This window comes from Arachidicoccus sp. (genome assembly GCF_050436765.1).
Lineage (GTDB): Bacteria > Bacteroidota > Bacteroidia > Chitinophagales > Chitinophagaceae > Arachidicoccus.
Map to the genome: position 1 here is coordinate 1 of NZ_JBNQGD010000306.1, position 41172 is coordinate 41172.

The 41172-nt window shown below is 39.2% G+C and carries 36 protein-coding genes; 18 read left to right on the forward strand and 18 right to left on the reverse strand.

The annotated features are described in order from the left end of the window. Positions 1–136: 136 nt before the first annotated feature. Positions 137–1753 carry a vitamin K epoxide reductase family protein gene (locus ACQR30_RS13325; RefSeq protein ID WP_429735918.1) on the reverse strand — a complete coding sequence of 539 codons (1617 nt, stop codon included), beginning with the start codon at positions 1751–1753 and terminating at the stop codon, positions 137–139. A gap of 346 nt (positions 1754–2099) precedes the next feature. Between ACQR30_RS13325 and ACQR30_RS13330 the strand changes: the two genes are divergently transcribed. The 3 genes from ACQR30_RS13330 to ACQR30_RS13340 all read left to right on the forward strand — a co-directional run bounded on the left by ACQR30_RS13330 (position 2100) and on the right by ACQR30_RS13340 (position 6559). Beyond that, positions 2100–2336 carry a RuvA C-terminal domain-containing protein gene (locus tag ACQR30_RS13330; RefSeq protein WP_429735920.1) on the forward strand — a complete coding sequence of 79 codons (237 nt, stop codon included), beginning with the start codon at positions 2100–2102 and terminating at the stop codon, positions 2334–2336. 68 nt (positions 2337–2404) lie between these two features. Continuing rightward, positions 2405–3643 carry a 6-bladed beta-propeller gene (locus ACQR30_RS13335; protein WP_429735922.1) on the forward strand — a complete coding sequence of 413 codons (1239 nt, stop codon included), beginning with the start codon at positions 2405–2407 and terminating at the stop codon, positions 3641–3643. Between the two features lie 30 nt (positions 3644–3673). After that, complete coding sequence (locus ACQR30_RS13340) at positions 3674–6559, forward strand: outer membrane beta-barrel protein (protein ID WP_429735924.1); 2886 nt, start codon at positions 3674–3676, stop codon at positions 6557–6559. 1261 nt (positions 6560–7820) lie between these two features. Here the strand turns inward: ACQR30_RS13340 and ACQR30_RS13345 are convergent. Both ACQR30_RS13345 and ACQR30_RS13350 read right to left on the reverse strand, forming a co-directional pair. Next, on the reverse strand, positions 7821–8393 hold the full coding sequence (locus tag ACQR30_RS13345) for a hypothetical protein (protein WP_429735926.1): 573 nt from the start codon (positions 8391–8393) through the stop codon (positions 7821–7823). A gap of 23 nt (positions 8394–8416) precedes the next feature. Further along, a complete protein-coding gene (locus ACQR30_RS13350) occupies positions 8417–8596 on the reverse strand; it encodes a hypothetical protein (protein WP_429735928.1) in 180 nt (59 codons plus the stop codon). A gap of 98 nt (positions 8597–8694) precedes the next feature. Between ACQR30_RS13350 and ACQR30_RS13355 the strand changes: the two genes are divergently transcribed. Further along, on the forward strand, positions 8695–8874 hold the full coding sequence (locus tag ACQR30_RS13355) for a hypothetical protein (RefSeq protein WP_429735930.1): 180 nt from the start codon (positions 8695–8697) through the stop codon (positions 8872–8874). 83 nt (positions 8875–8957) lie between these two features. Continuing rightward, on the forward strand, positions 8958–9089 hold the full coding sequence (locus ACQR30_RS13360) for a transposase (protein WP_429735932.1): 132 nt from the start codon (positions 8958–8960) through the stop codon (positions 9087–9089). A gap of 335 nt (positions 9090–9424) precedes the next feature. Here the strand turns inward: ACQR30_RS13360 and ACQR30_RS13365 are convergent, their stop codons facing one another. The 4 genes from ACQR30_RS13365 to ACQR30_RS13380 form a co-directional block, all read right to left on the reverse strand. Next, entirely contained in the window at positions 9425–11857 is a 2433-nt protein-coding gene (locus tag ACQR30_RS13365; protein WP_429735934.1) for a glycoside hydrolase family 2 protein, read from the reverse strand. Positions 11858–12270: 413 nt separating this feature from the next. Further along, a complete protein-coding gene (locus ACQR30_RS13370) occupies positions 12271–14367 on the reverse strand; it encodes a TonB-dependent receptor (RefSeq protein ID WP_429735936.1) in 2097 nt (698 codons plus the stop codon). A 660-nt stretch (positions 14368–15027) separates the two neighbouring features. Then, positions 15028–16089: an NAD(P)-dependent alcohol dehydrogenase gene (locus ACQR30_RS13375; RefSeq protein ID WP_429735938.1), complete on the reverse strand. Its 1062-nt coding sequence runs from the start codon at positions 16087–16089 to the stop codon at positions 15028–15030. 163 nt (positions 16090–16252) lie between these two features. Next, positions 16253–17233, reverse strand: coding sequence for an aldo/keto reductase (locus ACQR30_RS13380; RefSeq protein WP_429735941.1), 981 nt, complete (start codon positions 17231–17233; stop codon positions 16253–16255). A gap of 175 nt (positions 17234–17408) precedes the next feature. Between ACQR30_RS13380 and ACQR30_RS13385 the strand changes: the two genes are divergently transcribed. After that, on the forward strand, positions 17409–18302 hold the full coding sequence (locus ACQR30_RS13385; protein ID WP_429735943.1) for a helix-turn-helix domain-containing protein: 894 nt from the start codon (positions 17409–17411) through the stop codon (positions 18300–18302). Between the two features lie 180 nt (positions 18303–18482). On the opposite strand, the gene ACQR30_RS13390 is transcribed toward ACQR30_RS13385, so the two are convergent. The 5 genes from ACQR30_RS13390 to ACQR30_RS13410 form a co-directional block, all read right to left on the reverse strand. Further along, complete coding sequence (locus ACQR30_RS13390; RefSeq protein WP_429735988.1) at positions 18483–19376, reverse strand: VOC family protein; 894 nt, start codon at positions 19374–19376, stop codon at positions 18483–18485. A gap of 14 nt (positions 19377–19390) precedes the next feature. Further along, on the reverse strand, positions 19391–20179 hold the full coding sequence (locus tag ACQR30_RS13395) for an alpha/beta fold hydrolase (protein WP_429735945.1): 789 nt from the start codon (positions 20177–20179) through the stop codon (positions 19391–19393). A 472-nt stretch (positions 20180–20651) separates the two neighbouring features. Further along, positions 20652–21029: a MauE/DoxX family redox-associated membrane protein gene (locus ACQR30_RS13400; RefSeq protein ID WP_429735947.1), complete on the reverse strand. Its 378-nt coding sequence runs from the start codon at positions 21027–21029 to the stop codon at positions 20652–20654. 26 nt (positions 21030–21055) lie between these two features. Beyond that, positions 21056–21457: a VOC family protein gene (locus tag ACQR30_RS13405; protein ID WP_429735949.1), complete on the reverse strand. Its 402-nt coding sequence runs from the start codon at positions 21455–21457 to the stop codon at positions 21056–21058. Between the two features lie 31 nt (positions 21458–21488). Next, the gene (locus ACQR30_RS13410) at positions 21489–21908 is read right to left on the reverse strand and encodes an SRPBCC domain-containing protein (protein WP_429735951.1); all 420 of its coding nucleotides are present in this window, start codon (positions 21906–21908) and stop codon (positions 21489–21491) included. A 472-nt stretch (positions 21909–22380) separates the two neighbouring features. Here ACQR30_RS13410 and ACQR30_RS13415 point away from each other — a divergent pair, with 472 nt between their 5' ends. From ACQR30_RS13415 to ACQR30_RS13430, 4 genes are all read left to right on the forward strand, one after another. Then, positions 22381–23145, forward strand: coding sequence for a hypothetical protein (locus tag ACQR30_RS13415; protein WP_429735953.1), 765 nt, complete (start codon positions 22381–22383; stop codon positions 23143–23145). Next, positions 23126–23383: a condensin complex protein MksE gene (locus tag ACQR30_RS13420; protein ID WP_429735955.1), complete on the forward strand. Its 258-nt coding sequence runs from the start codon at positions 23126–23128 to the stop codon at positions 23381–23383. Before ACQR30_RS13415 ends, ACQR30_RS13420 begins: the two co-directional genes overlap by 20 nt. A gap of 342 nt (positions 23384–23725) precedes the next feature. Then, positions 23726–24226 (forward strand): hypothetical protein, encoded by a 501-nt coding sequence (locus ACQR30_RS13425; protein WP_429735957.1) that lies wholly within the window; start codon positions 23726–23728, stop codon positions 24224–24226. 9 nt (positions 24227–24235) lie between these two features. Beyond that, positions 24236–24427, forward strand: coding sequence for a hypothetical protein (locus tag ACQR30_RS13430; RefSeq protein WP_429735959.1), 192 nt, complete (start codon positions 24236–24238; stop codon positions 24425–24427). A 29-nt stretch (positions 24428–24456) separates the two neighbouring features. Here ACQR30_RS13430 and ACQR30_RS13435 read toward each other — a convergent pair whose 3' ends face one another. Next, complete coding sequence (locus ACQR30_RS13435; RefSeq protein WP_429735961.1) at positions 24457–27831, reverse strand: DEAD/DEAH box helicase; 3375 nt, start codon at positions 27829–27831, stop codon at positions 24457–24459. Then, positions 27828–28670: a Hachiman antiphage defense system protein HamA gene (locus ACQR30_RS13440; protein ID WP_429735963.1), complete on the reverse strand. Its 843-nt coding sequence runs from the start codon at positions 28668–28670 to the stop codon at positions 27828–27830. The genes ACQR30_RS13435 and ACQR30_RS13440 overlap by 4 nt, the downstream gene beginning before the upstream one ends. A gap of 93 nt (positions 28671–28763) precedes the next feature. Between ACQR30_RS13440 and ACQR30_RS13445 the strand changes: the two genes are divergently transcribed. The 6 genes from ACQR30_RS13445 (at position 28764) to ACQR30_RS13470 (ending at position 37105) form a co-directional block, all read left to right on the forward strand. Next, complete coding sequence (locus ACQR30_RS13445) at positions 28764–29294, forward strand: hypothetical protein (protein ID WP_429735965.1); 531 nt, start codon at positions 28764–28766, stop codon at positions 29292–29294. Positions 29295–29444: 150 nt separating this feature from the next. Beyond that, positions 29445–30353: a hypothetical protein gene (locus ACQR30_RS13450; protein ID WP_429735967.1), complete on the forward strand. Its 909-nt coding sequence runs from the start codon at positions 29445–29447 to the stop codon at positions 30351–30353. 12 nt (positions 30354–30365) lie between these two features. After that, entirely contained in the window at positions 30366–31658 is a 1293-nt protein-coding gene (locus tag ACQR30_RS13455; protein WP_429735969.1) for an ABC-three component system protein, read from the forward strand. Then, the gene (locus ACQR30_RS13460; protein WP_429735971.1) at positions 31655–32341 is read left to right on the forward strand and encodes an ABC-three component system middle component 1; all 687 of its coding nucleotides are present in this window, start codon (positions 31655–31657) and stop codon (positions 32339–32341) included. The genes ACQR30_RS13455 and ACQR30_RS13460 overlap by 4 nt, the downstream gene beginning before the upstream one ends. Beyond that, positions 32341–34680 carry an AAA family ATPase gene (locus ACQR30_RS13465; RefSeq protein ID WP_429735973.1) on the forward strand — a complete coding sequence of 780 codons (2340 nt, stop codon included), beginning with the start codon at positions 32341–32343 and terminating at the stop codon, positions 34678–34680. Before ACQR30_RS13460 ends, ACQR30_RS13465 begins: the two co-directional genes overlap by 1 nt. Before the next feature lie 28 nt (positions 34681–34708). Continuing rightward, a complete protein-coding gene (locus tag ACQR30_RS13470) occupies positions 34709–37105 on the forward strand; it encodes a restriction endonuclease (protein ID WP_429735975.1) in 2397 nt (798 codons plus the stop codon). 411 nt (positions 37106–37516) lie between these two features. Here ACQR30_RS13470 and ACQR30_RS13475 read toward each other — a convergent pair whose 3' ends face one another. The 4 genes from ACQR30_RS13475 to ACQR30_RS13490 are packed head-to-tail and all read right to left on the reverse strand — an operon-like array spanning position 37517 to position 39518. Further along, positions 37517–38524, reverse strand: coding sequence for a DUF932 domain-containing protein (locus ACQR30_RS13475; protein WP_429735977.1), 1008 nt, complete (start codon positions 38522–38524; stop codon positions 37517–37519). A gap of 25 nt (positions 38525–38549) precedes the next feature. Further along, the gene (locus tag ACQR30_RS13480; protein ID WP_429735978.1) at positions 38550–38720 is read right to left on the reverse strand and encodes a hypothetical protein; all 171 of its coding nucleotides are present in this window, start codon (positions 38718–38720) and stop codon (positions 38550–38552) included. Between the two features lie 5 nt (positions 38721–38725). Further along, a complete protein-coding gene (locus ACQR30_RS13485) occupies positions 38726–38896 on the reverse strand; it encodes a hypothetical protein (protein ID WP_429735980.1) in 171 nt (56 codons plus the stop codon). A gap of 19 nt (positions 38897–38915) precedes the next feature. Further along, the gene (locus ACQR30_RS13490) at positions 38916–39518 is read right to left on the reverse strand and encodes a hypothetical protein (RefSeq protein WP_429735982.1); all 603 of its coding nucleotides are present in this window, start codon (positions 39516–39518) and stop codon (positions 38916–38918) included. A 633-nt stretch (positions 39519–40151) separates the two neighbouring features. Between ACQR30_RS13490 and ACQR30_RS13495 the strand changes: the two genes are divergently transcribed. Both ACQR30_RS13495 and ACQR30_RS13500 read left to right on the forward strand, forming a co-directional pair. Then, positions 40152–40655 (forward strand): DUF417 family protein, encoded by a 504-nt coding sequence (locus ACQR30_RS13495; protein WP_429735984.1) that lies wholly within the window; start codon positions 40152–40154, stop codon positions 40653–40655. A gap of 23 nt (positions 40656–40678) precedes the next feature. Next, on the forward strand, positions 40679–41172 hold a 494-nt coding region (locus tag ACQR30_RS13500; RefSeq protein WP_429735986.1), incomplete at its 3' end, for a carboxymuconolactone decarboxylase family protein.

The window sequence follows — 41172 nt, forward strand, 5'->3', positions numbered from 1 at the left end:
AATATTACACGGTCCGTATAACCTCACCTATATGGGGTTGATCGTATGCTTACTTTCGCCTTGTAACTTTAATTCCCTATTCATTGGATATTTAGCTGCAAATGTTTCATAGTCCTTCCTTTCAGCTAAATACCAATCATCCAAAGCCTTGTTTCGTATTATCTTCTTCACTTTTTTCAGCGATAGCCAACAAATGCTTTACAGGAGGTGTTTTAATATCATTTTCTTCTCCATTGGCGGTAAAAATTATTTGTATTTGTACGTCCGGGTTATTATCAAGTAACGCTTCCATCGCAGGGTGTGCTTTGGCACAAGGGTCACAATACGGATTGCAAACTTTTAGGAGTTTAAAGGTAGCATTAGGATTGCCAAGCGTGATACCCAGCCCTTCAGTAGATTCTGTGAAGCCTTTTTGTTTTGCCAACAAAGCTTCAAAAACTTGCGGGTTATGTTTTAATCGTTGGAGTTCTATTTTATTACCCTTGCTCTCTTTCGCTTTGCGTAACGCAGGCAGTAAACGACTTACAAGTAAAAACGGGATAATAAAGGAAATGATAATAGCAACAATAGTAGAAGCAGTAATAAAATGTAAAGCATTAAAACTATGAAAACCTCCCCACAGTGCTACTACAAACTGCGATGCAAGAATACCCTGTACTGACAAACAAAGCACACACCATTGTTTGGCAATTTTAGCCTGATAATAAAGAGAGAAAGCAATATAAGGAAGTGCAATTACATTTAGCCAAGATAGAATAAAAAGATTCGGCATTTGATAAATACCTGTAACCAATAAACCAATAAGGCTTCCAGAAAAATAAGTAAACCCAATAACGCTCCAACTGATACCAAAAATCTTTGAGGCTTTAGAATGGAGAATTGCACCACAATTGGTTTTCTTGCCTGCTGAACAAATTTTTTGTAATGCAGGATTATATTGATCAACCTCGTACCACAACAACAAACTACCTGTAATGGTACCCACCAAGGTGAGCAATGTAAAAATAATTGCTTGCAACGAAACAATGCCGTTGCGCATAAAAACTAAAATACAAGCAATGAGGGTAAAGGCCGGAATAGCTAATGCACTAATTAATTTACTGAAATATTGCCTTTTCTCTTCCCGGTAGTGTATTGTATAGTCCTTTTCTGAGGCTGTTTCGTCAGCTTCAACAAGTAAAATAAAGCCAGTAAACAGTTGATCAAACTCAGCAAGACTTGAAGTAATTAGCTCGTCTTGGGTAGGATGAAAATACTGCACATTTTCCGTTGTAATCGATGTAATAACTACAAAATTATCTTGCTTGTTTATTTTCACTTGTGCTATAGCAGGTATGCTTAATCTTTCAAGTCTCTCAATTGCAACTGATGATAAAGCAAGACTCTGAACACCAACGTCATTTAAAATATCTTTTATGGATAATAGACTGGGGTAATTTGGGTGTTCTTGTAAATCTTTTGCAATTTTAGATTTTGTAACTGGTACATTTAATTCTCTGCATAATCTAAAGGTTACCAGCTCGCAATTCTGCATTGGATTAAAAATATTTTTAAACACTTGAGGCGATATTAATGTCGATTTCCCCTTTTTATATGCTTCATGCCGATGGTCAAGCTCCTTTTTCCATTCTTCAGAATATTCGGAATCTTCACCAACAATTTCATTGCAAAAAAAGCGTGTACATAGCAAGTATTCTTTCGTCCTCCACATCATCGATAAAATGATGAAGCCTTTCCCTTGCTGTAATCGCATTTGTTGTTACTGTTGCCATATCATAAATTTTAATGAGTTTTGCTACTCCAAAAATAAACAATTTTCTACACACATTTTCTTAAACCAAAAATGCCCCTTTAACGAGGGGCATTTTAATCATTAAACAACCAATATTCATTTATTTTTTTGGTTTGAATTCATTCAATAAATTTTGCAATATTTCATTTGTTTTTTGAAAGAAGGTCGATTTGCTTATCTTTTCTACAATTACTTTTTCATATAAGTCTTTAATGAATTCAATATCATTATTTGTATAATGAGCATTAGAGCTATAATTAATTCCGTGACTATTTGGTCCAGAATTATAATTAACTGTTGCATCATTATGCAAAAGCAATTCGGGCTCAATCTCAAAAAAGACAAATTAGCCAAACAGCATGACTTAAATGTAGTCGGCACAACTAGTTTTGTAAGCTCTATAGAATCAGATGCTTTGGATACCTTGATGGCACTTGGAATTGGAAAATCTATGGCAGAAAACGCCATCAAGAAAACTTTGAAATTGGCTGAAGATAATATGAATCTAGAAACCCTTATAAAAGTGTCGCCTAAGAATTTGTAAAGCCATTTTTTGCAATTAGTTAACAACAAGCTACTTATATTTATCTTTTTTGCATAAAACCTCAACGATTGAAACTAGTATTACTGGTATTTTCTTTTGTGTTAATCCTGTCTTTAGCGCATGCGCAACCTAGAAAAATCTATCTTAGTCCCAAAGCTGCAGCTGGTGCAAACCAGTCATTATTTATTGACTCGATAAAGTTTCATCCACTTGAGGCAACCAAGGGCGTGAGTTTCGGAGAGTATTCATATGTTATTGCCACAGACAAATACTTTATCGTTACGACTTCTTTTGACCAGACGGTTGTTATATATTCCCAAAGCGGTAAGTTCATCAAAAAAATAAATTTCAAAAATCTAGGAGAGAATGTTTATCCCCAATATGATAAAAACAAAGGGCAATTGACTTTCTTTTTTCCGAACAAAAAATATGCATTAACCAAAAAAGATGAGATTGATATAAAGACTCACTTCTCGGATAAAGGAAACGGGAAATATTATAAAAAATATATTATCGACTTAAAAGATAGCAACTTCGTTATCCAAAAAGCAGCAGTTACCGCCTTTGACATTCTTAAAGCTTATAATCTAAAAGACGATTATTACTGCACTTACGAAATAGATGTCAACAAAAATTATAAAGACACTTTAGATTACGAAGTAAAAATATATAAAGGCACTAAGTTTATAAAAGGCTATTTCCCTTACAACAAGCAAAACGAAATAAGGTATTTATATGCTAGGTATGCAAATGCCGTTACCCAAGAGACACGCGACCCTAACATATTTTATATAACGCGCCCTTATGTAGATACCGTATATGCACTTTCTAATGGTGAAATAAAACCCGTATATAAAGTTGTGCTACCTATGGAGAATGCGCTGCCCAAGTCGTTTTTTGAGACACCATTTAAAAATGCTACGGAAAGAGAAAATTTTGAAAGAAACAATGGCTGGTGGTTACGGGCAATTTACTTACCTTACGAAACAGACAGGTATATGCTATTTCGAATATCTTTTCTTTCTAATTATGGCCAGTATCTTTATGACAAAAAGACGAATGCCTCTTATAATCTTTTTAAAGTAAAACCCGATAGCGCAAGCTATTATTTACCTTTGCTAAACGAAAGTACTGGAGGTGAAGAGCAAGGTAAATTCTACAAACTTATTACCTCCGACCAACTCAAAAAAGTGTATGAGCTCAATAAGGGCAAAACAGACAAGTTGCCTAAAATGCTACAACAAAGCCTACAAGATACGCTCGCGCCTAAACCCCTAATTGTCGAATATTCTATCAAAAACCATTAATATAATGTCCAAAGGTAAGCATTCCTAAAAATGCTATCAGCAAGACAGGCTATTTATCAATTAATCATTAAGAAGACAAAAAAAATGCAGATAAGGCGGGTTCTAATTCTCTTGCTTGTTGCTCAATTCATTTTTAAAGCCGCTGTTGCACAAACCGGCATTGTTTCGGGTGTGGTGAAAGATTCTCTAAGCGGTGTTTTTTTAGAATCGGCTACCGTAAGCGTTTTAAGCAAAGATTCTTCGTTAATCAACTATAAACTTACAGACGGTTATGGTGGTTTCCACTTAGACAAATTACCCCTAAATAAAAACCTTTTACTAAATGTAACTTATGTAGGATTTAGGTCTTACAATAAGACCATAAAAATTGATTCGGGTACTTTTAATACCACGATTGTTTTGGCTCCTGCGTATAACGATTCGTCGGCAGTTACCGTTAAATCTTATGTGCCTATACATATGAATGGCGATACGTTGGAGATAAATCCGGCCGCTTTTAAAATGGGACCCAATGCGGTGGTGGAAGACCTTTTGACACAGGTGCCGGGCTTAACAGTATGGGCAGACGGTTCCATTACCATGAATGGACGAAAAATACCGAGTGTATTGGTAGATGGTAAGCCTTTTATGGGATCTAACGACCCCAAGATTGCTACCCAAAACCTACCCAAAGACGCAATAGACAAAATACAGGTATATCAAGAAGTGGATCGTACATTGAAGCCAGATGAACGAAAACAGAAAGACTCTTTGCTTACGATGAATATTAAATTAAAAGAAGATAAAAAATCGGGATACTTTGGTAAAGCAGGAGTGGGGTATGGTACCACCAAGCGTTTTGAAAGCGATCTTTCTTTTCAGATGTATAATAAAAAATCTTCTTTTGGTATTGGTGGTGGGTACAACAATATCAATAAAAATATCGACAACTTAACCCAGATGTTTCAGAACAATACTTACCGGAGCTATAATCCTAATCTATACAATGCTGGCCGTTTTGGAGGAAGTGGCATTAATAAGAACCGCTTCATTGGCGGTGTTTATACACATAACTTTATTGAAACAACAAACAGCCGGCAAAACGACCGCCTTACCGTTAATTACGGAAACTCGGGTAGCGATAGATTTCTCACCAATTTATCTTTGCAAAACCGGGCAACAGCGCAAAATTCGCAATTTGTCGAAGACAATTCTATATCACACAGCAGCAACAATAATCATAATATTGGCATTAACTATATTAAAACGAACAGCTATAACGATAATTTTACTATAAACGGGAACGCTTCTATCTCCAATAATAACAGCAACTCGCACGCGACTACCGACACAAGAGATGAGCTAAAAAACTTAATTAGTAAGAATGATGTACAAACGGTGGAAAAGCGAAAATCGGATGGGCAATCATTTTCTATGAACTATTCAAAGCAAAGCGAAGAAAATCCTTTAGCCAGATTTAATGCAAGTTTAAACCTGAACAACAGTAATGGCAGTTCAGATAGGTTTGTTAAAAGTAATTTTAAATCTTATACCAACAGTAATGACGACACGGCTTACAATCGTCGTTACAGCAATACAAATAATAACCTTAGTGTGGGAAGTACGTTATCTTACGATGGATTTAAGCGGCTAATATTTGGGCGGTATAATTTTTTTGGAATCGGGCTTAGTCTCGACAACTGGTTCAATTATGCCAAATCAAAAAATGACCAGAAAGTATTTGACTATGATACTATATCGGGCAGTTATATCGTTAATAATAGTTTGACCAATAACAATCAGAACGAAAAAATAGAATACACGCCCTCTCTTTCATTTAGCAAATCTTTTTTTAAATATAACGGCACTTATTACCGCAACTTTTACAGCTCAATAAATGTATTAGAAGATTTAAAACAAGACAACAACACGTCTTCCTTTGCGACAAGAAATCTTTCCCGTTCTTTTGCCTTTTTTAGATACGAAGGAAACTTTGGCTACTATTATACCAAGCAGCAAAAGTATTCGTTTAACCTAAATGGCAGCTATCGCAAAAACTTTGATTATCCCAATATTGACCAGTTATATGCCATTACAGACAACTTAGACGTTTCTAATATCCGAATCGGAAATCCGAATTTGCAAAACAAGATAAACCATACTTATAGCATCAATGGTAATTTTGATACACAAAACCGCAAATCAAAATACGCTTTTAATGGAGGGTTAAGCGGCTCTTTTGTCAAGTCGTTAAATCCAGTTGCAGACAGCGTTATCAACGACACTTCCGGAAAAAGATATTATTATTATGTAAATGTTCCAGAAAGCAAAACCTTTGGCTTGAACTACAATCTTAATGTTAGCCGCCGCTGGGGAAAAAATAGCCTGCAGCTTAGATATAGTGGGTCGTACAGCAACAATGCTTCGCCTAGTTATATTGATAATATTTACTCCCGGACCAATACAGCAAGCATAAATAATGACATCAACCTAGAATTTGCTTATCGCTCTATGATTATATTTAAGCTCGGAAAAACCTTGACAAATTACCGGTCAGACCAATCTGGACAAGGCTTGTCGTCGTTTAAAAGTTATACAAATATTTCTAAATTTGGGCTTACGGTAAACTTACCCCAAAAATACACCATTAGCTCTACGCTCGATTACACAAAAAATAGTAATCTCGGCAAGCCTATCTACTTATGGAATGCATTTGCCAGCTATAGGTTTTTAAAAAGCGAACAAGCAGAGCTAAAGTTTTCTGCCATGGATATTCTAAAACAATTTAAAAATATTTCCAACACAGCAGGGGCGTATGGCACTACAACATCTATAACGAATGGGTTACAGCAGTATTTTATGCTCACGCTTTCTTATTTTCCCAGAAAGTTTGGAAAAACAATCATCAAGAAAAGAGAGGTTAAACAAGAATGGTAAACCAAACCGAAAGCTAAAAGCCGAAAGCTCAGTGCCATTGTATAATTCATTATCAAATTTGCTATGCTCTACGCAGAATAAATTTGTGGACAGGCAGATACAGTACTGCGACACTACGCAAATCATTTCCTCCATAAATCCGCTACAATGTGGCGTTGGCGGCGAAATGCGCTGAGCGATCAGGTCCGCCTTGAAATGTGGAGCATTCGCAAACGCCATTGAAAATATAGACGAAAGTTGTGAGCAATTTTTGGTTCGTTTTGCATCAAGGCAAAATGAACAAAGAAACGAAAGCCCATATTAAATTTTATCGGAACTGTATGCATAAAAAGCTATAAATTATTGCACATTTTTATGTGACGTGCAGTATAAAAACCAAATGGCGAATTATTCTAAATCTTTGATTCCCTGTCACATACTTTATCACTTAAATTTTCGTTATAAGAACTTGGGGTAGCGGCTGCTACAAAATGTTAGCGTATAATCCAGTTGAGTCCACTTTAAAACGATTTACTTTTGACCCGACTTTCGATACCACGCCAGCTACTGGAATAAAAAACTTTTGAAGGTATTGCGCGAAAAACAGCGGATTGGATTTTATCGGATTCCGGTTGCCTTAACAAGGGTGCTAATGACAAGAAAAGAAGAAAAGAAGAAAAAGTGATTTTACGTACGATCTTCAATCGATTCTTCCTTGTAATATTGGAATGCTAGATGCTGCCTATATTTTAGATGATTATTCGGGCTTTATCTTTACGATTTTATTGTCACGCAATACAACGAGTTCGCTTTTTTTAAATTCTAATAATTTCTCATAGACTTTTTCAAGCCCTTTTAAAATTTTATTTTTTATTCGCCCTCTTTATCGAAAGGCAATTATATTGCTATTGAAGATATTCAGCCTAAGCATACTTTTGTAGTAATTCCTTCGTCCGAAAGCTGTCAATGATCAAAGGCACAGACGTGGTTTCATTGAATGATATAATCAAAAGATTAAGCCAATATGTAACTATGTAAATCGCAACTTTAATTTGAGATTTACATAGTTCATTAAATCAATAGATTGCTTAAAAAGTATCTTTTTCTTCTTCCAACCTTTGTAAAAGCTGATTTTCAATATTAATCTTTGTATCTATGGAAGAAAGGGAAATTGCGATTTTTTCTGTTCTTTGACAATAGGGAATACCATACGGTAAAATTTTGAGGAAACCAGAAACATTCCTTGCCGTAGTATGCAGTAATGCGTATAACACCCGTGTCGCTAACCTAAAAACCTTATTTCAGGAAACTCATTACTAAGTATATTTCTGATATGCTCTTCATAGGCCAAAAGCGAAGGAAATAAAATATTAGATTTATTTAGAAAAAGGTAACTACTTATTTTGTTTTTGTATTTTAATAGGAAATTTTTGTTTAAGAATGGTCTAAATATATCTTGTTCAATAAATGATTTATAGACCCGATAACGTATGTTATTCTCTGCATCCTCAACAAGGACTTGCTTATTCTTGTCTTTAAAATATCTTCTCTCTCCCATAAAACAAAAGGAAGCCGTAGGATATTCCTCCAATAATATATTCAATAAATTAAAATTAGTCATTAAGATATTCCTTACATCTCCTTTGTTTGTAAGAATTGCATATTTATTCTTACCAGAATGGTTTTTATCATAAAATTTGATGATAAACAATTCCACTTTCACATAATAAAATGCTTCGATTACATAGGTAGAACCGTTTTTTATAGAATAAAAGCTATAACTAAAAAGCCAACGGCTGTGCTTCTTGTTGTATTTCTTAGATTTGAGCCTTGGATGATATCCTTTAAATGGCAATTAAAGTTCGTTTTACGTGAAGCTTATTTTTTATGAATAGGAAAAACTGTAGTCTTTATATCATCTTTTTTAGAAAGTTCATAGCGAAGGTTGATTGTACCGCATATTTCAACAGGTTTCCAACCAAGCCTTAAAGCCTTGGCTCTTAATTTTGAAATGCTTATTTTACCTCCATTAGACTTACTATTTGAAACTTGTTTCATTTCGTTTTCTTTTCTATTACAAAAATAGACATTTTTCCCAAAACAAAAAAGACAACCTCCTCAATTGACCGTCACTTCCTTCTTTTTATCTTTATTCCATGAAAACTTCTCTGTCACATTTACCCGAAGCCAAGGAACACGAGATATTGGAAATTTCTGAAATTATTAAAGAGGTTTTTGCTCCGGAAATGATAATTTTATTTGGCAGCTACACTAAAGGCAAACAAGTAAATCACAAATATGTGAGTGAAGGAAATTACTTACGAATACATAAGTGATTATGACTTTTTAGTCGTTTTAAAAGATGCCATATTGTATATTCTGACGATCATCGGCATATACAAGCATCCAAGAAGATGAAGTGCCCAACCGAAAGAATGGCAAAGCACGAAAGACCGTAAAGACCAGTAACAGCGAATTTGCACTGGAAACAAGTTGGGATCGTAATGGTAGCTTTGAGCCAACGCTGATGAGATTTTTGAGGCATACTTAATTTGCCTGATTTTGTACATGTTTTGCACCTTAAATCAGCAAATTACGAAAATCGTAATGGTCGCCTTTAAATCCTCTATTTTTAATATATTCTGCGCTTTGTCCTGTTGCTTCTGCAATTTGTGCAGATATAAAGTTATCCCAAGTCGGTCATTAGAAACTATTCTAATGACCGACTTGGGATAAATAAATCAAGCTTAAAAGATGGGAAGATTTTATTTAAATCTCATCTACTGAATTTCCGTATCGGTTAAAACACGGATAGATTTAAAATCTCTGGCGAGCTGCAATAATTCAACGAATATGATTTTGCCAGTCGGATATTCAAGATAACGTTTAATTAAGCGTAATCGAAACCTGTCCCGTTGTCAAGCCGGCAGCGCCCACATGTAGTTTGATTGAGCCCTTTTTGCCATTTTTCAATGGTCTTAATATGGCTAGTGCCTGACCTCTGTAAGTTCTACATACTGGGTTATTGAAGCTTTCCATGTCATTTGGCGACGCGCTCCCGGAACCAGCTATTTCCCCATCGCCCGAAACGCTTAGCGTAACTGGAATATCGGCATCCGGAATAATATTGCCCCGCGCATCGACAATCAGGATTTTTACGTAGGAGAGATCATTGCGGTCAGCTTTGATGGTTTTTCTGTCGGCTACCAACTTGATATAAGCCGGCTGGCCAGTGGTTGACAGTTGTTTTGACGCTACTTCTTTGCCATCTTTTAACGCAACAGCTCTTAGCGTTCCAGGCTGATATGGTACTTTAAATGTAGTTATCAACTTAGTTTTGTCCCCCGATTTTTTCTCACCTATTACTTTGCCATTTAGCTCCAAGCGGATAAGCGGGTAATTCGAAAATACCCTTACTTCCATGGTTTTGCCTTCGTTGCCAAACCAGTTCCAGCTTTGCCATTCGTTTGGCCAGCCCCATTGGCTAACTATTTCCCGTTTGCCTTCAGGTATAGGAGCATGTACTACCATTTCTAGATCACTATTGCCCCATATAACATCACGATAAAGCATCTGCGGTTTCTTTGATCCGGTAATGTCGATGTCCCCGCAAAAGCCGTTGAACCAAGGGAAAGACCTAAGTAAACCGCGCCCCGATTCATCACTTAACCGGGCATTTCCCAATCCTGTTTCGCCGATGTAATCCATGGCCGTCCAAACGAAATCACCGATGACATAAGGATTTTTTTTCACCAGCTGCCAATAGTCAAAGGCTTCTTTAGCGTAGGATTCGGTGCCCATCATAACCCGTTCAGGATGCTTTACATGATCAGATTCGTACTCAGAGCGCATGTAATTATAGCCGCCAACATCGAGCATAGCAAACGCCGGTATAGTCGATTCCCATTTGTAATTAGGATGATCATAAAAGCTACAAATGGCCTCGGTTACAGGCCGGGTGTTGTCTAAACGTTTGACTTCCGCTACCAATTCTTTTTCAATAGCAAGACCAAGCGAGTCAACCCGCTCATTGATTTCATTGCCGATGCTCCAGAATATAACTGAGGGATGATTCCTGTCGCGACTGATTAGTGCATCCAGGTCCTTTTGCCACCAATCTTTAAAATACAGGTGATAGTCCTGCGGGTTCTTGGGTCGCTCCCACATGTCAAAGGCTTCGTCGATCACTAGGACACCATTGCGGTCACAGGCATCCAGAAATTGCTTTGACGGAGGATTGTGACTGGTTCTTATGGCATTGTAACCATAGGCCTTCATCAGTTCAACGCGCCGTTCTTCGGCCCGGTCAATAGTAGCAGACCCTAAAAAACCGTTATCGCTATGCAAGCAACCCCCTTTTAACAAAACTCTTTTACCATTTAAAGTAAAGCCGGTCGTAGCATCGAAATGAATGGTACGTATACCAAAGGTTGTTTTAGTCCTATCAGTTACTTTTCCATTACTGATCACATCTACCTGTGCGGTATACAGCTCCGGCTTTTCAATTGACCAGGCTTTTGGCTGCTTAATGGTGATGTATTGTTCTATCTGTTTGCTTGTACTGATATTACTTGTCGGTACACTTACCCTTTGAGCAATCTTGCCGTCCGGCCTTATTAGTGTAATTATCAGCCGTAAAGGAGTTGTTTTATCGGTAGTGTTCTCTACAATCGCGGAAACTTTGATGCGCGCCTGGTCTGCCGATAAACTTTCGGTACTCACCCAGACACCGTTTTGTGCCAGGTGTACAGGTTGTTTCCTGATCAGCCAGACGTGCCTGTAAATTCCGGAGCCGCTATACCAACGGGAAGTTTTTCCTTCGTTACGTACTTTAACAGCTATTAAATTCGGTTGCCCAGCGGGGTTAACAACTGAACTGATATCCACATCAAATGGCGTATAACCGTAGGGGTGCCTTGCTAACAATTTTCCGTTTACATAAACCTCACAGTTCATATACACCCCATCAAAACTGATGATTGACTGCGTATAGGATTCGTCTGCTTTTAAAACAAAACTTTTCCGGTACCAGGCGGTTCCACCTATCGTATAGCCAGTGGCGGTAGCGCCAGGGCTGTTTCTAGAAAACGGGCCTATAACCTCTCCGGGTTTTTGATTGGGTAAAGGCTCAATACTCCAATCGTGAGGAAGATCTATCTTTCTCCATGAGTCATCATTAAAAGCCGTTGTTTCAGCACCTGCTGGATCTCCCTTATAAAACGACCAGTTATCATCAAACAGCGATTCGTAACGGGCATTTTGAGCACTTGCGGTATGATAAATGCCCCACAAAGCCAATATAAGTATAATTTTATTCATGGACTAGTTGCATTAAGGACTCAATATTAATAATTTTTGTTGATAAACCGGCAACTAACGCCGCCGGTAATTTTCCGTTTTTTGCCTTGTAAGGGCCTGTAGGTGACAGTAACACTTTCACAATATTTTGATCGGTCTCGGGCCGCTCGCCCTACTTTCCCTAGTTCAATTTCACGATTCAACCCATTAGAGTAAGCGCCAACCACGCCGACGTCGTTCTCTTAATTCAGATCCTAAGCGCTATACCAGCGGGAATAACCAGCACATCACCCTTTTCCAGCAGGATCGTCGGACCCATGGTCAGCATCTAATTGCGAGGTTACTATTTTAGGTGGGCTGCGGACCGCCCTTTATATTTAGGTTAATTCTATTTATTTTTTACCCAACCGCAATGCTTAATTTCATAAAAATGACTAGAAACTAAAATTCATTCCTATATAATAATTTCTGCGAGGAGCAGGATTGTAAAACCTTTTACCATAAGCATTAATATCGTTACCCAAGCTATACATTTGATTTAAAATATTATCAGCACCAATATAAATATCATATTGAGAGCAATGCTGCAGATGCCGGTAACCAATTTTTGCCTGCCATAACTGATAAGCAGCGGCGGAAGCATCATTGGCATCGTCGAGCGGAAGTGAAGAGGTAGCGTTAAAAATACTGTTTAAATACATTCCGGACTTCGTCTCCATTTCAAGCGTAGTAACATTGATATATTTAGGTACACCGGTTAGAGGATTGCCGTTGTAATTGATATTATCTATTCGATAATCTGCAAATATATAAGGCTGATAGCTAAAGCTGTTACTAAGGTTGATTGCCGTAATAAAATTTGCATCGTTCTTCATTAAAAAGCCTTTCAACCAAAGTTCCGCACCAGGCTGATGCGTTTTGCCCGCGTTCACATAATATTCGTCGATCGTAGCACTGCTTCTGCGTACAATGGCTTCTTTCAGCCCAAAAGAATAAACCGACACATCAAATGCTAAACGATTTTTGAAGGCATTGCCCTTGAGGCCCATTTCAAAATTCCAGCCATATTCCGGTTGCAAAGAATCATTAAAACCACCATTGGATGGGTGCAGTTCAGCAATAGAAGGTGGCGAAAAACCTTTGGCAGCAACGGCATAAAAATGCAAATGCTGTGAGATAGTATGCAGCAGACTAAACCGAGGCGACCACAAACCATTTGTTTTTGCTTTTAAAAAGGCGACGTTTGGATTCTCATATAAAGCTCGGTAATCATCGAATTGTACATTGCGACTGATTCCAGACTGAAGCTCCCATTTGCTGCCAATATGGAAAGCCATTTGTGTATAAATGCTAGTTTGTGTGGCTTTTAATTCATCCTGAAACTGAACGGTGTCTTTTAGACCTGCCTTATTGCCAAAATCATTGATGTAGGAGTGGTTATACAGCAGTTCGAATCCGGTTAACCATTTCAAGGTTACATTATTTGAAAACCGCGTATGGTAGTCAAAACTAGTTCTGAGCCCGGCATTGTTTTCATTTCTTAATTCGTAATTGCTTGTAAAAGGATTCTTGAAGTTTGTATGATTATATACCAGTGAAGTTATATTGTTAAGATGTGCATTGAGTATGGATTTCAGGCTTGCCCCCGTAAAAATGGTTTTATTATAGACAGCCGCTTTTTGTTTTACGGCCAAAGGATAAGCTGATGTATCGGTACCCAATTGTCGCAAAGTAAGGCCGCCAGGTGTTTGATAATACATGTTGGCATAAAAGGAAATAAAATGCAGGTTTTCATGGTTGCTTATATGCCAATCCCCATTCCAGTTGAGCACGTCTTTTTTCATAGCCGATTGTTGGCGGTAACCATCGCTTTGCTGATGCACCTGTTGAAAATTGCTCTGAAAGTTTTTGTGTTCTGTCCGATACATTAAGTGTTCATTAAAAAGGCCATAAGAACCACCGCTAAAGCCGCCGCTCAAAGATCGCTTTTGCCCTGTATAGCCTTCGCCGCTATGCAAAATAATAACACCACCTGTATTAGCACCATACAAACTACTTGCCGGACCTTTAATAATTTCTACAGATTGTAATTGACTAATATCTACTAATTGTAGATAAGTGTTGCCACCTGCATCGGAAAGGGGAATATCGTTCCAGTAAACTTTTATATTGCGCACACCAAAGGGCGACCGGAGTAAACTTCCTCTGATTGAAAACCGGTAACTGCCAGGTGAGCGCTGTTCCATACGAACACCTGGAATAGTATTTAAAATAGGAACCAAAGATGTTTGATTAAACAATTGCAGTTGCTTTTTATCGACAATTGAAACCGCCGCAGGCACCAGCTGCCATTGCTTCTGCGAACCAAAGGCAGTAACTGTCACTGTTAAGAGACTGTCTCTTTTTTGCGGCTGTATCAATGAATCTTTATTATCCTGCCCCCATACACAGGACGCCGAAAAATAAAGGCATCCCAATAAAATTCCTCTTAATAAGAAACAATAAAGTTGGCTTTTATAAATATTTTTCACACTCGATTATTTCTAACTCAATCATTTCTTATTTACTTAAAAAAATATTCTTTTATCATCCACTTATTGAGTGCTTTACGAAAGTGGACAGAAAACCCGCACTCCTAAAAACCTGTTTTAATCTCTAAGAGATGAAAACAGAGGATATTTCAATAAAGCTATTATTTGCCGTACTTGGGTGATTCTCATCCGGTAGCTTTTCCCTTTATCGGTTAATCCCCAAAATCGATCACACCAAGTACGACAAAGCTACGAAAGTTCGCCATCGCTTAATATGCTTCCTGTTCTGCACTGCAGTTATTAGTTGTGTACAATATTTTTCAGCTGCCTTTTCCTATTTTTGTCAAAAATAAAAGCAGATGCGGTTTTTATTTCTAACGGCTTTTACCAGTTAAGTACTGATTAAACTTCCTCTGTTCCCGAAATTATTTCTTACATAAGACGATATATCGGCAATTTGCTGATCACTGAGAATACTTAATGGCAGCATTGCGTTTGCATATCCGTAATTGTCAATTGTAATTCCTTTTTTATAACCCTTTGTACAAAGTTGATTAATTCATTTGAATCTCCTAAAACATATTTGTTTTTTAGTAAGTGTCATGTCTAAAAGATTATTTGTCAAGAATGAAAATTATCTTATTTGTAAATGAAGAAGGTTTATTGGTTCTTTAAGGAAGCCATATCTATTACAAAACGGTATTTCACATCGCTTTTTAGCATCCTTTCATAAGCTTCATTAATTTCTTGCATTTTGATGATTTCAATTTCTGATACAATATTATGCTTACCGCAGAAATCCAACATTTCTTGCGTTTCGGCGATGCCTCCGATAAGTGAACCTGCTACTGACTTTCTACCCAAAATCATGGGCACCGTATTTAAAATTGGCTCCAGGCCACCTAAATATCCTACTAAAACTAAAGTCCCACTGATGTTTAATGTTGCGATATACGGGTTTACATCATGAATGTAAGGCACAGTATCAATTATTACATCGAATTGGCCGCTTACCGATTTCATTTGTCCATCATCCGTAGATATAACTACCTTATCAGCACCTAGATCTAAAGCATCCTTCTGTTTTGAGGTTGTTCTGGAGAAAAGGGTGACCTCAGCACCTAGGCCTTTTGCCAATTTAATAGCCATATGCCCTAACCCACCTAGCCCAATGACAGCCACTTTACTATCTTTCCCTACTTTCCAATGGCGTAGGGGCGACCAGGTTGTTATGCCTGCACATAATAACGGCGCTGTGGCAGCTAGATCTAAATTAGGGGGTACTTTTAAAACAAAATGCTCCGCTACGATAACCTTTTCAGAATATCCGCCAAAGGTTGTTCCTCCAATATGTTTATCCTTTCCATTATAGGTACCGGTAAACCCATTTAAACAATATTGTTCTAAATCTTGCTGGCAACTTGAACAAGTTCTGCAACTATCCACTAAACAACCGACCGCTGCAAAATCACCCACTTTTAATTTTGTTACCTTATTACCCACTTTAGTCACTTTGCCAACAATTTCGTGACCTGGTACAGCCGGGTAAACAGTGCCACCCCAATCGTTTCTGGCTGTATGTAAGTCGGAATGGCAAACACCGCAATACAAAATATCAATTTCTATATCTGTTTCGCCGACTACTCTTCGTTTTATTTCGGTTTGCTTTAACGCTTTGTCTGCAGCTTCTGCTGCAAATGCTTTTACTGTTGTTGCTTCCATTTTTGTATAATTGTTTTTTAAATTTAGAATACATTCTTATTGTTAGAACATAATTTATGTTTTTTTAGTCGAGCATAAAAATACCATTTTTATTCTTCTTTTAATTTATGCTGGTTTTGTCTACCTCAACAAGAGTTTAAAACTTCGGCGAATCTTGAGGCCTCTATTTCCCCACGCTGGTCATTAAATGCTTCGGATAACGATCGCCCTTAATTTCGGTTTTTGCAAAGGCATCATCAATTACTTTAATATCGGCAGCTGTTAAATCGATAGCCACGCTGCCAATATTCTCTGTTAGTCTATGAGATTTTGTGGTACCAGGAATGGGCACGATCCATGGCTTTTGAGCCAGTAACCAACCCAACGCGATTTGTGCATTGGTGGCGCCTTTTTCTTTAGCAATAGCGGACAATAAATCAATCAAAGTTTGATTGTTTTTTCTATTTTCTTCATTAAAACGAGGTAGGGTATTTCTAAAATCGGAGCTATCGAATTTTGTCTCTGCATTAATCTTTCCTGTTAAAAAACCTCTGCCTAAGGGGCTAAAGGGTACAAAACCAATTCCTAACTCTTCTAAAGTTGGTAGTATTTCATTTTCAGGTTCTCTCCACCATATAGAATATTCACTTTGTAAAGCGGTCACCGGTTGTATTGCATGTGCTCTTCTAATAGATTCGACTCCTGCTTCTGACATGCCAAAATGTTTTATCTTTCCTTCCTGAATTAAATCTTTTATAGTCCCTGCTACATCTTCTATTGGGACGTTCGCATCTACTCTATGTTGATAAAATAAATCAATTACATCTGTTTTTAAGCGACGTAAAGATTCTTCTGCAACTGCTCTGATGCGCTCTGGTCTGCTGTCTTGTCCTTGTGCGGCTTCTCCGTTCTTAAAACCAAATTTTGTGGCTATCACTACTTCTTTTCTAAATGGCGCTAAAGCTTCCCCCACCAATTCTTCGTTAGCTATACCATATGCTTCAGCAGTATCAAAAAATGTGACACCTTGTTCATAGGCTTCTCTAATTATCTTTATGCCTTGTTGCTTCTCCATTGCAGGGCCATATGCAAAACTTAACCCCATACAGCCCAATCCTAAAGCCGAAACTTCTAATCCGCTGCTTCCTAATATTCTCTTTTCCATTGTCTTTTTTTTGATTAATATTTTATTCAATCTTGTTTCTACCACAAATTTCCGAAAAGTGAGTCAGTTTGTACTTATACCAATTACTGAATTACTTACCAATATTACTGAATATAGAGCGATGATCGTTGTAACTGTTGGTGAATATGTAAATTTGTAATAGAAAGATAACAAAATGGAAAAAACAATAAACTTCAATACGGTCAATGATTATAATGCTTTTTATGACAATGAAACACTGCACCCTTTAATCAGTATCGTCGATCTTTCAAAGGCAAGCCCAAGAGCTGCACGTAAAATGAACTTTAATATATTTTGTATCGTACTCAAGAAAGTAATTTGTGGAAATATTAAGTACGGGAACAATTATTATGATTATCAAGAGGGGACTTTAGTCTTCTTTGCTCCTGGACAAGTGATAGAAATTACGGGAGACGAGCTTTATCAGCCATCCGGGACGGCGTTAGTTTTTCATCCTGACTTATTGTTGAATACGGCTTTGGGGAAGCGGATGAATGATTTTGGTTTTTTTTCTTACAATACAAGCGAAGCACTCCATTTATCGGAAAAAGAGAAAAAAATAATCTTGGAGTGTTTTGATAAAATTTATTACGAATTAAATCAATCAATAGACAAGCATAGTAAAATACTTATTGCGTCTAATATAGAGCTTTTTTTGAATTATTGCATGCGATTTTACGATCGTCAATTTATAACCAGAGACAATGATAATAAGGGTATACTAGAAAGATTTGAAGGTCTATTGAATGATTACTTTAGGTCCGACAAACCACAAAATCTTGGATTGCCCTCTGTCGCCTCTTGTGCAGACGAATTGCATCTTTCTGCTAATTATTTTGGTGATTTGATTAAGAAGGAAACGGGAAAAACTGCACAGGAATACATTCAAACTACGGTAATTAACGTAGCAAAGGAACGTATTTTTGATATAGATAAATCAATTAGCCAGGTGGCATACGATTTGGGATTTAAATACCCGCAGCATTTCACAAGATTATTCAAACAAAGAGTGGGTGTATCTCCAAACGAATATAAAAATCTCAATTGATTTGATGCCGGTCTCTTCGAGACTTGACTGGACAAAATGTTGAATGGTAGAGACAAATCGATTCCCTGATTCGAAATTTTGTTCCATTTTGTAAAAACATGATAGGGTTATTTTACAAAAATCGATGGATTCATTGCTCAGCTACTTCATCATTTTTCTTTTTTTCAATATTGTGCGGCGTCAGGCATTCTCCAAATCCGATATAATCATTTTTTTCATTTGCATCATGGCCTGCATGGCGCGCTTCGATTTCTCCGCATCTCTATCGGAAAAATACTTTATTACATTTTTGGGGATGACCTGCCAGCTTACGCCAAATTGGTCTTTCAGCCAACCGCACTGACCTTCCTGGCCGCCGCAGGAAATTAATTTTTCCCAATAATTATCGATCTCATCCTGCGTATCGCAATTTACTACAACCGAAATGGCTTCGTTAAAACTGAAAGGCTGGACTACGCCGCTATCCATAGCCATAAATAAATCATTACCCAAATGAAACCTTGAATGAACAATCTTTGCATCGACCTTCGTTTGTCCTTCCTGATAATGGACAACCGTATCCACACCGGAATTTTTGAAAACTGAAGTATAAAATTTAATCGCTTCATCTGCTTTGCCTTGCTGCGCGCCGCAGAACATAAATAATGGAATTATTTTTTGCTTCACTTCGTGTTCGTTTCCTAAAGTGATTTGCCAGGACACGCCGAATTTGTCCTGTACCCAACCGTATTTTTCACTCCAGTCATACTTATCCAATGGCATTAATATCTCACCGCCTTCTGAAATTTTTTTCCATGCTTCATTCAGATCGATTTCATTTTCAAAAGTTGTATAAAATGAAATAGAAGGATTGGGCTTAAATATAATGCCGCCGTTGAGCGCAACAAAATTTTGTCCGTTCAAAACAAAATCTACCGTCAGCACAGAGCCTGCTTTGCCTGAGGGCGTATCAACCGGACTGTGGAATGTGTTTACAATTTTTGAATTCTTAAAAATGCCCGTATAAAAATTTGCGGCTTCTTTGGCATTGCTTTCAAACCAAAGAAATGGTATTGTGAGTTGTTGCGTAATAATGTTTTATAGATAAATTATTTGTTTAAAAATTCTTCTACAATGTCAACGGTATAAGTTTGTCTCCAATCGTTGTTCTTTAAACTTTCTATTGCGCCAAGGTATTCGCCGTGCCCACCAGGTAATATTACAAGCTCAGCGTTTGGAATAGTGCGATAAATTTCCACTGCGTGTTCTACACTTCCTACATCATGGGTTGCATTTATAATTAATGTAGGTAGATGAATAGATTTAATTTGCTCATCTGTCCAGCCTTTAAAATTTTTCATGCGTTGCACATCTTTATCAAACGAATTTTGAAATGCTTCTTCATTATCATTTACCCTAAAAAAACCGTCGCGCAATGCTTTAGGCATCATTTCTATATGTACATTTTCAAATCCGTTCCAGAATTCCTCTGGCACCGCTTCTTTTTTATAAAATGCGGAAGCAATAATCATTTTATTTATTAAAGACGACCGATGCAGAGCAAGCTCAATTAATGTTTGGCCGCCATTACTGAAACCTAGAAAATCTGCTTTATTGATTTGCAAATAATCGAGCAATGCAGTAACATCATCGGCATCCTGTTTAAAAGATAAATCTGAATGGCGGTCGCTTGTTCTGCCATGCGCTTGCAATTCCATGGCAATGATTTTCCTGCGCTTTGATAAGTGCGGAATAATATTTCCGAATGTAGTTTGGATAGTAGAGCCTCCGCCATGTATTAAAACCAATGGCAAATCACCTTCGCCGTAAATTTGATAATACATACACAAACCTTTAATATCCGCGTAACCATTTTGAAAAGAAATATTATTTGCCATTTTGTCCATTTTTTTATCGACCAAATTGTCTAAGATGAAGTCGTTGTGTTTATAAGAGATTAACCCTATTGGTCACGATTTATTTTCCCCAAAAATGAATATTTATATTCGTGATTGTCACCTAAACTTACATAATTCTCAATGGAATTAATCCATTGTGTTTTTAAAAATGGCACTTCATCTGTTACCTCTTCCTACATTCTAAGTTCGAGAAGCGTTCCTATATTAGGTTTTACGAATTATTCGTTTTTCAGTAAATTTTTCAGTGGGATTTTGCCGAATAACCGTCGGACTAATACCTGCTTTAAATTCACTTTTCCGGAAATATATTCATCCCAAACTTAAGGCAGACGATGTTTAACCAATTGGTGAATACACATTTTCCCTAAAGCCTTTTGCTGTCTTTTTAGTGCAAATTAATTCGAGCAATTAATCCTTCCGGAACCTGTTTAGCATACATTGTTTTCATTCTTTATTCTTTACTGAGCAACACTTTGTACTTGTGCTTATTGTCAACGATTATCCAGATTTCAATCAGCAGCAAAATTCCTGCAATCAGCAACGCTGAAGGCATGAAGACAATGTTGTGTAAAATAATTCCCATGAGAACAGGTAATATCACAATCGCACCTAATGCTCTCGTTCGAGGAACAGCAAATAAAACACCTCCGATGATTTCGATAGTCCCGACTAAAGGCATAAGCCATCGGATAGTCATAAACGCTTCCATTACTTTTTGCATTTCGTGACTCATTTTCGGGTCATTCCCCATGTGGACAAACTTGGTCATACCTGCAAATACGAACATCAGTCCGAATAAAAGACAAACAGTGAATTTGAAGATTTTCATAATCTAAATTTTAATAAATAATATTTTTATTCCATTGAAAATAATCCGAAATTATTGCCTTCCGTATCTATGCAAAGAGAAATAAATCCCCATTGCCCAATAGAAAACTTCGGTTTAAGGACCGTCCCGCCTGTGGCTTCCACGCGGCTCTCTTCCGTTCTGCAATCTGTGCACGGAAAATACACCATCGTGTTTACGCATTGACCATCACCTTCCTTCGTACCGGGCATTTCTATCTGTGCGCCGCTTACATAATTGCCTTCATCAACGGGTGGTGTAAACATCGACATTTTGAAGGAGTCATTATTGTCGGAGGGCGGCGCTGGCGCATCGTGAAATTGCGTACCAAGCACCGTCGTGTAAAATTTTTTAGCGCGTTCGATATCCTTCACATGAATCTCGAACCAGCAGATAATATTTTTATTCATGGCATCTTTTTAAATGAAAATTAAATAAGGGTTAATGCTTTTCCGTATAAGTTTTGAATCGATTTAAAACTGATTGGCAGAATTTTTCTTGAAGAATAATGTCTGTCCGCTCTTCTGGTTCAAATGTTTCGCACACGACAGTGCAGTTATCTGTTCGACTGAATACAATTACTGATCTTCGTCCGTCATCTTGCGTACTTTCAATATATTCGAATGGAACAATCTTATCATAAGTTCCTTTAAAATCGAAGCCTTCTTTCCTGTCCAGACTTTCCATCCTGAAATTGAATAAACCTCCCGGTGCAATATCATTCTCAGCCTTAGGGCAACGCCACCCATCAAAAGGAAGATTCCATTTAACTATATGCTCGGGTTTGGTCCAGTAGTTCCATACTTTTTCAATATCTGCTGAAACACTTATTTGAGCTGTAATATTTTCTGTATGGATCATAACTATAAGAATTAAATAAGAGAATGATTTTTATATTGTGAGATAAAGAATTATATTTTTCAACTGATATATGGTGTTTTGTATGTACCACCGCAAAATTGAGGCATTCTCCTCGCCTAAGTGTGTCAACGCCCGGCGTCTCAAAATTAAATATAATTCCTGCATAACAACCAACTTTAAATTATTACTGACGAAAGTGCAAAACTTTACTGAATCCTTCTGTATATCTAAATATTTTTAAGTAGCTGAAGCAATATCTGAAAATAAAATTCTTTTGGAGACTATCAAAAAAAGCGGTGAAAACACAGCTATAGATAGGGGTGCCTGTTTTACACATTAGTCACAAATTGCAAAAAAGCAATTTAAGCTTAAGCAGAGCCTCTATGAAAGATTATAGGGTTTAAATACCTCATAAATCAACTGTTTCAGGACTAATCACAATATCAAAGATCTAAAGAGTGAGTCGCTGAAAGTGAATGCAGATAATCATGCTGATTTTACACTTCGTATCCAAAAGGCGAATTATTGGATAGACGAATACATCATACCTCTCAATTCGATTTTGAATATTGATCACCCGCAATCCGTTGTTAATGCCATCATCCAGGTACAGCGCTATACCAGCGAAAAAAGAATATTGGCAGAAAACTATGAGCTTAAACGGGAATTTGAGAAATTGTATGGATGCGCAGTTAATGCAAAGGTTGAACTGGACAGGACTTTGAGCAGGCTGACCAGGGAACTGCTACCTCTATTAGAACGGATCAAAAGCGATTCAATCATTTTAAGCGGGTTTTACCACTACGTCGAAAATGTAGATCAGTCAGAAAATTATATCATTCCCTTACCCTCACTGTTAAAAAAGGTGAAAGCCAATGTAATTTCTAAAAACTTTGGAAGCGAAGCGGCTTTTTTTATCGATCAGTTCAGTTACCAGCAGAAAGAGGTATTTTACAGTGAACAGGCTGAGGAACTGGAGTGGTTGCCGGATGCCAGCTATTTTAAAGAGCAGATCATCTTGCAAAAAGAAATCAAAAACTTTTATCAATGGTGTTTCGACGCTTTGCAACAACATACCAGCAACATTACGCTAGCCAAATATTTTACGGTTTCAAACCTGATCTTGGAAGAAGATTTTGTCGCTGAATACGAGGAAAGCCCGCGCTTTGAGATCCAACTGTCAGATGCCATCCTAAAAATGCCAAAAGTTAAAATCTATGAGAAGTTATCCGATTGAACACAAGGAGATCGTCACACAGTTATTGGACGGACGGTTCATCATTTACCCGAGTCCCTTATTTGCAACCCTTCAGGAGCAGGAAGACGATTACGCCGAGTTTTTCAAAGAATCACACGGTTTTAAACTGCATATGGATGCTGAATTCGCTTACCTGTCATCAGATGAGATAACGGAACGGCGAACACGGGACTTCACCCTATTTCTGGCCGTACTCTGCCGGGGAGCTGGATTATAGTGGGCGGAATTTCAGGGATACGGTAGAATTGGGCAGCTTTGATATTAACGAGACAGAACAACTGTTAAAGCAATCTTCTAAGTGGGAAATATTGGAAAAAACCACGGTCAACGACTTCGATACCTTTATTAATGTCTGGAGCAAAAAGAACGTCTTAAAAAAGACCGGCAACCAATTCAGGTTCACAAAAGCCGTAAAGTTGTTTTTTGAATTTGCTGTGAATGTCGCTAATGCAAAATTGAAAGAGCAGCAAGCCCAGTAATTAATTAGTTGGAGTAAAATGGGACCAGCATCAGCCGAACAAAAAACAAGTTATTTGGAACGTAAAATTTCAAGGGAAACATGTCTATCGCAAAAATAATTGAATCCAACACGCCCAGCTTTGATTTGTGGGACAGGCAACTGGACGAGCACTTCCATGCTCAATATCATCCCGGTGATATCAGTAAAGAAGAAAATGAGCGTATATTTTTCCAGACTAATGAGTTGTTAATGGATATTGCGTCCAACTTTTTTATCTATGGAAAATTTAAGGATAAATGGGATACCTCAAAATGTCATCTGAATTTTTCAGGTCAAAACTTGCTGCTCAAATCCGAAAAAATGACTCTGACCTTTGATTGGGGGCTGCAAGGTAATGAGTTTTATATGGATGTCTATATCATGTATCCGGAAAATCTAAGGTACATGACAGACGATTTCTGGCTAATGCTTTTAGAACTAAAAAGTATGGGAACTTTTGAATATTCTGGTTCAGGTTATCTTACTGCAAAGGAGCGCCCTTTCTTTGAAAATAAAACAAGTACCATATTTCAATTACTTAGAAACTTTATGCTATACTAGGTCGAGAAAATGGACGGAACCAACTACCAGCAGCCCTCTAGTATGGATATTGGGCAATTTACCCTTAAATGGGACGCGAATACAGCTTGGCCGGAATTAATTGAAAAATCAAGTAAGGCTTTCAAATTACTCTACTCGATCAATTATCAACTTTGGAAAATAGATGATTTAGCAAAGAAAAAGGCGGCGAAATCAATTTAATGCCGCTGGGATTACTTGGTGAAATTCATCTATTTATTTACCTGTACATACGGATTATCATTCTTCATCCGCCATATTTCGTTTTTTCTGCTATAAATAAAGGTGATGCCCGGCAGTTCATTTACTTCTGAAAAATCAATATTTCCGTTATCTTCCTGGATAACTCTTCGGTCAGGGCTCATGAGATATTGCTTACCGTTAATTTTCTTGGCAACCAGTATCCGGGTCCGCTCGTGTACATCATCAAACGTAAAGTTAGGTATGGCTTTAATGATCGTTTTTTTACTTTTCGCATTGCGGCTCAGCGTATCCAGCCATTCACCTGTACTAGCGGAGACCAGACAGTCGTAATTGTCCTTATTATTGACTAGCTCTCGCTTATATTCACTGATGCTGCGGCCGACAAAATCTCCATCCAGGAGGTCGCCTAATTCATTCGCCGCGGCCCTTGATCGAATGCCTGCCTGGTAGATCTTTACCTTTTCTATGGAAGGCAAACCCGCTTCAACCAGTATAGCCAGTTCTTCCACTGCTTCGGCTTCTGCTTCAAATTCATGATTCAGTAGTTTCTTGCTAATGCCATTTAATACCCACGGCAAGGAAAAGGTATAGAGCTTAGTGATCACATCGAGCGCATGATCTAAAGACAAGATGCCGGATATGGGCGTGCCAGTAAGCCATCTAGTCCGGATCGCATCAATATCATCCGATGTGAACAAGCCCCGGTCGTCAGCAAATACATTGACATCCCTGATCTCCTCTTCGATGTCCCGCAGCATATTTATTTTGGTTGCAATACTTTCATCATTAAGTAAGTAAGCCTGAACTATTCCGGTCAAAACAGGTAGTTTTTCTTCCAGGCTAAGGTCGCTGTTCAGGGGAAGTCCAGACTGCACGATAGCAAACCACTTATTGCGGTTAGCACCGACTTTTTCAGCGATACCTTCAACCCTGGCAGTCAGAAATTCGGCTACCTGTTGAGCAGAGATCGTTTCAGATTTATCAGCCTGGATGGCAGCGAGCGACCTACGGAAGAAATTTTCGGTCCAGGATACATCTACCGGGCCATCCGGGTTGTTGACCAGCAACAGGGATAAAAGGGTATCATCTATCCAATCCAGAATATCTTCAATTGCTTCAGCTTTTTCACCAATTTCATCGACCCGGTTTTCCGTGATCAGTTGGATCAACAGGTCAAAATCGGTATCTTGATCTTCCGCCACATCCTTTAAAGTTTCAATCAACGAGAGAATTCCGCTTTGGGCCAAGTCAATTTGCCCTTTATCAAAATATGCTCTGACCTCATCCTGTTTTTCTTCACGCCTTCTGCGGTTCATGCCGTTGGTGTCCAGCGCAACCAGTATCTTGCCCTCATGGTCTACATAGGCACGACCGGCACGGCCCGCAATGTTCCAGAAATCCCTCGCGGTAATTTCCGAGCCGCTTTGAAACAGCGTCGAAAATATAACCGTAGAAACACCCAAGTTTACACCTTGCCCAAGGGTGGAGGTAGAAATGATCACCAGCGGACGATCCGAGCGCATCAGACGTTCCAGAGGAAGACGGACATCGCCATGAAGATCGGCATTATGACACAATATCCCTTTGCGGGCAAAGTTAAGCCAGCCATTGTTTTCGCCGTAAGCTTCAATACAGGCAAGTTCAAAGGCTCGCCAGTCGTTCCGGCTTTTCCATGGGTGGTTAGCGGAATCGGCACCCAACGTTCTCAGGTAGGAATTAGCCATCACAAATACCGATGCCTTTAAGCCCACAAAAATGAGTACCGGCCCAAAACTCCTTAATTTATAAGCAGTTGCAGCAACCGCATCATTTTTATCTTCCGGGAAGTACTTTTCTACGTTTTTACGCTGATATTTTACCCTGGGTAGCTGTTCTGCCACAATAAAACGGCGGTTAAAGGACGCCCTTTCCTTATCCTGGCTCTCCCAATTCAAATTAACTACACCGTTGTTCCATTCCAAAATGCCCAATCGTTCGTCTGACGGACGCCAGTTTTCGCGGTAAACGGTATCGTTCGTACCGGTCAGCCAAGTCGCTATATCATCCGCGTTGGGTAATACGGCCGAAAGCAGCAGGAAACGTCCGTTATTCTTTTCGATATAATACCGCAGTTCTTCATAAAATATCTCATTCATGATCAGCCGCTTATTATCACCTAACAAATGTCCTTCATCAATGATCGTCAGGCTGATCTGGTTAGCCAGGTCATTGTTGCCCCGGAGAATAGCCTTTGCTTTTTCAGGTGTAGCGATAATAACCTGCGCTTCCTCAATTGCCAACTCATCCAGCTTACTGTATAAACTCCCGCCATACAAATGGGACACGGCGATATTGGAATGTTCGAAAACCCGTTCGAGGTTACTTTCCACCTCAAAGGCCAATGACCGGAACGGCGCAATATATAAAATCTTTCCATCGGGGTTTTGTTGCATACCATGTAGGATTGCGATCTCTGCGATTCTTGTTTTACCGCTGCTGGTAGGAATACTCACCACGCATCCCGGCGCATTCATATCTAGTACCTGAGCAAGCGACTTCCGTTGGGTTAGAAAGAGTTCATAAATACCACGCGGTTCCATAAAAACCAGCGAACGGATATAATTGCGTACCTGTATGTCCTCGGTATCAAAATAACCGCTCAGGACATTCCAAAGTGAAGCTTCGTTGAAACCATCAGAGATTAGTAATAGCAAACGTACTATCCACCAGATGCCAGGATCGCCTTCCAGCGCAGCTATCTCCTTTCCATTGATTAACAGTGCGCGCGCTTCCTGTAAAAAATCATTATCACCGGACTCATAGAATTTGACAAATCCATCCAGTGCCCTAGCAATGATCGATTCATAGATCTTGTTATTATTAAGATCTTCTTCATACTGTTCTGCGAGGTAGCTATCTTGGTGTTCGCTATCCAAAAGAATTGTGTAGATCGTATCATTTAGCAGGCGAAAATTGCGTTGCAGGAAATAGCGGATCATCCGCCCGATCACAGTCGTCGCCTCAAATTTCGTGATCAGGATAAAAGCCTTCGAATATTGAAATCCGACATAATATGCCATAGAAGCGATTACCCCGTAATAATTACTGGTTGCTTTTTGATTGACCAAAGGAGCATGAACGGCTTCCAGTATTGAAGCACCTTTCTCAAGTGGCGCTATTGCATCTCCCAATAGTTGATTTTCAGCATAGCTGCAACCCAGGTTTAAATAATGAAATGCCAGCACATTCAAGTTATCATCCTGTATGGTGTACGGTGGAAAATTTCTGCTTTCCTCAGACGTATTGAGCAGGATATACCGGGCATTTGCCTGTGCGATCAGGCTTTGTACCACCCGGTCTTCGTCAAGCCTCTGCAAGCTCGCTTGTATAATTTCATTATTCATAATTCATCGGGTTTAGCCAGCAGGTCTTTTGCTTTTTGAAATGCTGCATTGATCAGGTCAGCAGGTGCTTCGATACCCGCTGAAATAAAGACAAGCGCCGGGTTATCACAGCTGAAATTGGTGGTTACAAATTCTGGCGTACGTGAGTTACTCAGCAGCAGGCCTGCATATCTAAGGTTACCCTTGGTCTTGATCTCGGTCATCAAAAAATTTTCCAGTAAACGGCCAACTGCCTCCGTCGCCGGATCTTTAAATAACACGTCCACTAAGAAAGAGTAAGAGATCGGCAATTTGTCTTTACCCAAAGATGAACTGAGTTCCGTCAGCACAGCCCGGTCTGGCACACTTCTGAATTTTGCTTCGCCCAGAAATATGCGCAGGTCATCATTGCCCTGGTCATCTTTTATCAGATCTATCATCAATGAATCGTCTCCCTTCATCGATTGATCCACATTTGGATTATATCGGAACTTATATGCCTTAAATAAATTACGGTCAGCCTGGCAACTATCTATATACTCGATCAGCATAACTTCCGTTCCATTGCCCTTCTTGGTGCGGTCAGCCTCCGGCAACTGGCGGTGCTGTGCTGCGTATAGCGGAAAACCCACTCTTTCGTAAGCCCTTTTCAATCTTTCCAATTTATCGGGGTCGTAATGGTGATCAATTATTTTATGGGCCAGCCAATCAATAAGCGCATTGTCGTCGAGATCTGTTTTTTCAACCAGAGAACGGTGGCATTGTGTCGCGGTAGGTGCGTGATCAGTACAGGAAAAATAAGTATCAAAAATATTTGGTGCTATAGGGTGTTCACCAATCAGGTCGGCTTGTGAAGGCATAGAATTAAGGTTTTAAGGACTAAGTTAGGCATTTTTTTATTTCGGATGGCATTGCCTCCGACCCGTGCTGTCAGCTGTATCTTTCTTTCTTAAATGATGCCGCTGCCATCTCTAATGCGGCCGTTACCTGACAATAGGTTCCCTGCCGTTCATCAATTTTTAGGCCCCAAAGCAAGCGTCTGCCTGCCGGATTACCAGAGTATTACCCGTATCGGTCCGTACCCATGCGCCATATCAGCCAATCCTTCTCGCCCTCCGGCGGGCAGACCCTTACTTACACCCCTTATCAGTAGCTATTTTTTTGAAGAATTAAGCTTTGGCGGCAAAAGCCGTTATGGTAACCATAGCTTGATCTATCTTGGCCGGGGCATCAACCATGTATGGACCTACGGTATGAATTACAGCTTTGGCGTTACTGGTGGCTGTTATGGCTTATCAGTTTACGGCAAACAATTTAAAAGCCGTGAAGACGCACTGAATTTTGCCCTGATTGAATTAAAAAATATGATGGTTAAAAAGATAGACAGCACCGATACGACCAACGATAAACAACCGGTCATCCTGGCTACCCTGCGTGATATTGAAAAGACGTTGGTTGGCATGGTTCAACTAAGTTTATTTTAACCATTTAGCGCCGAAAATTGTTTCTATCTCCAAGATGAGAAAGAGCGGAAAATTCGAAGGATATATTTATTTTTGATTAATAAACCTATCGTGTCCCATGCCTGCTGCACAATATTTCCGTAAACTTTCATTAATCCCAATACAAATTTCATGACTTTTCGGGAACTGCTGAGAGATCATTCAGCCAATATCGCTTTTATTGTCGGCAACGGGATTAACCGATATCAAGAAAGCCCTGATGGTATTTCCTGGGATCAATTATTATTGCGCTTATGGCAAAGGTTTGCGCCCAATGTCTTTGAATCGGTACCCCAGGGAATAACCATCACTGAATTCTATGACTTGCTGGATTTGGCCAACCAGGAAAATCCTAATCTCCCATACGAAATTCAAAAAGAGGCAGCGAGACACTTAGGCGGTTCTTCCGGACAAGCTCACCACCTCGGATTTATGCGAAAGGCGCGGGAATTGAACGCCCCCGTACTCACCACCAATTTTGACCTTATCCTGGCCGAAGGGCTCGGGCTAAATCTATACAACATGGATAAGGGCCGTTTTACCGACTTCTATCCATGGTCAAGCTATTATAATGACCATCCGATCCAAGACCCTGCCGCCGATTTCGCCCTTTGGTTTATCAACGGCTTCATCAAGTATCCACGAAGCATCCGACTGGGGCTTTCACAATACATGGGATCAGTGACCAAAGCAAGAGATTACTTGCACAAAGGCACTGATGCCAATTTATTTAATGGGAAGGGCCGGCATCTTTGGCCGGGCTACCAAACCTGGCTGCATGTCATTTTCAATAAAGACCTTTGTATTTTTGGGTTAAGCCTCGAAGAAAACGAAGTGTTTATCCGGTGGCTGCTTATCGAAAGAGCAAAATATTTTCGGATGTTCCCGGAAAGAAGAAAGTTGGGCTGGTACGTTGCCCCAAGGATAGAGCAGCCGGACAACCGGATCGTTGGTAAACATTATTTTTTAAATAGCATCGGGTTTGAATTGATCGAAACCAGCGATTATAATGAGATTTACCGGGATGCCTGGGTAGCCTGAATAATTTTAAGTATGAGCAAAACGAAAACCATCATAAATCCCGAAGCCGTTCACTCGGCAATCACGACATGGAGCGGGTTTGTTTACCAAGGAAAGCTGGCCTTATACCATACCCTGATCCTATTGGGGAAAGACAAACAATCAGATACCCGTTTCCTACAACTGGATAGCTTGGAAGATTTTGCTGTACTCGATGCCGGCAAAAAATGTCTGTCCATGCATCAGATCAAAGCTTATAAAACGCTATACTATTCCGGTTATAAAGCCGATTTTGAGCAATTGGTTACCAAAGCTGCCGGAGTCGGATGCGGTGACTATAGCTTTCACATGACAAGGGAGATTAAAGATAAATCCACGACAGATATTGAGGCGGCTCATCCTGCGATGAAAATTTATAAATACAGTGATGGAAAGTATTATTGCCCCTTAGATAAAATAGATGAATTGCTGGAAGAAGCAATTAAAACTTATTATATAGCAAGAGAACCTGAACTTGACTGGAAGATCAAACCCGATTATCTCACGATCACCCGTAATGTATTGGAGGACGTCATACAGGATAAAGTGATTAAAATTCACCAAAAGGTTCATCTGAGCCAGGGGTCAGACAATTTCAATGCTTATACAGAAGTGATACCCTTTCAGAGTTTTATCGGACTGCTTTCGGAAAACCTGATTGCCAGGGCTTCCGGTAAGGCGTATTTCTTTTTCCTGATTAAAAGGGATCTTAATGTTTATCACCAGGAGTTTTGCGTGGAATGCAGCGAAAGCATGGATGACACCAACAGGAAAAAAATGTACAAATACCTCCGCTATATCAATATGCTGACGGATGATCAATTGGTGAAATTCATGAGACGCATCATTCCGCAACGCAAATTCATCTTTAACAATATCTTCGATTACAAACACCACAATACCAACACTGAGGAAATGAAGGATGCATTTTTTGCAGCGCTCAGGCAATTCCGGCTCATCGAAGATTTGCCTGCAAGTCCGTTCGGCTGGAAAGAGGAACCCTCCGCATTTTTAATACCTACAACCATCAGCAGGCCCCAGCATAAAGCTTTCGACGTTTGTGAAGCCATTATTGAAAATGTTAAAGAGACAGACCTCGACCTGCCTTACCAAACCAGTAATCTGATTACTGCCCAGATTGATGTCCCTTCAGTATATGGCTCTCTTCAAAATATCATTACACATGCCCCGGATGATGATACAGCTGAAGCGCCTGAGGATAATATCATCCGCTGGAAAACTATATCCCTTACCTCTATCGAAAAAGCTAAAACGATCATCAAATGAAAGAATATATTTACGACCTCTTTACCCAATTTGGATTCCAGGCCCTGCGGTATGAGGCTATCGACCTGTTTACTTTCACAGAAGAATCTGACAAAAAGGTTTATTGGGCGGTCGTTGAATGGGAAAACCTGGAACAGATTGCGGAACAGTCTGCCATATTTTCTAGTTGCCGGGAATTGGTGAACCAGCCCGAAATCGACAAAAACCTGTCTCTGGTCATTTTGATAAAATTAAATGACATCGAACGTATCAATGCCGCCAAGTCTGCGATAATCAAGGTTGAAGAAAACCCCTATTATTTTAAAAAATATGTAATCCATTATGCGGATACCGAGTACGAACAAATTAAAACGCAGCAAGGTGAAAAAACAGTCTTAGAATTTCTTACCCAGCAAATTGTTAGTGCCGATTGCTTTAAAACTTACAAAAACGAATACCGGGCGACCATTTGGCAATCCTTGGTTTATCGTCTGGCATTAAAACTTCCTTTCCTACCGATTACGATCAAAACTAATAAAGGTTTGGCTTCCCTGTTTGAAGATAACCAATTAAAGGTAGCCAGTAAAAACCTGAAAATGCTCGACGATCGTTTATCAGGTGAATTCGCTGAGCTTTCGTCAAAACAGATCGAGGAACAATCAGCTGACGATATCCTGAATAAATTAATTCCAATCATTAAGTAATGGCTATCAAGATCAATAAAATCAAGATTGAAAACTTCAAAGTGTTTTCGTCTTTCCTGGCGGAATTTACAGACACGGACCTGGTAGTGCTTGATGGACCAAACGGATTTGGAAAAACCTCGTTTTATGATGCCGTAGAGCTACTCGTAACAGGTAGTATCCGCCGATATAAAATATTACGTGAACTCCTCATAGACGGAAGAAACACGTATTTGGAAAACCCCTATTTGCATTCAGGTAATCCGGGTGGGGACATTTTGATCAAAGCCGAATTAGCCGTAGACGAGGAAACTTACATAATTTCCAGGCTTTGCATCAATGGTGATATTGCCCCCGATACCTCTTTTACCAATTTTAAATTATATCGTTATACTGATTTTGATACTATCGAAGGCGAACTGGTCGAAAATGAACAAGACTTTTTAGCAGCCATTTTTGATAAAGACTACAAGGCCAACTTCGAGTTTTTGAATTATATAGAGCAAGAGGAGAATGTACACCTGCTCAAAAACACGGAGAAAGACAAAAAATTACTGATCTTACATTTGTTCAACGTATTGGAGTTTTCTAACCAAATTGAAAAATTCGACGCGGTTCGGAAAAAGCTACTGGATTTATGCAATGCAGAAGCTGCTAAGGAACTACAAAATAGTTTAACGCAAATAACCGATCTGAAAAGGGGCTTGAAGGAGATCGGTTCTACCGAATACCGGCAATTGTTTCCGCAAGCCCAGCATTTATGGGACCAACAGCAAATCAAATTTAGTGATGGGATCTATACGGTTTGGTTTGGGGAGGATGGTGATATTTTCCAACTCCGCAAGTTACTTGAGCATAAGTCGGCATTCCAAGATTTTCGCTTTAACAAGCGGGTCAATGATATAATAACGGCAGAAGATAGCCTAAAAGAGTTTTTACAGTACGGCCATTTTATCAGAGATAAGGAACGTTTGCTAACCATCGAAGCCAATCAATTGGAGATCGAAAGGTTGATTACCTATTTCGAAGGCATCACAACATACAATCTTAGTGGCTCATTATTGAATATTCCACAATCTCTTCAAGATATTATTAAAGAAGTTAGCGAGGAAGCTTTATTATCTTATCAGGCCGCTCTTAATAGTCTACGTACGAAACGGGACAATTCTTCCAATCTCTCAAGGATATTAGCAGACTTGCAGACAGCCCGAGAACAACTGATCCAAAAGTTCCGGTCCTATCGCGAGCATACACATGACACGGATGATCAAACCTGCCCCCTGTGCGGCTATCAATGGCCGGAGGGTGAAGATGAAGAAGTTAATAATCTTTTCGCTCATATCGATCTGCAAACAGCCGCTTTGCAGGAAGCCGTCAAACAAAGCGATGATGAGACTACGGACAGCTTAAAAGAATTCCAGGAACGCCAGATCATTGAAATTGCTGCTATACTTAATAATTATTCACAGCAAAATCCGATTGATGCAAATTTCGTTGCCGGTATAAAAACCTTAGAACTGAACGCATTCGAACGCCGTGAAAAAGCATTAACAGACTTGGACATAAATTTCAGCACTTTTTTAAGTACTGCTCCATCGTTGTCATCGGAACTCCTTCTGGAAGAAATCGTAAAGGAACTGCGCAGCAAATTCAGAGAAATCGATCCCGAACTACAATTAGCCGAGCTGGAAGATGTTTACAGCCGCTATTTCCGCAATAATGAAGATTTATTTCAAAAGCTTATTCTCGAAGATATTGACCGCAAGATTCAATACATCGATTGGCAATACGCGATATTTCAAAATGAGTTGATCCAACGTTACGAAACCAAGGTAACCGAAAGCCAGGCGCAATTCAACAACGCCAAATTAGCCGTAGATAAAATAAAAGCTTTGATCGATGTCTATAAGACTTCGCTTGATAATTACAACAAAACACTTATCAGAGATATTGAGATACTCTTTCATATTTATTCTGGCCGGATCGTGCAGGATTTTCAGGGTGGTTTAGGCTTATTTATTAAGGAAGACAAAGGTATCAAGTTCCTGACCGACCCTACAAAAAGTTATGATGCCGTATTTTCAATGAGTTCGGGTCAACTGGCCGCCCTCATGATTTCTTTTACGTTGGCACTGAATAAAAAGTATTCGAAAAACAAGATATTATTCATAGATGACCCTATACAATCTATGGATGAGCTGAATATTGCCGGACTGATAGAGGTATTGCGAAATGATTTTGATGATCGTCAAATATTTATATCGACCCACGAGGATATGATGTCTACCTTTATGCGTTATAAGTTTGAGAAATTCAACCTCAAAACCAAGCGCATCAACATGAAAACAGCATTAAGCTGATCCATTAATTTGATAATTTTTACCAGGCATGACTAAATATGATTTCAGCGCATTAAATGATAAAGAGTTCGAAGAATTTATCTGCGAACTGATGAACAAGCATTACCTGCTGGAATTGCAAAGCTTCAAGCCTGGTAAGGATGCTGGCATAGACTTGCGCTGCTCAACATCTAAAAACAACAATGCCATCGTAGTGCAGGCTAAACAGTATTATACAAAGTTTAACGATCTATTCAGTAAATTAAAAAACGAAGAACTAGCCAAAGTCCAGAAACTAAATCCTGAACAGTACTGGCTTGTCACATCATTGCCGCTTTCTGCTGCAAATAAAGATGCGATTGCAGCATTATTTAAAGGCTTTATGCCAGATGCCAATTTTGTCCTTGGACGAGAGGATCTCAATAAATTGCTAAATAAACATAAAAGCATTGAAAAAAACTGGCTGAAACTATGGCTTTCCAACACCTCTGTACTCAAGCGCATGCTGAATAATGGGATATATAACCGTTCAGAATTCTATGAGGAGAAGATAGTCAGGACAGTAAAATGTTACGTGAAAAACCATTCGTTGGACGATGCGGCGAAAATCCTCAAAAAAAATAAATTCCTGCTGATCACCGGACAACCCGGTGTTGGGAAAACCACCTTGGCGAATATGGTAACCTATCAGTTTTTAGCGCAGGAATATCAGCTAGTTTATATCAATAAGGATATTGCCGAAGCGGACGATGTATTTACAAAGGATAAGGATGCACGGCAGCTTTTTTATTTCGATGATTTCTTAGGTCGAACCCACCTTGAACTGTTAAATCATACCGGGAGCAGCGAAAGTTCCATTGTTAATTTTATTGAGAAAATTCAGTTTTCCAGGAATAAATACCTGATTATGACCACGCGGACCACCATACTAAACGATGCGCGAGAGCACTTGGAAAAGATACGGCAGGCGCGACTTGACCTCAACAAACAGGAAATCAGGCTTTCCGACTATAATCTGAAAGATAAGGGTCAAATCCTCTATAATCATATTTTTCACGCAGACATAGGTTTGGTCTATAAGGAAGTCGTATTAAAAGATAAAAATTACTGGAAGATCATCAGGCATAAGAATTATACGCCGCGCCTGATCGAATTTATCTGTAAACCATACAATATTTCAGAAATTGAACCATCGAAATATTTGTCTTTTATCTTAAACGCACTGACTTATCCGGAGTTGATTTGGGAACATTCTTTTACGAAACAACTACGCGCGGAAGACCGTTTCCTCATCGGTAGCCTTTATAGTTTCGGTAACCATTTTCGATTTATCAACTATCGCTTTGACTCACACATCCGTCTCGATTGCCTTGAACTGGGATACAATGCCCGAGTTAATTATGAGGTTAAAAACAATGGTCACACCCGATCTACGGATAGTTTTAATAAAAGCTTAAAACACTTGCTGGATGGTTATCTCTTAAGTTATGTCGAAAAAGATACCAATGTCATTATGCTGGGATTTATTAATCCTTCCATCGACGATTTTTTACTGCAATACTTTAAACGTAGCAATGAGGAAAAATGGAAATTGGTAAATGGCGCGGCCTATTTAGCCCAATTGAAATTTTGCTATAATAAATTATTCAGTTTTACGGACCTTGGGTTTGATATCTATGAAAAGGAAACACTGGCCTTTCTTCAATTTATCAATAAAGATCCTAATCATTTTAAGGCAACTATTCATCTAGATAGCGCATATCCTATTGCCTACCAAAATGCATTTAACTGTGAGTTAGCTGAGCTTTATTACGATTTGAAATTCACCGAGGAAATCAATCTGGAACTTGATCCCCTGATCATTAGCCTGGTTTCGAAGGTCGACCTGAATGATTTGAATAATTCCGCTTACGACATTCTGCTCAAAATCATAAAAGAACCCGGCGACTTAATACTTCTTGAAAAGTATGTGATGGATAACTGGGAGAAATTAATCATCGCGTTATGGCCACATGGCAGTAACAGCGATAAATTTGAAGAACTTGAAGACCTTTTTAAAAACTACAATCAGAACCTCCGGGCGTTCATTAATCATCCCGATCATATGAAAATGTTCTACGATGACTTAAGTACAAAGGCGGATGATGAAACGATAAGCATGATTTACAGCAATGAAGATAACATCAAAAGTCTCGAAGAATTGGACGAATTAAAAGAAAAAGTGCTTAAAACAAGAAACGAAATCTTTGAAGGATTTTACATGGAGGATAAAAGTTACGACGAATCATATTATTTCCGGGACCTTGAAAATGATGAAAAATTTACAGAAAACAGGACGCGCAAAAAGAAGCCTGTAAAAATCAATACCACACAAAAGGATAAGGAAAAAGCAGACGTGAAAGAAATGGAAGAATACGTGGAAAATCTCTTTACCATGTTTGAATAACCTAAAAAATCATGAAAAGCTGATAAAACACAGGAGTAAAAATCCTTGCCTTCGACGAATGTTCAAAATCATGAAGTTTTCGTTTCGATGTAGGTACCATAGAGCTCACCTTCGGGTCAACATGTTGGCTACTTCGATTTCCAAAATCCGTTAGATATCCTGAATTATCAAACCATACATGCTATCAATAAAGGATAACTGAACATTATCAATTGTTAGATATGTAAGTGCTGGTAACGCTTACCAACTAGACAGCCGATATCAAATATCCAGTTAATTCCTAAGTCATTAAAACCGAAAAATTGAATTATATGGGGTTTAAAGCTCTTTTAAAGAGGTAAGCTAAGCCTAAGGCGCTGCAAAAGCGCCTTGCATTTAAATTAAATATGGCGGGACTTGCCCGCCATGCTGTTAATTGAGTATTAAGGCATCCGGGCTGGTTTTGGCAAAATCAGTACAAAGTTCAAAAGCGCTTTGTCCCCTCTGCAATCCGGTATCATACATGATGCTTTTAAATTTGCTTTCTTCATCCCTGAAATTGCGGACGTTCGGAAAATAACCTGTGATACTGTTGTACGCGCCGAATAATGTCCCTTTGGTAGTAGTTTCCTGTTGGCTATTAGCGGTCATGGCGTAATCAAAAACACTGCTCACCACGTTATTATAATGGCTTGACAATTCATCTTCCCGGCCTGTTTTCAGCTTTTGGTAAGTTTCTTTATTGGGTATCATCGCTAATTGTATCAGCCTTTTAACCTGTGGGTCGGTTATCTTAACCCTTGACCATCGGTTAAATATGGCCTCCAGTTCAACGGTCAATTGGTCGGTCAGACCTAACATTTTGTGCGCGCTCTTAAGCTTTTCCTCTGCACTGGCCGTATGCCTGATACTAATTGCGTTCGTACAATTGCGTAAAGCTGCATTTAGGGTATTTGAGCACCAAATCCGAACGGGCGTAAATGCTATAGTGATACATCCTGTGCCGTTGTGGGTAGATGTCAGGAATAAATAATTGTCGATTAAATCATCCCTACCGACACGGATATGTTCGGGCAATTTGGCGGTTACAAATATCGTTTCCCCGTAACCTAATGCCCCTGCAGTCTCATACTTGATTTGATTTTTACCGCCTGCAATGCTATCGAAAAAATCAAAAGCCTGCATATTTTGCACGACTGTATAATCGCTCCCGATCTTGTCGCCTAAAATGGCCTCCGTATCAGTACGAAACGTAAAGTAGCTGTTATCCGATATGATATTTATGCCACTTGGCAAAGGGTGGATATTTGGACGCTTTATGACTTCAAAGTCCAAACCTGCTTCCTGTATCGCTTCTGCACTGGTTGCGTTCGGTGAAATGGTTTTGCCTATCATCTGCCACACTTTTGGCTTAACGATGTTATTATTTAAAGCTGTCATTGTCTTAAAAATTTGTGGTTAAAAACTATTTGCGTTTAGTGCGCAAATCCATGATTTTACTATTAATTACTTTTACATTTTTGCTATCCATAACGGTATACACCGTATTGCGCTGAACGTCCCCAATAGCATCCTGTATGTTTTTGTAATTGGTTTCAATTACTACTTTGATTAATAAATAAACCGTGTCTTTCATGGCGATTAATAATTGAAGTCGTTTAAAAACTCGGCATATTCTAACTGAAAAGCCGCCGGGTTTTCGAGGGCTAAATTTTCTGCGTAACCATCCCAAAATATTTGGTTGGTCAATTCGATAAATAACTCGTACCTGGGATAGCTGATTAAGTAAGTGATTAATGATGCCTCCTGCATTTAAAGGGGGCATTATTGTTTATTGAGGCAATACGATTGAGGCTTCAATCTCGGCCAGTTTGTCAACGCACATGCTGTTTACCATCTGTGCTACCGCCCAAATAATGGTTGGGTTTTTAGTTTCAAACTTCCTGCGGTTATCGTCCTCAATCGTCAGTACACAACCCGTGTAATAATTCGTGTCGGTGGTGTCGGCTTCGTCCCTTAACTCAACTTCAAAACTTTCCAGATTTTTAATCGTGTCCTGTAGCTTATTGCGTTGGTTGCTCTTGCGGTGCATTTCTTCAATCCACTTTAGCGTACCCTCTAAATTTAGGACGGGTTTGATGACTGCATTAACTTCCGCTTTGATCGGCTGGGCCTGTGATTGTTCCTGCGGTTGTGCTTGTTGCAGTTTATGTTCGTCCGCGTGAGGTTGTTCAACTTTAGGCGCGTTTTGGTCATTGACGGATGGCAATTTGGGTTCCACCTTTACGGGTTCATCTTTCTTTACTTCGTTCTGTTTGGCAGTTGTATTAAAGGCGGTACTTACTGGCAAATTGTTTGTTTTAGCGGTTAGGCCGTTTCCTGCTTTGTTTTCAACTTTGTTATTTTTTCCGCTTTCGATTATTGTAGTTTTCATGATTTTAATTTTAAAATGTTTTTTAACGATTTAAATTCCCTGTGACGGTTGGCGGTCTGTGCCGTGGGTCATGCGTGGGGGCGCTCTGTTTCTCCGTTTATTCATATCATTAATGCTTTTCGAAGTCACCCTCGGCATTCGCCTCCGGTGGCTTTTGGTAGGCACCCGCACCTGAACACGACGGGCTGAGGGGCAAGACTTTGCGGAAAAAAATACTACCCCGTAGCGCAGCGAAGGGCGTGGAGATTTTTTTGCAGCAAACCCGCAGGGCTCGGTCTTGACCAACAGCAACGGCGTTCAGAAATTTGCTTGCGAAAAAGCCAGTGGACTAAAATCAATGGAGGTAAAAGAGCCTTAGAAAACAGGAATCGAACAATGACCGAGGAACGAGGTCTTGTTCAAAATGCAGTGAAGCGGCTGAATGCAGGAACGGAATGAAGCGGCTGCAACTGTTGACCTAAGTGGTTAATATCGCATTGTGATGGATTAAAATTCTTCTGTACTAAAAAGAAGAAATTGTTTTAATTTTTTTTAAATAATTATTTGTTTAATAATTAAATTTGAATAGTTACTGTAATCAAGCATTACCTTGTTATTTCGGCTATTATGAATTCATTGGGGATTGGTTGACTTATGGCAAAAACAATAGTTATCTTCGAACAAGATCAGGACGTAAAAGATATTATGGAGTATGTCCTGAAAGATAGTGGCTATGAGGTTGCTATTACAAATTCAAACGTTTCTGACATAAATATTTCCAAATGTAAACCAGACCTCGTACCCCTGGTAAGTAACAGCCCTCTAATCAGCTGGACCTTTAAGGTGTTTGGAATTTATCATGGCTCCGACCTGATTGGCCTAACTGAGCAAATGGCAGCGCTATTGATCATCATCGGTCAATTTAAACCCCAGACCGGTATTGTAGGCGCCAGCATTGCTACTGCAATGTTCTTTATCACCAGTACGCTATTGATTTCTACACCAAGCACTTTAACGATTAATCATATTGGTAGCTTCAATTATCTAAGTTTGCTTGGCCTGTTTCTTTTTAAAGATATTATTTCATTAGGGGCCTCGATCAACCTGGTTGGCAAATTCGGGGAAAAGGCAAATTCAGCTTTCCAAAACCGTAAATAATCAACCCCCAAATAAACTGCAATATGAGACATTTCCCAATTCCCCAATACCACGAAGTATCTGCTGCAAATCGTAAATATTTTGATTTCTTTCGCCAAAAACTGGGAAGCGTGCCAAATTTATACAGCATGCTGGCCCGTTCCGAGAGTGCACTGGACGCTTACTACAAGCTACATGAGCATGCCCAAAGCCTGAACACTATTGAAAGGGCGGTGATAGGCATACTGGTAGCTTCACTTAATGAATCGGTGTACTGCCTGGAAACACACAAAATGATCGCCAGACTTAATAGACTTTCTGAAGAGGAAGTAAACGAGATTGTCGACGGCACCATTCTTTTCAACGAACGCTGTCATCATCTTTCAAGGCTTGTTACCGAAATCGTCATCAGTAAGGGAAAACCCAGGGAAAAAACACTTCAACGGTTCTTTGATGCTGGTTATACGACGGAAAACCTGGTCGATGTTATTCTTTGTATTGCGGACACCACATTTACCAATCTATTAACCTGTAGTAT

Bases quoted from the DNA above. Each gene is read 5' to 3' on its own strand.
- ACQR30_RS13400 (WP_429735947.1), bottom strand. From the start codon at position 21,029: ATGAAAATCTTCAAATTCACTGTTTGTCTTTTATTCGGACTGATGTTC.
- ACQR30_RS13385 (WP_429735943.1), top strand. From the start codon at position 17,409: ATGGAAAAAACAATAAACTTCAATACGGTCAATGATTATAATGCTTTT.
- ACQR30_RS13455 (WP_429735969.1), top strand. From the start codon at position 30,366: ATGAGCAAAACGAAAACCATCATAAATCCCGAAGCCGTTCACTCGGCA.
- ACQR30_RS13435 (WP_429735961.1), bottom strand. From the start codon at position 27,831: ATGAATAATGAAATTATACAAGCGAGCTTGCAGAGGCTTGACGAAGAC.
- ACQR30_RS13445 (WP_429735965.1), top strand. From the start codon at position 28,764: ATGATGCCGCTGCCATCTCTAATGCGGCCGTTACCTGACAATAGGTTC.
- ACQR30_RS13490 (WP_429735982.1), bottom strand. From the start codon at position 39,518: ATGAAAACTACAATAATCGAAAGCGGAAAAAATAACAAAGTTGAAAAC.
- ACQR30_RS13375 (WP_429735938.1), bottom strand. From the start codon at position 16,089: ATGGAAGCAACAACAGTAAAAGCATTTGCAGCAGAAGCTGCAGACAAA.
- ACQR30_RS13340 (WP_429735924.1), top strand. From the start codon at position 3,674: ATGCTATCAGCAAGACAGGCTATTTATCAATTAATCATTAAGAAGACA.
- ACQR30_RS13460 (WP_429735971.1), top strand. From the start codon at position 31,655: ATGAAAGAATATATTTACGACCTCTTTACCCAATTTGGATTCCAGGCC.
- ACQR30_RS13485 (WP_429735980.1), bottom strand. From the start codon at position 38,896: ATGCAGGAGGCATCATTAATCACTTACTTAATCAGCTATCCCAGGTAC.
- ACQR30_RS13425 (WP_429735957.1), top strand. From the start codon at position 23,726: ATGTCTATCGCAAAAATAATTGAATCCAACACGCCCAGCTTTGATTTG.
- ACQR30_RS13355 (WP_429735930.1), top strand. From the start codon at position 8,695: ATGAAAACTTCTCTGTCACATTTACCCGAAGCCAAGGAACACGAGATA.
- ACQR30_RS13350 (WP_429735928.1), bottom strand. From the start codon at position 8,596: ATGAAACAAGTTTCAAATAGTAAGTCTAATGGAGGTAAAATAAGCATT.
- ACQR30_RS13395 (WP_429735945.1), bottom strand. From the start codon at position 20,179: ATGGCAAATAATATTTCTTTTCAAAATGGTTACGCGGATATTAAAGGT.
- ACQR30_RS13405 (WP_429735949.1), bottom strand. From the start codon at position 21,457: ATGAATAAAAATATTATCTGCTGGTTCGAGATTCATGTGAAGGATATC.
- ACQR30_RS13365 (WP_429735934.1), bottom strand. From the start codon at position 11,857: ATGAATAAAATTATACTTATATTGGCTTTGTGGGGCATTTATCATACC.
- ACQR30_RS13440 (WP_429735963.1), bottom strand. From the start codon at position 28,670: ATGCCTTCACAAGCCGACCTGATTGGTGAACACCCTATAGCACCAAAT.
- ACQR30_RS13430 (WP_429735959.1), top strand. From the start codon at position 24,236: ATGGACGGAACCAACTACCAGCAGCCCTCTAGTATGGATATTGGGCAA.
- ACQR30_RS13330 (WP_429735920.1), top strand. From the start codon at position 2,100: ATGCAAAAGCAATTCGGGCTCAATCTCAAAAAAGACAAATTAGCCAAA.
- ACQR30_RS13410 (WP_429735951.1), bottom strand. From the start codon at position 21,908: ATGATCCATACAGAAAATATTACAGCTCAAATAAGTGTTTCAGCAGAT.
- ACQR30_RS13475 (WP_429735977.1), bottom strand. From the start codon at position 38,524: ATGACAGCTTTAAATAATAACATCGTTAAGCCAAAAGTGTGGCAGATG.
- ACQR30_RS13450 (WP_429735967.1), top strand. From the start codon at position 29,445: ATGACTTTTCGGGAACTGCTGAGAGATCATTCAGCCAATATCGCTTTT.
- ACQR30_RS13495 (WP_429735984.1), top strand. From the start codon at position 40,152: ATGGCAAAAACAATAGTTATCTTCGAACAAGATCAGGACGTAAAAGAT.
- ACQR30_RS13420 (WP_429735955.1), top strand. From the start codon at position 23,126: ATGAGAAGTTATCCGATTGAACACAAGGAGATCGTCACACAGTTATTG.
- ACQR30_RS13470 (WP_429735975.1), top strand. From the start codon at position 34,709: ATGACTAAATATGATTTCAGCGCATTAAATGATAAAGAGTTCGAAGAA.
- ACQR30_RS13325 (WP_429735918.1), bottom strand. From the start codon at position 1,753: ATGCGATTACAGCAAGGGAAAGGCTTCATCATTTTATCGATGATGTGG.
- ACQR30_RS13380 (WP_429735941.1), bottom strand. From the start codon at position 17,233: ATGGAAAAGAGAATATTAGGAAGCAGCGGATTAGAAGTTTCGGCTTTA.
- ACQR30_RS13480 (WP_429735978.1), bottom strand. From the start codon at position 38,720: ATGAAAGACACGGTTTATTTATTAATCAAAGTAGTAATTGAAACCAAT.
- ACQR30_RS13465 (WP_429735973.1), top strand. From the start codon at position 32,341: ATGGCTATCAAGATCAATAAAATCAAGATTGAAAACTTCAAAGTGTTT.